Genomic DNA, 47,771 nt, shown 5'->3' on the forward strand with positions numbered 1-47,771 from the left:
ATCTATATCGGCAAGCGGCCCGGTGAGCGCCTGGCTGAGCAATTGTTCGACGAGCGCGAACCGCAATTCGATCTGGGCATTCGCGGTATCGTCGCTGCCGAAAGCCAGACTGTGCCATTCCCCGGCATGCAGGCCTTCATCGCCGGCCTCGCGGCCGCCGCCGAGGAAGGTGACGACAGCAAGGTCCGCGCCTTGATCGGCGAGCTGGTGCCGGAATTGCGCCCCCAGTCCCAGGCGAGCGTCGTCAGGCTTGGCCAGGCGCGCGGCGACGTCGCGGGCTGAGCGACAGGCCTCAATTCTCGCGAAACGCCCTGGCGATCTGCTCGGTGATCGGCTTCATCAGATAGGCCAGCGCGGTCCGGTCAGCGGTACGCACGAACACTTCTGCGGGCATGCCCGGCACGATGTGGCGGTCGCCGAGCTTGCGGCTCTCGCCCTCGTCCACCGCAACCCTGATCGCGAAATAGCTCTGATTTGTCTGCGCTTCTCGCACGATATCGGGGGAAATTCGCGAGATCCGCCCCTTGAGTTCGGGCGTCGTCCCATGCGGCAGGCCACTGAAGCGGACCGTCGCCTCCTGGCCAGGCATGACCTTGTCGATGTCGAGCGGCGACAGGCGCACCTCGATCACCAACGCATCGTCGCCCGGCACGATCATCATGATCGGCTGTCCCGCCTGCACCACGCCGCCGATCGTGTGATAGGCGAGCTGATGCACGAGGCCGCTCTGCGGCGAGCGGATCTCGACGCGCTTCAACTGGTCCTCGGCGGCGATGCGCCGCTCGACCAGTTCACCGATCTTGCCCAGCGCATCGCGCAGATCGTTCGACACTTCCCGGCGCAGTTCCTGCTCGATCTGCAGGATCTGCAACTCGTTCTCGCTGATCCGGCCCTCGGCGCGGGCCCGCTCGGACACGAACTGGCCGACATCGCCGGCAAGCCTCGCGGCCTCGCGCTCCAGCTCGACGACGCGCGTCCGCGGCACCAGGTTGCGGCGGAAGAGATCGCTGACATCGACGAGTTCGCGGTCGATCAGCTCGACCTGCCGCCGCCTTGCGCGCTCCTGCGCCGCGATGCCGGCAATCTCCTCGCGGATCTGCTCGATCCGTTCGCGCAGCTGCTTGCGCATTCCATCGCGCGCGCCGGCCCGAGCGCGGAACAGGTTCTGCTCGCCGATGATCGCCTTCTCGACATCGGAATCGGACCTACGGCTCGCGAGTTCCTGGGGGATCACGAGATCGGCCAGACCATCGCGCTCGGCCTCCAGCCGCGCCTGCCGGGCGAGGTTCTCGGTCAGTTGCTTGACGACCACCTGGAGGCTCGCCCGCGTCTGGGTATCGTCGAGCCGCATGAGCAGATCGCCTTCCCGGACCCGCATGGCGTCGCGCACACGGATCTCGCCGACCACGCCGCCGGTCGGGTGCTGGACCGTCTTGACGTTGCTGTCGACGACCACCACGCCGCTGCCGACCACGGCGCCCGACAAGGGGACGGTCGCGGCCCAGACGCCGAAGCCGCCAACCAGCACAACCACGATCGCAATGCCCGTGACGATCAATCGGCGGATCGAGCGGTCGGTCGGTCCGGCAGCCGGGCTGGCCTGGTTCAAGGTCTCGCTCATGCGCCGCTCCCCCGCCGCTGAGGCTGGGGCGCCAGCACGCGCTTCAGCACATCGTCCTTGGGCCCGAAGGCCTGGACACGTCCGTCCTTCATGAAGGCCACCATGTCGACCGCGGCAATGGCGCTGGGGCGGTGCGCGATCACCACCACGATGCCGTTGCGGTCGCGGACATGGCGGATTGCCTGGGTGACGGCGGCCTCGCCCTCGGCATCGAGATTGGCGTTGGGCTCGTCAAGGATCACGAGGAACGGCTCGCCGAACAGCGCCCGCGCCAGAGCCACGCGCTGCCGCTGGCCACCGGACAGCGCGATGCCGCCCTCCCCGATCCGCGTCTCATAGCCCTGCGGCAAATGCCGGATCATCTCGTCGGCGCCGGCGGCGCGCGCCGCTCTCACCACGTCGTCGGCACTGAAGTTCTGCCGGAAGCGCGCGATGTTCTCGGCAACGGTCCCGTCGAACAGGCCGATATCCTGCGGCAGATAGCCAATGAACGTTCCGCGTGCTTCCGCCGACCATTGCGCAAGCTCGGCGTCGTCGAGGCGAACCGATCCGCGCATCGGCGCCCATATGCCTGCGAGCGTTCGCGCCAGCGTCGATTTGCCGGATGCGGAATGGCCGATGACGCCCAGTGCCTGACCAGCCTGGAGCGTCAGCGACACGCCGTGGAGGATGGGATGCGAGCTGGCGGGAGCCCCGACGAACACCTGCTCGAGCGCCAGCGAGCGGACGGGCGGCGGCAGCGACAGCGGCGAGCCGGCGGGCGGCAGGAAGCGCATCGTTTCCCTGAGCCGCGCCCAGCCCTGGCGCGCGGCGGTGAAGCCCCGCCAATGGCCGACCGCCAGCTCGATCGGCGCCAATGCCCGCCCCATCAGGATCGACGAGGCGATCATCACGCCCGGCGTCGCCTGGTCGCTCAGCACCAGATAGGCGCCAAGCCCGAGAATGCCGGACTGCATCGCCATCCGGAAGATGCGCGATATGGTCCCATAGGTCGTCACAGCGTCGGTCGCCCGCGCATTGGCCTCCAGATAGCGCTCGTTGATCGCGCCATAGCGATGGCCGAGCGCCATCTGCATGCCCATGGCGGCCACCGTCTCGGCATTGCGCCGCGACGTCTCGGCAATGGTCGAGCGGGCGGATGCCTCCTGCGCGACGGCCCGCGTCGGACCGCGCGTCGCATGCTCGGTCATCAGCGCGATGCCGAACAGCGCGATCGATCCGACGACCACGGCAATGCCGATCCAGGGGTGGAGCAGGAAGCAGAGCCCGATGAACAGCGGCATCCACGGCAGGTCGAAGAAGGCCGTCGGCCCAAGACCGGACACGAAATTGCGGACGGCATCGAGGTCGCGGCTCGGCTGCAGCGCATCCAGATGGGCAGGTGCCCTCAGCGGCATGGTGACAGTGAGTTCGTAGATGCGCGGCGCGAGACTGCGATCGACCGAGGCCCCGATCCGGGTCAGCAGCCGCTGGCGGATCATGTCGAGCGCGCCCTGAACCAGGAAGACGGCGGCGAGCAGCACGGTCAATCCAACCAGCGTCTGCACGCTGCGGCTGGTCAGCACCCGGTCATAGACCTGCAGCATGTAGATCGCGCCGGCGAGCATCAGGATGTTGAGCACGCCGGAGAACAGGCCAGCCGCAACAAGGCCCGGGCGGCAGGCGGCCAGCGCCTCCGCGATCGGGTCCGATGGCTTGGAAAGACTGGGAAGGCCGCGCATCGGGACGTCCATGCGATGAGACTGTGGGCGTTTGGCCCGGCGCGGCCGAATCTGCCGCATGCTTGTGTGAATAGATAGAGTCAGTCCGCGATGTTTCGAAGCGAAGCGATCGCTGCCGCCTGCCCGTTTCAGCCTTTGGGCCGGGCAAGAAGCCGCCGGTAGACGGCGATCACGCTGGCTGACACCGCCTCGAGGTCCGAGCCTGCTTCGACAAGCAGGCGGGCCGCTGCCCCCATGGCCGCACGATCGGCGTGGGCAAGCTTGGCGATGGCCTCGGCCAGCGCCGCGACGTCGCCTGCCGGCACGATGAAGCCCGTCTCGCCGTCGACCACCGCGTCGCGGCAGCCGGGCACATCCGACACGATCGAGGGCCTGGCCGACGCGCTGGCTTCCAGCAGCGCCTTGGGCAAGCCCTCGCCGCCCCGCGACGGCAGGATGAAGGCATGATGCGCTGCGTGAAGCGCGGCGATGTCGCCCTGTGCGCCAAGCCAGCAGACACCCGGCTCGGCCGCGAAGGTCTCGAGCTCCGCCCTGGAATAGGCCCCGGGATTGTCGCCGTCTGGCGCGCCGACGAGTGTCAGCGAGACATCGCCCCCCACCGAGCGGCCTTGCCTCACGGCTGCAACCGCCAGGTCGATCCCCTTCGATCGCACCATGCGGGCGACCAGAAGGAGCTTCAGGCCCGGCCCCGCCGGCATGGGCTGGGCGGGAAAGTCCACGAGATCGACGCCGGCACCACCAAGTTGCACATGGCGGCCCTGGCTGGCAGCGGCCACGAGTCCGAGCCTTGCACCATCGGCATCGTTCTCGGCCAGCCAGACGGTGCCCGCGCGATCGAGAACCAGGCGCAGACCAAAGCCCAGCGCCCGGACCAGCGCACGGCGCACAAACGAGCGTCCGGTCGCGAGATAGCCGAGCCCGGTAATGCTGCAGACCAGAGGGAACGATGCACCGCGAAGCCGGGCGAGCGCCGCAATCGACATGCCATGGATCCCGAAGGCATGAACGATCGCCGGCTGATGGGCCTTGACGAGGGCCTTCAACTGCCCAGCGGCGGCGAGAAGACCCGTGGGCACCACGCCCCGCCGCGCGGCGGAAGCCGGAACGACCGCGATCCCGGCCTCGGCGATTCGCCGGGCCGCCTCGGCCATCCGCGTGAGCACCACGACGTCGAAGCCCTCGCGTTTTGCCCTGATAGCCCAGGGCAGGAAATGCGAGACGAAGAACCAATCCTCGTTGATCACGCAGATGATCGTCGGCCGCGCCTGTGTCACCGGCCGCCCCATGGATGGGGATGAATCGCCATGCTTCCTTGCCTTTGATCTGGCCCGGTGACACAACTCCGCGATCCGTCGAACTGCGGAATGCGGTTGCCGCCGGGCCGTGCAATCGGACAGCGAAAAGCCATGCGAACCGTCGCGGAAGAAGTTGAACGTTGCCTTCCCTACTTCGTGCGGCTCTGCGTGAACAGCGTCATTGTCAGCGGTGCGCCGCTCGACGAGGCGTCCCGCCACGTGGCGCTTGATCTGTCCGACAAGATGCGGCGCCAGCCCGGCATGAGCGCCGATCAGCAGGACCACTTCTATTCAGCCCTCGAACAGCTGATCCAGCTCGTTTCGGCGCTTTCCCCCCGCCTGCCGCCAGACCTGCTGCGCGACTTCGCCGAAAAGGCGACGCAGGCGCAGGTGGCATCGACGCTCGAACGGTCGCTGATGGGTGCGCTCAAGGCCGAGGCGATCTGAGGGCTCGGGCATGGCAGCCTTTGCGCTGAACAATCCGTTCGTCCGGTTCGTGCTGACCGGGGGCTTTGCAGCCGGCGTCAATGTCGCGGTCCGCATCCTGCTGTCGATGATCCTCAGCTACGAGCTGGCGGTTGTCCTCGCCTATCTCGCGGGCATGACGACCGCCTACATTCTCATGCGCGCTTTCGTGTTCGATCGATCGGGATCATCGACATCCGCCGAGTTCGGCCGGTTTGCGATCGTGAACCTGGTGTCCCTGGTCCAGGTCTGGATCATCAGCGTCGGCCTGGCCCGCTGGATATTCCCGGCTGTCGGCCTCACCTGGCACGCGGAGACGATCGCCCACGTGATCGGGGTGCTGAGCCCCGTCATCACGAGTTATCTCGGTCACCGCGCCTACACATTCGGCCGCCGCACGGACTAGGCCTCCGGCGGCATGACCGGATCGCCGAGCGATTGCATCAGCCGGTTGGCATTGGCGAACATGGCGATGGAGTGGATGAGATCCAGGATCTCCAGGTCGCCGAGACCGGCATCGCGCAGCGGCTTGAGGTCGGCGGCTTTCATCGCGCCGGGGTCGCGGGTCAGCTTCTCGCTGAAGGCAATGATCGCATCCTGCCGCGGGTCGAACGAGGCCTTCAGCCCCTCGTCGAACAGCCGCTGCATGACCTCGGGCTTCTTGGAAAGTTCCGCATAGCGGCGGGCATGGACCGACGTGCAATAGACGCAGCCATTGACGATCGAGACGATGGCCGTGGCCAATTCCCGTTCGACGCGCGGCAGCCCGCGCGGCGCATACATCACGCTGTTGAACAGCGCTCCGCGATGGATGAGCGAACCGGAATCGTGGGCCAGCGTCAGGAGATAGCGCGAGTGGCGCATGTTGGCGGGTGAGGTCTCGAGCGCCGCCAGCTGATCGGGCGTCGCTTCGGCCTCATCGAGCGGCGGCAGGCGCGGCTCCCATTCCACCGGCTGCAGGGTGAAGTGTGTCATTGGCCGGCCTCCTCGGCAAGAATGCGCAGGCCCGCGAGCACGCGGATCTCATAGGCCATGAAGGCCACGAGCTGCGTCAGCGCGACGATATCGCGTGAGGTGAGGCCGATCGCACGCAACCGGTCCATCGCGGCCGGATCCGTCCGCTCGGGATCCTCGGCCACCAGGTCGGCATAGGCCATCAGCATATCGAGCCGCTCGCCGCCGGGTTTCAGCCCCTCTGCCGCATCTGCATGGTCGCGGGCGCTTTCAGCGGCCAGGATCGCACGGAAATGCGCGGCAAAGGCCTTGTCGTGGGCGCTCGCCGCGATCCTCAGCCCGATTGCCGCGCGTTCCGCCCGCGTGAGATTGCCGGGATCCGGCGGCTCGAAAAGGGCATCATAGGCCCCCTGCATCCGGGCCACGATATCGGGCCGCTGCCGGCGCAGGCCGGCAATGGGCGAATCCGGCGCAAGGCCGGCCAGGCGATCGATGAGATCGGCTGCATCTGTCATCGGAAGCACTCTCAAGTCCTGATGGTCCGGGGCGGATCGTAGCGGCAGCGCACCCCACTGCACAGCCGCATCTCAGCCAGCCCCCAATGCCTCGGCATCGGTCCACTCGTCGCCGACAAGTTCGGGCTTGTCATAGGCATTGAGCGCCTGCCAGTGCCGTTCGATATCCCGACAGAACAGTTCGCCGGCAACCGCCTGGGCCAGCAGTGTCGCGCCCTCGCTGATCTTCGGGATGTCGCCGCTGATCTTGCCGAGGCTGAGGGTTGCCGCATGGTTGAAGCAGTGGAGATCGGCAAGGAAAGGCGCTTTGCCCGGCTCGCGCTCGGTGAAGGCAAAGCTTGGCGTGAGATAGGGGAAGCCCGCGAGCGATGAGCTCTCGAGACCTGGCGGTGGGCTGTAGCGGTCGCGCCAGGCGGCGATAGCGGCGGAGAAAGCGGCAAGCTCCGGCCTGACATCGATCTCGACGGTGAAGCCGGTGCCGAGGATCAGGAGATCGGCTGTGAAATGCCGGCCACGCGTCGTCTCGATCTCCAGTTGTCCGTCGTTCTCGCGCAAGGCCGCGATCCCTGACCCCAGATGGAAGCTCGCATTGCCGTGACGGCTGACCCGGAGCGTCGAGTTTTGCGGCGCCGGCGTCTGCTCCTGGTCGGCATAGCGCATGAAGCGCCAGCGCCAGGCATCGCTCATCACCGGAAAGCCGAGTGTGAAGCCCTGGCTGCCAATGCCCATCATCTTGTTGATGCGTGGCATCTCGGCGCGCCGGATGAGCAGCCGCACCTCGGCCGCACCGTGTTCCAGCGCCTCGGCAGCATTGTCCATGGCCGAGGCACCGCCACCGATCACGACAACACGCTTGCCGCGCAGCTGCTCGAAATCGATCGGATCGGCCGAATGGGCCCAGAGGCGCCGATCCACGCCCGCAACGAAGTCCGGAATCGCCGCCCGTCCCAGGCCCGCCCGGCCGGTGGCCAGCACCACCTTGCGGGCAAAGATCGGGCTGCCATTGGCAAGGTCGAGCCGGAACAGGCCGGCCTCGGGCAAGATCGCCGTCACCTCCACGCCATTCTCCACCGGCACGGCCAGCACTTTCCGGAACCAGTTGAGATATTCCATCCACATGGTGCGCGGGATGCGGTAGAGCGCGGCCCAGCTGGCCTCGCCAAACTGGGCCTCGTACCAGGCCCGGAATGTCAGCGACGGCATGCCAAGCGCCGGCCCCAGCAATTCCTTTGGCGAGCGCAGCGTCTCCATGCGGGCATAGGTGACCCAGGGCCCCTCTTCCCCCGCGGGGCTCGCGTCGAGAATGCGGATATTGCGCACGCCTGAGCGCACAAGCGCGACCGCCGCGGTCAGGCCCGACATCCCGCCGCCGATCACCACGACATCGCTGGCAAGGCCGCCATCGGGCGCCGGCGTCGGCGGCACCCAGTTCGGTGGCGGATAGTTCAGGCAGGAAAGATCATAAGCGAGCCGCGCCTCAAGCTCCGCCAGGCTGGCGGCGTGGGGATGAACGGTCTGCGGCGGTCGATGCGAAAGAAGGCCCATGAAACGAGCCTAGCGAGGCGCCCCAGCAGTGTCGACGCCGCGAGAGCCTTCTGTTCGTGGAATTTGCTGCAGAGCAACAATGCGCTGGCGGCGGGTCGGACCGCTTCAGACATCGACCTCCCAGAACATCGGATAGGACGATTGTGGCAGGTTCTTCAGGTTGGAGCGATAGCCCGCAGGAATCGTGAACTGGCCCCACATCACGGCCGGCGTCAGCTCATAGGCGATGGCCTGGATTTCGGCGGCAATGCGCTTGCGGCCCGCCTCGTCCTCGGCCTGGCCGAAAGCCTTGAGCAGGGTCGGGATGCGGGTGTCGCAGGACCAGCCGGGATAATCCGCGCAGGTCGAGGCGATGTAGAAATGGTTCAACGGCGACAGCATGTCGGTGCCGTTGGAATAGACGGCGAACATCGACCAGCCGTCCTTCTTGGCGCGCCGGGCCAGCACAGTGCCCCAGTCCATGGTCTGCGCATCGACCTTGAAACCGGCATCCTTCATGTTCTGCGCCAGCACCTGGGCTGCCGTCTGGCTGATCGAGCCGGCGACCTCCAGGATCACCACCGGCTCGCCCTTGTAGCTCGTGGCCTTCAGCGCCTCGCGGGCGGCGGCGATATCGACCTTGGCCACCTCTGACCCGGCCGTCGTGCTGTAAGGCGCATCGCACATCCAGAACGACGGGCATTGCGGAGCACGGAATTCCTCCGGCACGCCGATGGCCGACAGGATCGACGACTGGTCGACCAGCTTCCACAGCACGCGCCGGATCGCCGGATCGTTGAAGGGCGGAAACTCGTGATTGAGCCGGAAATTGCCCTGGAACTGATGAATGCCGCCAATGCCGAGGAGCTTGACGTTCCGCTCGCGCTTGAGGTTCGCCAGCATGTCGAACGGCAGGTACTGCATGTAGTCGATCTCGCCCTTGATCAGCGCGCTTGCGCCGGTCAACTGGTCAGGCATGACCTTGAGTTCGACCTGATCGATCTTGACCCGCTTGCCGCCGGCCAGAAAGTCGGCAGGCTCGGCGCGCGGCACATAATCGGCATTGCGTTCGAGGACCATCACGTTGCCCGACTTCCACAGGTCGGGACGGAACTTGAACGGGCCGGATCCGATCGGCGTGGTGATCCGCTGGTCACCCGAGGTGTTGGCCAGCCGCTCCGGCATCATCACGGGCAGCGGCGCATTGGCCTTGCCGAGTGTCGGCAGCATCAAGGGGAACGGCTCCTTGAGCTGAATGGTGAAGGTCTTGGCATCCTTGGCGGCCATGGAGGCCGTCGCCGCCTTCAGCATGCGGCCCAGCGCATCACGCGGCGACCAGCGGTTGATGGACGCCACACATTCGGCAGCGGTCACCGGCGGCCCATCATGCCATTTCAGGCCGTCGCGCAGCGTGAAGGTCCAGGTCAGCTTGTCGGCCGAGACCTCATAGGCCCCGACCATCTGCGGCTTGATCTCGCCCTTGCCGTCCATGGCGAACAGCGTGTCGAAGACGTGCAGGCCGAAGGTCCGGGTGATCGCTGCGGTGGTGAAATGCGGGTCGAAGATCACGACCTCGGATTCCAGCACCACCTTCAGCGTCTTGGCGGCGTGCGCCTCGCGAGGGCGCAGAACCGTGGCGGCGGCGAGCGCCGCGCCTCCGGCCAGAATGTCGCGGCGAGCAATCTCGATGGCCATGGGCGTGCTTCCTTGGGCGTCCGGGTTGCGGGGGAACTCGGGGCAGGTCGTCGGGGAATGAAGCAATGCACGTGAAGGCTGGAACGGGGACGATATCCGCTCCCGGGCCGGGCGCAATCGCGTGTGCAGTGCGATCCGGCTTTTGCAGGCCTGCCGTGCGACAGGTCTCATCGGTCAGACAGCCCGTGGACGCCACCGGCGAGTGCGGCCAAGATCGACGCCCGCGCTTTGTGGCGCGCTGCCGGCGGCACCACTGCCCGGCCTTTCCAGGATCGAGGGTCCCCGATGTCCGGTTCTGATCTCCTGTTCATGCCCGCAAGCCAGGCCGCCGCCTTGATCCGGAAGCGGAAGCTCTCTTCGGTCGACTATGTCGAGGCGGTGCTTGCCGCCATCGACCGCGCGCAGCCCAAGCTCAATTGCTTCGTCACCGTGATGCGCGACGAAGCTCTGCGCGACGCCAGGCTGGCCGACGAGGCGGTGGCGAATGGCGAGGCGATCGGGCCGCTCCACGGCGTGCCTGTCCACATCAAGGACCTGATCGACGTGAAGGGGGTGAAGACCACCCATGGCAGCGCGATCTATGCCGACAATATCGCGAGCAAGGACGACATCCTGACCACGCGCCTGCGACAGGCCGGCGCCGTCATCGTCGCCAAGACGACGACGCCGGAATTTGGCGTGAAGGGCATGACCGACGGTCCGAGCTTTGGCATCACCCGCAATCCCTGGAACCTCGGTCGGACCGCCGGCGGATCGAGCGGCGGCGCCGCCGCAGCGGTTGCTGCGGGTCTCGCCCCCCTCGGCCTCGGCACCGATGGCGCCGGCTCGATCCGCGGCCCGGCCGCCTGTTGCGGGCTGGTCGGCCTGAAGGCAACCCTCGGCGCCGTGCCGGCCGATACCTCCCGCGATGCCTTCGGCAACAATGTCTATGCCGGGCCGCTTAGCCGCACTGTCACCGATGCCGCCATCATGCATGCGGTTCTGACCGGTCCGAGCCCCCGCGATCCCTGGTCGCAGACCGGCGAGGACCGCCGGGCGCTGTCGCCGACGCTGGTCTCCGGCGACCTCTCGGCCATCCGCATCGGCTATGTCGAGCGCACAGCCAATCCGCGCGTCTCCGCCGACGTCCTGAAGAACACCAAGGCCTGCCTCGATGCCTGGGACGCCATGGGCGCCGACATCGAGGAGGTCACCGACGCGATCGACTGGATTGAGATGGACGGCCGCATCCTCTACCAGGCCAATTTCGCGGTGTTCTGCGCGCAATTCCTGCCGCGCTGGCAAAACCAGATGGACCCGGTGACGCTGGCCTTCATGGAGCGGGGCGCGAAGTTCTCGGTCGCCGATTTCCGCAATGCCCAATTTGCCCGCACCGCCCTGTTCCGCCAGATCCAGACGCTGTTCGAGCGCTATGATTTTCTCGTCATGCCGACCAATACCCGCTCGGCCCTGCCGGTTGAGTTCGATGCCGCCAATGACGAGGTCGAGGTCGACGGCGTGAAGTCCGGCATCACCCGCCTCGGCTGGAACTCCTACCAATACCCGTTCAACCTGACGGGCCATCCGGCGCTCGCCCTGCCCTCGGGCTTTGCCTCGGACGGCCTGCCGACCAGCGTGCAGATCGTCGGCAAATGGGGCGCCGAGACCGACGTGCTGCGTCTTGGCGGCCTGCTTGAGCAGGCGCGCCCCTGGACGCATCTGAAGCCCCCGGCATTGTAGAGGACGATCCCATGAACGACGCCGATTGCTTCCTCTCCATCGCCGACCTCGGCGAGCGCTATGCCTCTGGCGACCTGACGGTTGGCCGCGTCACCACCATGCATCTGGAGCGCCTCGCCCGGCTGGAGCCGGTGCTGAACGCCTTCCAGATCGTCGATGTCGAAGGCGCGATGGCGGCCGCCCAGGCGAGCGATGCGCGCTGGCAGAAGGGCTACCCGATCGGCCCGCTCGACGGCATCACGGTGTCCATCAAGGACAATGTCGATGTGAAGGGCTTCCCCACCCGTCACGGCTCGAAGACCAGTGATCCCGCCCCTGCGGCGGCGGATTCCCCCGTCGTGGCAAGGCTTCGCGAAGCCGGCGCCATCATCCTCGGCAAGACCCGCCTGCCGGAATTCGGCTGGAAGGGCCTGACCGACGGCCCCCTCCAGCAGGGCCCGACACGCAATCCCTGGAACCCCGCGACGTCGCCGGGTGGCTCATCGGGCGGTGCAGCGGCAGCCGTTGCGGCCGGCATCGGCACCATCGCCTTCGGCAATGATGGCGGCGGCTCGATCCGCATCCCCGCCAATCTCTGCGGGCTCTACGGCATCAAGCCGACCTTCGGCCGCGTGCCGCATCATCTGCAGGAGGGCATGTTTGCAACCCTCGTTGCGGGCGGCCCGATCACCCGCAATGTGGCGGACGCCATCGTCACGCTGGAGGTGATGGCAAAACCCGATGACCGCGACTGGTTCGCCCTGCCGAAGCCGCAACCGGGCTGGCTCGACAATGTGCAGCCGAAGCTCAAGGGCCTGCGCATCGCCTATGCGCCGGTACTGGGCGAGATCGGCGCCGATGCCGAGGTCCGCGCCGGGGTCGACGCCGCCATCGCCACGCTGCGATCCCACGGCGCCGAGATCACCGAGGTCGGCTCGATCATCGGCGAGTTGAAGAAGAGCTTCGAGAATTACTGGATCGGCGCCTTCGCCCGCCGCCTGCGCCTGATCGGGGAGGCCCGCTGGGGCGAGCTTGACCCGACTTTCCTGGATGTCGCGCGCCGCGGCCTGACCGTCACCATCGATCAATTGCTGGAGGGCGAAGCGGCTCGCGCGGCGCTCGGCCGTCAATTTGCGGCCTTCCACCGCGACTACGACCTGCTGCTCACCCCCACCATGCCGCATGTCGCCCCGCCGGTGGAGACGATCTACCATTGCCAGGCCTATGACCGCTGGCGCGACAGCGTGCCCTTCACCCTGCCCTTCAACCTGACGGGTCAGCCGGCCGCGACGCTGCTCTGCGGCCTGTCGCAGGGCGGATTGCCAATCGGCCTGCAGGTGGTCGGTCCGAAATATTCGGAGCGGCTGATCCTGGAGGCGAGCCTCGCCATTGAGGCGGCGCTCGCCCTGCCCCAGCCGCATCCGGTGCTTCTCGCATCCCTGGCGAAGATGGCCTGAGCCTCAGCCGATCGCGGCCACCATCGCAAAACCGGCATCGGCCGCTTCGATCGCGCGGTCGATGTCGGCGGGTGTGTGGGCGCAGGACAGGAACATGTTGTGCTTGGGGTGGAAATAGGCCCCGGCGCGCAGGCTCGCGCTGCAGAAGGCCGAGCCCTTGGCGAAATCGGCATCGTCGGCAAACAGCATGAGCGGCATCTGCGGCGGGCCGCTATGGGTGATCGTGATCCCGTGCTTGGCAGCCCCTGCCGAAAGGCCCGCTCTGAGACGCTCGCCCATGGCCTTCATGTGGGCCGGACCATCGAGGCGGACGAGTTCGGTGAGCGTTGCAAGCGCTGCCGCCATCGGCACCGCCTCGCACCAGAAGGATCCGGTCGTGAAGATCTTGGTGGCAGGCTCGCGCCAGCGCTCGGCCCCGGTGATCGCACCGAGCGGATAGCCATTGGCGATTGCCTTGCTCCAGGCGGAAAGGTCCGGCCGGACGCCGATCGTCTCCCACGAGCCGCCGAGATGCAGGCGGAAGCCGGCGCGGACATCATCGAGGATCAGCGCTGCACCGGTTTCATCGCAGAGTTCGCGCATACGGCGCGCAAAGGCTGGATCGGGCATGTCCAGCGCCCGCGCCATGTCATGGCGGAAGGCTGTGACGAGGATGGCAGCGAGATCGCCACCCGCCTGATCGACCGCCGCCTCCAGGCTCGCGATGTCGTTATAGTCGTAGTGGAGGATATGGGCGCGGTCCTCGGTGGTAACGCCCGCCATCGAAGGCGAGCACCAGGGCACCGCGCCGTGATAGCTGCCCTTGGCGACCAGCAATTTGCGCTTTCCCGTGCCGGCGCGGGCAATCGTGACGCAGGCTGTCGTGGCGTCGCCGCCATTCTTCTGGAACAGGCACCAGTCGGCATGGGGGATCATGTCGACCATGCGCTCGGCGAGATCGACCAGCACGGGCGCCGGGCCGTTCAGCGTATCGCCAAGCCTGCGCTGCGCCTCCGCTGCCGCCTCGACCGCGGGATGATGGTGGCCCAGCACGACCGGCCCCCAGCTGCACATGAAGTCGACATAGGAATTGCCGTCGACATCGACGAGCCGACAGCCCTCCCCGCTCCTGAAGTATTGCGGATAGCCCTCGGGCAGGTTCTTGGCGTTGAGATGGCCCCACAGGCCGCCAGGGATCACCTTGGCAGCGCGGGCGCGGAGGGCTGTGTCGGCTGAGTTCGGGAGATGGGGGTGGGTCATGGGGAAGAGCCTATGCCAGCAAGGCGGCAGGCGTCATGCGGGAATCTCGGCCAGAGACGCGGCCCGGCCACACCCGTGGCGCAATGCTCGCCCACCCATTGCGCCAAGAGATTGCTATGGTCGTCGGACGAATCTCCGGCCCCCCGGTAGGAAGGACCGGAAGCTACCATCGGCCCCGCCGCGCCCATGATCGAGGACGTCGCCTGTTGACACTGACCGGCCTGGTTCGCATGACCCTGACGGGAGCGGCTCTGCTGCTCGCAGGCTTCGCCATTGCGATGACGCTCCGCCATGTCACCCCGGTCCATTACTGGGACCAGTGGGAAATGGTGCGCACGCTCGCCCGGGATCCGGCTGAACCCTGGACAATCCGCTACCTGTTCGCTGCCCATAACGAACACATCATCGCCACCAGCAAGCTGTTCTTCCTGGTTGATCTGACGCTGTTCGGCTTCACCAACTGGTTTCTGATCGCGACGATCCTGGCAAGCCACGTGCTGCTGGCCGGCCTGCTGGCCCGGCTGGCCACGCCCGACAGCGGAAGCCTGGGCGGCATGCTTGTCATCTGGGCTGTCTTCGCAGCGACAATGCTGTCGCTTTGCCAGTGGGAAAACCTGCTGGTTGGCTTCCAGACCCAGTTCGCCTTCGTCCTCATCTTCGCGATCGCCACCAACTGGATCGCGACGCGGGCCCTGCTGGCCAAGAGCCAAAGGGACAGGCTGGCAATGGCCGCGCTCACCGCCCTGGCGGCCTTTCTTTGCATCTTCTCAATGGGCAATGGCATCGGGATCATCGCCTCGCTGGTATTCCTATTGATCGCCTACCGCGCGCGGCCCGCGACGTGGCTGTCCGTGATGATCCCCTGTCTGGCATTCGTCGGCCTGTTCTTTTGGCTGACATCAGGCTCGGTGCCCGTCGGCAATCTCGCCTTGCGCAATCCCTTGAGCATGGCCCTCTTCGCTTTTGCGCTGATCGGCTCTCCATTCACCAGCCAGCCAGCCCTTGCTGGCCCGATCGGTGGGGGCTTCGTCGCCGTGTTTGCCTTGGCGTTCATCCAGCGGATCGCCCTCCCGTGGTGGCGGCGCGAACCGATCGATGCCGGCGTCCTCCTGCTGACCGCCTTTGCCGGATTCCTCTTCGCGACCATTGCCGCCGCAGCCTGGGGCCGCTCGCCGCTTGGCATCGCTGCGGCAACATCATCGCGCTACGCGACGCCGGTGCTCGCCTTGTGGCTGACGGTCGCGGCGAGCCTGATCCGCCAGATCAGGCTCAAGGGGCGCGCGGAAGGCTCGCCGCGCGAAATCGCTGTGCTGTCCGCCGCGCTTGCTATCGCCGCCGTAACCAGCCTCCGCCCGGGTAATGCCGTCCACATGGAAGCGCACCGCACGCCGCTGGTCCAGGCGAGCCATTTCGCCCTGTCGGGTGTCACCTCGTCGCCCGCCATCGGTGCGCTCTACCCGCATCCCGCGATGATCCAGGATGCGCTCGCCTATCTCCGCCGCGAGCGGCTCGGCATTTTCTCCGGCCGGTCCGGGCTTGCCGTGCCGCCGGCTGTCGTATCCGCCGGAGAAGCCCCGCTTTGCTTATCCGGCGCCGTCGACGCCATCAGCCGCGTCGGGCCGGACCAGTGGCAGGCATCCGGCTGGATCACCGACCCGGCCACGGCCAAGCCGCCACGCTGGATCGTCGCCATCGACCGCGCAGATCGGGTCATCGGGTTCTCCAGCCCCGGCGTGATGCCGCTCCCGCCGGGGCGGCCCGCCGCCGGCAGCCGCGCGCAACCGCGCTTTCTGGTGCCGATCCACCCCCTGCCCGCCTCCGCACCATCGGCCTTGCTGGCAATCTCAGAGCCGGAAGGCGTCAATTGCCGCCTGCCCCTGCCCGACACCATGCCCTCGCGGCTGGTCGAGCCTTTCGCGCCGCTCGCGTCCGCAGTGGGCGAGGTTCGCCTGACCGGCCAGGCGAAGCGGGGCGGCTATCCGGCCTTGCCGGGTTTTGTCGGCCCGCTCGGCGGCGCCGAGGTGCTGGGCACATGGGCGACCAGCGATGCCGATACGGGATCGGTCGCGATCACCATCGACCCTGTCCGCGACGGCTGCGCCGACCTGCTGCTGCCGATCGCGCGCGGACCGACCCCCTCCGGACTGTCTGTGACACTGACCGCAGCCTCAGGCGCGACCGAGACGCTTGGGCTGGACACACTGCCTTTTCACGCATGGCGGGCCATTCGGATCGACCGCGATTTGCTCTGCCCCGCCGGACGGCCGCAAACCCTGACCATCACCCTGACCGACCAGGGCCGCGACTGGGGCTCGTGGGCCGCCATCGTCAGACCGGGGAGACAGCCCTGAATGAGGTCGAATGAACCACCCGCGACGATCCGGCCAACCGGCCCAAGGCTGCTCCTGCGGCAGCTGTCGGCACTTGCCTCTCTGGTCACTGCTCACACCCCCGGCTTCCTCGCTCGCACGCTACTGCGCATCTTGCGCGAGGAAGGGATCGCCAGCGCAATCAGGCGGCTTCGCCGCAGGCTCGCCCCTGCCACCGAAACGGCTGACTACCCGCATTGGATTGCGGCTTATGACACCTTGAGTACCGCGACGCTCGGCCGCCTGCGCACCCGCGCGGCGGCCCTGCCTCGCCAGCCGCTCGTCTCCATCGTCATGCCCGTCTACGAGACGCCGGAGCGCTACCTGAGAGAGGCCATCGCCTCGGTACGGGCCCAGGTCTACGAGGCGTGGGAATTGTGCATCTGCGACGACGCATCGCGTGCCCCTCACATTCGCGCCGTCTTGGAGGCAGAGGCTGCAGGTGATGCCCGGATCAAGATTGCCCGGCGCCACGACAATGGACGCATCTCCCGGGCATCGAACGACGCTCTCGCCCTTGCCACCGGCGAGTGGGTCGCCATGCTCGACCATGACGACGTGCTGCGCCCGCATGCGCTGTTCTGCATGGTCGAAGCCTTGGGGGCCAATCCCGAGGCGCAGATCCTTTATTCCGACGAAGACAAGATCGACGACGCGGGCCACCGCTTCGATCCCTATTTCAAGCCCGACTTCTCCATAGACCTGCTGCTCGGCCAGAACTACCTGAACCACCTGACGATGCACCGCCGGGCCAATATCGAGGCGGTCGGTGGATGGCGCCCCGATTTTGACGGCAGTCAGGATTATGACCTGACGCTTCGGATCCTCGAACGGGTCGGAACTGACCATGTCGTCCACGTGCCGCACATCCTCTACCACTGGCGCGCCGCTGCCGGATCGACCGCCCGCGCGCCCCAGGAAAAGAACTATGCCGTGGAGGCCGGATTGCGCGCACTTCAGGGCCATGCCAACCGGGTCCTACCCGGCGCACGGGTGGAGATGACAGCCGGCGCGCCCTATTATCGCATCGCCTATCCGCTGCCCGCGCCGCCCCCGCTCGTCTCCATCATCATCCCGACACGGGACGAGGCCGCCGTGCTTGAGCGCTGCCTCGTCTCACTGTTCGAGCGGACCGACTATCGCGCCCTCGATATCATCATTGTCGACAATGGATCGATCGAACCAGATACCTTCGCGCTGTTCGACCGCTGGACCGCACGGCACGACTCCATCCGCGTGCTGCGCGATGACCGCCCCTTCAACTACTCCGCCCTCAACAATCGGGCGGTCCGGGAGGCGCGTGGTAGTCTGCTCTGCCTCCTGAACAACGACATCGAGGCTGTCGAACCCTCATGGCTCGGCGAGATGGTGTCGCTTGCCGTGCGTCCCGAGGTCGGATGCGTCGGCGCCAAGCTGCTCTATCCGAACGGCACGCTGCAGCATGGCGGCGTGATCCTGGGGATAGGTGGAGTGGCCGGCCACAGCCACAAATACGCGGCCGATGGGTATCCGGGCTATTTCCACCAGCTCAGCCTGCGCCGCACCGTCTCGGCGGTTACGGCTGCCTGCCTCGTTGTGAAGGCGTCGATCTTCGCCGAGGTCGGCGGCCTGGACGAGCAAGGGCTGGCGGTAGCCTTCAACGATGTGGACTTCTGCCTCAAGGTTCAGGAGGCAGGCTATCGCAACGTCTGGACCCCCTCGGCTCTCCTGATCCATCACGAGAGCTTGTCGCGCGGAGCTGATACCACGCGTGAGAAGCAGCAGCGCTTCCTCTCCGAGATCGAGACAATGCGCAGGCGTTGGGGAACCATTTTATACACCGATCCGTTCTATTCCCCGAACCTCACCCTTGTCAGCGAAGACAACAGCCTGGCCTTTCCACCACGGGTCCTGCTGGAGGATGTCGGGTAGCCCCGCCGCCCTCTGGCAGGGCGCGCAGTACGCCGCCAAGGCCCGAATCGAATGCTATAGACAGGCAAAGAGGCGGTGCCGCCGCACCAAGACGCGAACCCGATGAATCCAGAATTGAAGAACACGGCGATCGGACGGGCCATATCCAGTCTCGGCAAGGGCACGCTGTCGGCCGCCAACCGGATAGCCTTGATGCTGTATCTGGCGGGTGAGCAGCGCCGCGCACAAGCGCCCGGAAGCCCGCCTGAGGCGATCCGCACGCGCTTGAAGACCGGCATTGTCGCCCATGTCTACTATCCCGACCTGTTCGGCGAGATCCTGGCCTGCCAGGACAATCTGCCAGCCGATGCCATCTGCCACGTCAGCGCACCTCCCGATGTTGCGGAGGTGCTTGAGCCGCAAATTCGGGCAATGCCCAGCACACACCTCCATATCGTCGAAAACCGGGGTCGTGACATCGCCCCCTTCCTCTCGATCTTGAAATCTGGCGCGCTGGACGGCCTCGATGCGGTGCTGAAAATCCATTCCAAACGTAGTCCCCACCTCTCCCATGGCGGATTGCTGCGGAGAGCCATGTTCCAGGCCCTGGCCGGTCGGCGCGACATCGTTGCCCGCGTCCTGGCCATCATGGAGGAACCGCAGGCCGGCATGGTCGGTTGGCGACGCGTATTCCTGACGCGGCAGCGCCACTGGCACGGCAACCGCGATCGGGTCGTGGCGCTCGCTGCTCAGCTTGATCCGCCGGCTCAGCCTGTCCTTTCGTTCTTTGGCGGCTCCATGTTCTGGTTCCGGCCGCAGGCACTCCGTTCCATTGCGGCTCTGCCGCTGTCGGCATTGGATTTCGAGGCGGAAGCAGGACAGATCGACGGAACTCTGCACCATGCGATTGAGCGGCTCTTCGCCGTCGCTGCTGTAGCTGCAAGCTACCGCGTGGTCGATACGGATGGGCAAGTGCTTCTGGAGTGTGCCAGTCCACGCGTCATCGTGTAAAGCGGTCGCTCAAAGTACCAATTTCGGATGCAGTAAAGAAGTGCTGACAATATCGTGACCCATATATCTTATCGACCAGCGACCGACTGAAGCGTTGTCTCATCAGACGATCGTAGATATCTGGAACAGGGTGATTATTTTGGACCTTAACGGACAAAGGACAACCACAAAACAAACTAAGAGGTTCCTGCAGACGATGAAGGGCATCAAGCCGATATAGAAAAACGGAGACCTGGCTCGTCTTGATGGTCACATGGCCTCTTTCTGTGGGAAATGGCGTATTGAAGACATCGATCCCTTGGAAGTAACCATGGTCGAACCATCCGGTTATTTTTTCAAAATCAGCCTCAATCAAAGTCTCAATCCCGTCCATGAAGGCTTCTGGATCACCAACAGAATCAAGGCTGGACGCAGGATCCCCCATTGACTGACAATAACCTGAGATCAATCGCGAAATTGGATCGCGGACACCACTGATGAAATGGATATGCGGGGCGAGAGGGTGCCTGACAACCTCGGGATAAGAAAAAAACAATCCGGATAGCTTCTGATTGCTTCGGAGCTCCAGTGAAGATGAGGAATGGTGCCGAAAACCCCGGCTTCTTGCAGTGCCGACTGGATCGCCTTCGATCCTACCCGGCCCATCTGGAACAGATGAAAGCGCGCGTTGATGATGTCGTCGGTCACCACATTAGGGATTCGGCCTTCGAAAGCGCCACGGTACATCCAATGGGCGATGGCGTCGCGAGGCGTCTGGAGCTTCAAATGCGGATATCGCGCAGCGTAAAAATCGGGATCGATGAACGAGTAGAAGAAGCGGCTATAGGACCGCCTCTCCCGCCATCCCTGTTGGACAAAATGTCGGATAAGCTGGTCACCTTGCAGATGCGTTAGATCAGCAAATCCTTTGTGATGACCGAAGGTCCGATAGAATTCTGAATCAAAATGGCGCAACCAGACATGAATACTATCCAAAGATGTGTCTATGTCCTGAGGAAAATCACCGTTATTGAATAGTAACTCGTAGCCCAAACCTGATCTCCCGCCCATGCGCTTTCTCATGTGCTGGCACAATGTACTAAAATGGCAGCCCTGCGAACTCCATATTGTCCGAGTGTGATAGGTTGTTCGTCGTTGGCTTTGATGGCGATTGCCGTATCCGTGGAGTTTGTGACGACCATGTTCCCTTTGGAACCCCACATTCGCGCCCTCGAGGCTGAGGCGATCGGCATCATCCGTGAAGCCGCGGCCGCATCCGCGCGTTCGGTGCTGCTCTATTCCATCGGCAAGGATTCCTCGGTCCTGCTCCATCTTGCGATGAAGGCCTTCGCCCCGGCTCCGCTGCCGATCCCGCTCTTGCATGTCGATACGACTTACAAGTTTCGCGAGATGATCGACTTCCGCGATGCGACCGTCGCCCGGCTTGGCCTGAAGCTGCTCATCGAGACCAATCACGCGGCCCTTGCCGAGGGTATCAACCCGTTCGACCACGACGCATCCACCTACACCGCCGCGATGAAGACCGTGCCGCTGCGCCATGCGCTCGATCGTCACGGCTTCGATATCGCAATCGGCGGCGCCCGGCGCGACGAGGAGCGCTCCCGAGCCAAGGAGCGCGTGTTCTCATTGCGCGAACCAGGCCATGTCTGGAACCCGCGAAACCAGCGGCCCGAATTCTTCGGCCTCTACAACACGGCTCTCGCCCCCGGCTTCGGCTTCCGCTGCTTCCCCCTGTCGAACTGGACCGAACTCGACGTCTGGCGCTACATCGCGGCCGAAGCCATCCCGGTCGTCCCGCTCTATTTCGCCAAGCCCCGTCCGGCCGTGTCGCGTGCCGGCCAATGGATCATGGTCGACGACGCCCGCTTCCGCCTGTTGCCGGGCGAAACCATCGAGAGCCGAACCATCCGGTTCCGCACGCTCGGTTGCTATCCCCTTTCGGCAGGCCTGGAATCGCAGGCGGGCACGGTTGCAGACATCATCGAGGAACTCGGGCAGGCCCGACGCTCCGAGCGTGTCGGGCGGGTCATCGATCATGTCGGCTCGACGATGGAAGAGAAGAAGCGGGAGGGCTATTTCTGATGCCTCCCTCCAGCATGCCGCCAGCCTATAGCCTGCCGCGCCTTCGCTTCATGACCTGTGGCGCGGTCGATGACGGCAAGAGCACGCTGATGGGCCGTCTGCTCTATGAGTGCGGCGCGATCTACGACGATCAGTTGGACGAGGTGCGGCGCGCTTCTGGCAGCACCTCGTCCGATGGCCTCGACCTCGCCTTCGTCGTCGACGGGCTGAAGATCGAGCGCGAGCAGGGCATCACCATCGATGTCGCCTATCGCTATTTCTCCACCGACCGGCGTGCCTTTCTGATCGCCGATGCTCCCGGTCATGAACAATATACCCGCAATCAAGCCGCCGCCGCGTCGCAGTCGGACATCGCTGTCGTCGTGGTTTCGGCGGTCGACGGGATGCGCATCCAGACCCGCCGGCACCTGACCATCGCCGCCATGTTTGGCGTCAACGATATCATTGTCGCCATCAGCAAGATGGACCTCGCAGGCTTTTCGGAAGCCCGCTTTCAGGCGCTCGCCGGCGAGATGCAGGCCTTCGCGGCCCAACTCGGTATCCATCTCGTCGCCTGCATGCCGATCGCCGCCAGGGATGGCGACAACGTCACCACACGATCCGGACGCATGCCGTGGTACCAGGGGCCGCCTTTGCTCGAACTGCTGGAACAGGCCAAACCTCGCCAAGGGCAGGAGGCGGCGCTCCGGCTGCCCGTTCAAGTGACCGGAAGGATGCCGGGTGGCGGACGCGTGTCGCTCGGCACGATCGCCTCGGGCACGATCGGGCTTGGCATGAGGGTCGCCGCCGATCCGGCATTCCCCGCCGAGGTCGTCGGCCTCTGGGAGGCAGGCAACGCCGTGACATCCGCTGAGGCCGGCGCGGCTGTCTCGGTCGAGCTCGCACCCGACGTCGATATCGGGCGTGGCGCCGTGCTCAGTGCCATCGCGGCGCCGGCTCAGCCCGCACTGCAATTGCGCGCCCGCCTTGTCTGGCTCGACCCCACGCCCTTGATGACCGGGCGCGACTATGACTGTCAGATATCCACGCAAAAGGTCGGGATCGGCATTTCGCGCATCGAAGGCGTCGTCGATCTGGACACGGCACGCCCGGACCAGAACCGTAGCGAAGTGGCCCTCAACGACATCGCCGAAGTCCTGATGACATTGTCCACACCGGCGGTCGCCATGCCCTTCGAGATGGAGCCACGCTTCGGGGCCTTCATCCTCGTGGACCGCGCGACACGCGCCACCATCGCGGCCGGCATTGTCCTCGACGTCACGCGGCGGGTGGCAGACCTGCCCTGGCAGGCGATCGAGGTCACGCCTGCGGCAAGAGCCAGCCTGCTCCGACAATCACCCTTCGTTCTCTGGTTCACCGGCTTATCCGGCGCCGGCAAGAGCACCATCAGCGGCATGCTCGATCGCAGACTGCATGCGCTCGGCCGGAATACTGTTGTGCTGGATGGCGACAACCTGCGCCACGGGCTGAACGCCGATCTCGGGTTCTCCGATGCCGACCGTGTCGAGAACATGCGCCGCGTCGCCCATGCCGCCAATCTGATGGCCGATGCAGGGCTCATCGTCCTGGTGTCGCTGATCTCTCCGTTTGCGGCGGAACGGACGCGAGCCCGCGATGTCATCGGCAGCGAGCGCTTCGTGGAGGTCTTTGTCGACGCATCGATCGAAACCTGCCGGCAGCGCGACCCGAAGGGCCATTATGCGCGCGCCGCCAGCGGCCAGCTCAGGCAATTCACCGGTGTCTCGGCAGTCTACGAGCCGCCGGATGCGCCCGATATCCACCTGCACACCGATACCGGCACGCCGGTCGACATGACCGATGAGATCATCGCACATCTGAGGAAGCAGGGCCTGCTCGCGGGATAGGCGCTCGGCAAGCCTCCCTCCTTGGGGTATAAGCCCGGCGATCGCGCCTGATTCATGGGACGCGGGCGATCTGGCCACTGCGAGACACGAGGCATGCGCATTCTTGTCACCGGCGGTGCCGGCTTCATCGGCTCCGCAGTCTGCCGCCACCTCCTGACCGAGGTCGGCGCGGAGGTGCTGAATGTCGACAAGCTGACCTATGCCGGCAACCTGGCCTCGTTGCGCGACATCGACAATCGGCCAGGCTACCGGTTCGTGCGGGCCGACATCTGCGACCGGCCGGCCATGGATGCCCTGTTCGCCGATTTCCAACCCGACGGCGTGATGCATCTGGCGGCCGAGAGCCATGTCGACCGGTCGATCACCGGATCGGGCGCCTTCGTGCAGACCAATATCGTCGGCACCTTCACCCTGTTGGAGGCGGCGCGCGCCTATTGGCAGGGGCTGCCGAGCGAGAGAGAGGCCTCCTTCCGGTTCCTCAATGTCTCCACCGACGAGGTCTATGGATCGCTTGGGGACGACGGCCTTTTCACCGAGGCCACGCCCTATGACCCGAGCTCACCCTATTCTGCCTCCAAGGCCGCCGCCGACCATCTGGCCAGCGCCTGGGCGCGCACCTATGGCTTCCCCGTGGTGCTGTCGAACTGCTCAAACAATTACGGCCCCTACCATTTTCCCGAGAAGCTGATCCCGCTGGTGATCCTCAACGCGCTCCACGGCAAGCCGCTGCCGGTCTATGGCGACGGGGGCAACATCCGCGACTGGCTCTATGTCGACGACCACGCCCGCGCCCTCCACCTGATCCTGACGCGCGGCCGGATCGGCGAGAAGTACAATGTCGGCGGCCGCAACGAGCGGAAAAATATCGATGTCGTGCGCCAGATCTGCGCGATTCTGGACCAGCTGAGCCCGGCGGGCCAACCGCATGACAGGCTCATCACCTTCGTGAAGGACCGCCCCGGCCACGACCAGCGCTATGCGATCGACGCGGCAAAGCTAGAGACCGAGCTCGGCTGGGGCGCCCGCGAGACCTTCGAGACTGGCGTGGAGAAGACCGTGCGCTGGTATCTGGAGAACGAGTGGTGGTGGCGGCCTCTGCGCGACAGCGTCTATGCCGGTGAGCGGCTGGGCCTTGCGCCCGCAGCCGGAGCCTGAGCCATGCGGATCGCCGTGACGGGCAAGGATGGGCAGGTTACCCGGGCTCTGCAGGCCGCGGCAGGCGGTGCAGTTGTCACGGTTGTCGCGCTCGGACGGCCGGAGCTCGACCTCGCACAACCGGACACTATCCTTCCGGCTCTCGCAGCCGCCGCTCCCGACATCATCGTCAATGCCGCTGCCTGGACAGCCGTCGATCAGGCGGAGGCAGAACCGGCACAGGCCCGCGCTGTGAACCAGACGGGCGCCCGTGCAGTCGCCGAGGCCGCCGCGCGCCTTGGCGTTCCCATCATCCAGATCTCGACCGACTATGTCTTCGACGGCGCCAAGCGCAGCCCCTATGTCGAGACCGACCCAGTCGGGCCGACCGGTGCCTATGGCGAAACCAAGCTCGCTGGTGAAATGGCTGTCGCCGCGGCCCAGCCCAACCATGCAATCCTGCGCACAGCGTGGGTTTTCGCGCCCGAAGGCAAGAATTTCGTGCGTGCCATGCTCAATCTCGCGCGCTCACGGCCTGAACTCGGAATCGTGGCCGATCAGCTTGGCAACCCGACCTACGCCCCCGACATCGCAGCCGGCATCATCGCGGTCGCACGCAATCTGGTGGCGGATAGCCGAGTCGACCTGCGCGGCGTCTTCCACATGACAGCTGGCGGCGAGACGACCTGGGCCGGTTTTGCGGAAGCGATCTTCGCCGGGTCGCGGGCCCGGGGAGGCCCCGCGGCAGGGGTCCGCCCCATCGCAACGGCCGACTATCCGACACCGGCCCGGCGCCCCGCCAATTCCCGGCTCGATTGCAGCAAGCTGGAGGCGCTCCACCGCGTCCGTCTCCCGTCGTGGCCCAGCGGGCTGGAGCGCTGTCTTGAGCGCCTTGTCCCCGCTGAATTTTCTCGTGAGGCGCCATGAAGGGCATCATTCTCGCCGGTGGCAGCGGCACGCGGCTGCATCCCATGACGATGGTGACATCGAAGCAGCTCCTGCCTGTCTACGACAAGCCGATGATCTATTATCCGCTTTCGGTGCTGATGCAGGCCGGCATCCGCGACATCCTGCTGATTTCCACGCCACAGGATTTGCCAAACTTCCGGCGCCTGCTGGGGGACGGCTCGGCCTGGGGCATTTCGCTCACCTATGCGGAACAGCCTCGCCCCGAAGGCCTGGCACAGGCCTTCATCATCGGCGCAGACTTTATCGCTGGTGGCCCTTCTGCGCTGATCCTCGGCGACAATATCTTCTATGGCGCGGGCCTGCCGGAGATCCTGCTCCGGGCGAGGGAACAGACATCGGGCGCGACGGTCTTCGGTTATCACGTGACCGACCCGGAACGCTACGGCGTGGCCGAGTTTGGTCCCGACATGCAGGCCGTCTCCATCGAGGAGAAACCGGCAAAGCCGCGGTCGAACTGGGCGGTGACGGGGCTCTATTTCTACGATGCGTCCGTGGTCGACATCGCCGCCAATATCAGGCCGTCACACCGCGGCGAGCTTGAGATCACTGACGTCAACCGCACCTATCTGGAACGGGGCGCATTGCGTGTCGAGAAATTCGGCCGCGGCTTCGCCTGGCTCGACACTGGAACGCCGGATTCGCTCGCCGATGCCACCAATTTCGTCCGGGCCCTGGAAAAGCGGCAGGGAACACGCATCTGCTGCCCCGAGGAAGTGGCCTACGAAATGGGCTTCATCGACCGCGACCAGCTACAACGGCTGGGTAAAGACCTCGCAAAGAGCAGCTATGGGCAATATTTGCTTGCGGTGGCAGATGGGCGTATCTGAGTGATATTACAGATATGAAATGCAGCCAAGAATGAACTACCGGCGTCGCCTTGTTCTTACCTGGCAACTCGCACTGCGCGAGATCGAAGCCCGCTATCGCGGATCGATCCTTGGCATGGCGTGGTCACTCATCAACCCTCTACTCACTCTTGCCGTCTTCACCTTCGTCTTTGGCGTGGTGTTTCAGGCACGCTGGAGCCAGAATCAAGCCTCTACCTTCGATTTCGCCATCATGACTTTCGCGGGTTTGATGGTGTTCAACGTCTTCGCCGAAGTGGTAGGCAAATCTCCGAGCCTCATCACGAGCCAGCCGAACTTGGTGAAGAAGGTCATTTTTCCGCTTGCGATCCTCCCCCTGATCACACTCACAGCAGCACTGTTCCATGCGGCAATTGCCCTTGCGCTGCTGCTCTTACTCCAAGGCATCTTCGGTTCTGGATTGCATCTGAGCGCGCTTGCGCTGCCAATCGTGCTCGCTCCGCTGCTTCTGTTCACAGTCGGCGCCAGTTGGTTCCTGTCCGCCCTGGGGGTCTATCTCAGGGATATTGGCCAGATCATCGGGCCACTCGTCACCATGCTGATGTTCCTCAGTCCCATCTTCTACCCGATTGCCGCCCTGCCGAGCTGGGTCAGGCCGATCGCCATTGCCAATCCGCTGGCCGTCAGCATTGAGCAGACACGTGATGCGCTGATCAATGGTCACTTGCCGGATCCCGGCATATGGGCACTGGCCATGGCAACCGGCCTCATATCGGCCGGTCTTGGCTTCCTGTTCTTCCGCAAGACCCGCAACGGGTTCGCGGATGTCCTCTGATCTCGCCATCATCGCGCACGACATCTCCAAGGCGTTCCGTATCTACGCTCGGCCCGAAGACCGCTTGATGGAGCTCGCCAGCATCGGGCGCATCAAGCGGCATCGCGAGTTTCAGGCGCTGCGCGGCGTCAACCTAGAGGTCCGCCGCGGCGAGACCGTCGGCATCATCGGTCGCAATGGCTGCGGAAAGTCGACGCTCCTGCAGATCATCTGTGGCATTCTTCCGCCGACGTCTGGGGAAATCAAAACCAATGGCAGGATTGCGGCTCTCCTCGAACTCGGCGCCGGCTTCAACGGCGAGTTCACGGGCCGCGAGAATGTGTATCTCAATGGCGGGATTCTCGGGCTGACTCGCGCGGAGATGGACAGCCGTCTCGAGGCGATCTTCTGCTTCGCGGACATTGGTGATTTCATCGACAGACCCGTGAAGACCTATTCAAGTGGCATGTTCGTCCGGCTGGCATTTGCAACCGCTATCAATGTCGACCCGGACATTCTCGTGGTCGATGAGGCGCTTTCCGTCGGAGACGAAGCCTTCCAGCGAAAGTGTTTCGCGCGCATCGAACAGATCAAGCAGCGCGGCAGCACGATCCTTTTCGTGTCCCATGGCGCGCAGACAATCGTGCAGTTATGCGACCGGGCGATCCTCCTCGACGGCGGGGAGATGCTGATCGATGGCGCGCCGAAAGCTGTGGTGCACCATTATCAGCGCCTCGCCCATGCAAGCCCGGATGGTGCAGCGGAAATCCGGCGGCGCATCCTGACAGCGGAAGCGGAGTCGCCCGGCCAGGAACTCGCCGGCCAGGGGCCTGTCAGCCCAACCGTGATCTCGACTGACACTGCGATCGCGCCCAGGCCGCTCTCCTCTGACACCACAGATCCGGCCGAGCATTTCGATCCCGACACCGTGTCGCAATCGGCCAGCCGCCATGAGAAGTGCGGGGCGGCCATCGGTCGGACGCGCCTTTTGACGCTGAGTGGTAACGAAGTGAACGTCATCAGGCGCGGCCGGCGCTTTCGCTTTGAGTACGAGGTCGACTTTGACCGCAATGCCGATCAGGTCGGTTTCGGGCTCGGCTTGACGACGCTGGCCGGCCTCCAGCTTGCGGGCTGGGCCGCCAGGGCAAACCGTGTCGCCTCGATTGCGAGAGCCACCCGCTACATTGCATCGTTCGAGTTCCAGTGCAGCCTGATGCCTGGGACGTATTTCTTCACCTGCCACGTTCGTGGCACGGTGGCCGGTGAGGAGCAGACCATGGATCGCATTGCCGACGCATTCATGTTTCGCGTCTCGGACGATGGCGATCGGAACGCGACGGGGTTGGTCGAGATCGGCATCATTGCCAGTGCAAGCCAGACTGACGGCGGAGTCTGACATGCTGGCCGCCGCTCGCGATCAATCGGATATCGCCTTCGAGCATCGCTGGCCCGCCCTCTTCAATCTCGGTGACTATCTTTGTAGTCCACGGCACTATTTCAAGTTTGAGCCCTGGCGAGACGAGGGCGGCCAACCGCGGCGCGTGACCATCGTTGGCGGCGGTGCCTTTAATCAGCTTGGCCAGGAGGCTGGCTCAACGGGTGCCGGCCGCGTTCATATCGCCTGGGGTATCGGACGCAGTGTTGCCTATGGAAATACTGATGTCGCGGATTTGGGAGCCGCCCGCGCATTCCATTCAGAGTTTTCGACGCGCGACCCCGATCTTGCCGCACAGGGCGCTTCGCTTGTGCCCTGTGTCAGTGTGATGCACGAGCTCGTCGATCTCCCCGTGGGCGATGAAACAGGGCTATTCTTGAACGGCGACCGGGCTGTCGGCGACAGCCGCGAGCTGCGGACCATCGCCGCGGGGAAGGACCTCGTTTTCGGAACCAATGCCATGGCGGAACATGATTTCATGGCTCAATTGGCGCGGACGAACCGGCTGATAACAAACTCATATCACGTCGCATATTGGGGGCTCCTCTCGGGCCGAGCGGTGGCGCTGATCGGCTATTCCTCCAAATTTGACAGTCTGCTGACCCTGCTTGGCCTGACCACCAAGCCGCTCTGCTATGCTCGCGGCGAGATTGAGGATTTGAAGCGGGCGGTAGCCAAGAGCTTCGATCAGGCAGCTTTCGTCCGTCTGCCCGATCATCTGACACTGAAAGAGGACTTTCGGCAGTTGAACCGTGCATTTGCCAGGCGCCTGGTCGAGCGAGGGCTCGTCGCTGCCGCGGAGCCGTGTTCAAGTGCAGAGACCCTGCAGCAACGGATGGTTATGCTGCACGAACGCTACAAGACCGTCCTACAAGCTCCGATCTGAGCCATGGGCAGGATCGTGTTCACGGGCATTGCCTCCCGATCGATCGCGAACTGGGTGCCGGCCTTGCATGAGCTGCGCTCTCGCGGCCACGACGTCCGCTCATTGCTGTTTCCCCATATCCCCGACCCGGATAGCCAGCACCTCACGGATCTGGGCTTCGAGGAGCTCGGCACCTTCCCGATTGCCGAGCACCTCAGTCGACTGCCGCCTCAGGAAGCTACAGCCCTGGCCATGTCCGCGCTTGCGTTGGTCAGAAAATCACGGCCGGACGTCCTGTTGCTCACGACCTGCCACGCAGGGCCTGAACTCGTTCTGGCCGGTGTCCTGGCGACCGAGCCCGGTCGTCCTGTTGTGATCGGCTGCCAGCACGGCTTTGTCCAGAACTGGGATGTGTACTGGGCGCAATTCCCGTTCGACCGCTTCCTTGTGTTCGGTCAAAGATTTCAGCAGGTAGCCCCTCCGCATCTGGCATCTCGCATTTCGGTCGGCGGCCTCCCAAAGCTCGACTGCATCAAGCCGATGCCACGGGACGATTTCGAACGCGATCAGCGGCCCATGCTCTTCGCGGCACAGATGATCCCGTCGGATCGGCTCAAGAGCCTGCTGATCAGCCTACCCTTGTTGACAGGGAGGCCGGTGCACATCCGCCCGCATCCGGAGCATCGAACAGCCTTCGCCGGTTTGCCTGAAGATCTGCGTGTTGTTGATTGCGAAGAGGCGATCGAGAGCCAGATGGACCGGTACTCGCTCCTCCTGACCACCGGCTCCACGACCGTGCTCGAAGCCATGGCAGCTGGCATGCCGGTTGTCGTGTTGCCGGAGCAACGAGGTGAGCATTACGCCGATGCCGGCATCGTGGCCTCGTCGATGACAGGCTCCGATATTCTGGTCTTGGCGCGCGCGCAACAGACACGCGATGGACGTGTGCGGCGCGAGCAGTTCCTGGCGACAGCGACGGGTTCGGCGGTTGCGGGCCGCACCGAGATAGCGGCCGAGGCGATTGAGGCGCCCATGCGATCGGCCTGATCGGCTCTCGCTTGCAAGGCGGAGGAACTGCAGGGCATCGACGCCGGAAAGCAAGGGCATGAACTGGCTCTCGCGCGCTCCCGCACCCTCCGACATCGCTGCCGAGAACACGTCGAGATGCTAGCACGATTCTGGAATGGTGGTGGCCCCCCCTCGGGTGACGGGCTATAACTGCGAGCGTCCCTGAATCGCGGGGGCCGAACCTCATCGTTTTTCACCGGCCCCGCGGGAGCTTTGTTAATGTCCTCCGACGTCGCCATTCGGGTCGAGGGCCTGACCAAAAGCTTCCGCCTCTTCGAGCGCCCAGAGCACCGGCTACTCGAACTCATGAGCTTCGGCCGCGTGCAGCGGCACCGCACTTTCACCGCGCTGAAGGACGTGTCGCTGGAAATCCGCCGCGGCGAGACGGTCGGAATTGTCGGCCGCAACGGCTGCGGGAAATCGACTCTGCTGCAGGTTATCTGCGGCATCCTTCAACCGACCGCGGGCACGGTCACGACCCATGGCCGCATCGCCGCCCTGCTCGAACTCGGCGCCGGATTCGACGGCAATTTCACTGGCCGCGAGAATGTCTACCTGAATGGTGCGATCCATGGCTGCACCCGCGCCGAGATGGACGAGCGTTTCGAGGCCATCGCGGCCTTTGCCGATATCGGCGAGTTCCTCGACCGGCCGGTGAAGACCTATTCCAGCGGCATGTTCGTGCGCCTCGCCTTCGCCACCGCGGTCAACGTCGATCCAGACATCCTCGTGGTGGACGAGGCACTGGCGGTCGGCGACGAGGCATTCCAGCGCAAGTGCTTCGCGCGCATCGAGCAGATCAAGGAGCGCGGTGCGACGGTCCTGTTCGTCAGCCATGCGGCGCAAACAATCATCCAGCTTTGCGACCGCGCGGTGCTAATGGCCGGCGGCGAGAAGCTGATGGAGGGGACGCCAAAGGCTGTAGTCACAACATATCAACAGCTGAACGCCGCGAGGCCAGACCAAGCCGCACACCTCAGGTCCGGCCTGACCAGAGCGCAAGTCAAGCCAAAGCACCAAGGCCAAGAAACAGAAGGGGCGACCGAAACCGGGGATCATTTCGATCCAACTATCGAATCCCAGAGCCGCACTGTTACCGCATCGTCAGGGGTGCAGATAACGGACGTACAGCTGCAGACGCTTGACGGCAGGCAAGTCAATCGGCTCGTCGCGGGACGGCGTTATCTCGTCACCTTCACGGCGCAGTTCACGATAGATTCAGATGACGTCGGAATCGCAATGTCAATAAGAACACCCAATGGTACCGCGATTGCAGGCGTAAGCACTCAGAAGTCGGCTGTGATCCGAATTAGCATCAAAGCAGCCGACTACAATATTTTTAATATTGAGTTCGATGCCAGACTAGCGCCCGGTTCATATTTCATAAATGTTACCGTCAACAGCGCGTCTTTGGGAACGATGGGTAGAATCACCGATGCATTGATGTTCATCATAAATCATGAAGAGGACGACATGCTTATTGCACCAGCGGATTTACATTTTCGTCTAAATAACGAAAGGGCAAACCGGTGATCACCCTACATATTGGCACCCACAAGACTGGCTCAAAATCGATCCAATCGTATATACACGAAAACTCTATATATATGAGAGCCAATGGAATTGCTTTCTATGAGGGCACTCACATAAATCCATCAAACCATACTGAATTACACCTATGCTGCCTACGATCAGAACGAGACTCTTTTGCAAAATATAATTGGCCCAATAGAAATTTTGGCCAAGCTTTCCAAGCCCACAATATAGAGAGGATACGAGATTTTATCTCGAATTCCCCTTATGAAAATTTTATATTCTCAAACGAAGACCTTTCATGGCTACGCTTTGATGATGAACTCGAGGCGCTGGTTAAAATATTCTCAAATCTTAATCAACCTATAAGAATTATCGTTTTTACAAGAAAAAAAGACGATTTTTTGCGTTCATACAGGAGTCAAATACTCAAGAAACCGGGTCGAAAACCAAATGATAAACCGCTGTCCGTCCTAAATTGTGAGTACAACTCATGGGTCGCCGATCACGCTTCAATGATTGAACTCTACAATAGGCACTTTGGTCAAGAAAACGTCGATCTAGTCAGTTACGATGAAGAGATGACGATTCACGGAAACATTGTATACTCATTCTGGGACCGCGTGTGCAGCAATATCCCGCTGCCGGTCAGTCCTGACACATACTTCCGAAATGTAACACATGATATTAAATCCACTTTGTAGCGCCATCAATATGAGCTGCCGCAAATCGTTTGAGAACAGTTTCATTCAACGTAAGCCGTCGAAAAATTTCCATAACGATTGGCCCAGCTAACGCACTACCTATACACTGTCGCTCCAGGCGTTTCGAAAAATTACTGATCATATCGCCCCAGCCAATCGAGAAACTGGTGAGGCCGTCGAATAGTGGGACGGGATTCGCTAACGAAACAGCGGCGGCTCCAGGTTGAGCGTCGACACTTCGCCGAATGAGACGCTCGGTTTCGTAGAGCTTTGTCATAACCACCAAACTGACTCCTGAAATCGCCAGCGCTTTCTCAGCATCGTCACGGCCATAATCAACTAAGGTATCAAGGCATGAAACGAGCCAGCGCAACGATAGTTCTCGGAGCAACGTTTGCCTGTGCGCACCCCAGATAAAGCGGAACCTAGCAAGACTATTTTCCAAGTCACAGCAGCGCCGAATCCGAACGATAGTCGCCGCGACCAAAAAACATACTCGGCGGTCGCCGACGAATTCGTGGGCCAAGCTAATAAGGTGGGCACCAATATCTGCCCGTCGTCCAATAAAACTCTCTTTCGGAACCTCACCGGAGAAAGGTAACAGCCATTCCGAATCGTCGAGTTCAAGCATCTCATCGAGAAACCGTGAGGGATTCTCGACGAGGCGGCTCAGGTCATTCAAATTCTTCTGCCCCTTAAACGAACGAGAATTCTGACGCTTGCAGCGTTGAATTGGTTACGTTCGTTAGCGTGATCGTGTGACTTCCAAGAGTAATCACCGTGTCCACTCCCACTTGGGTCGCGGCCGCCAGCATGGCAGCATAGTTTGCGAAAACCGTAGAGGAGAACCGGATAACGTCGCCACCCGCAACGTCGAAGTCGGCGATCGTATCGTTGCCGAATGTCGCATTGGCAAAAACGAAGGTGTCGTTTCCGGCTTCGCCACGCAACAGGTCGTTTCCGGCGTCGCCTGAAAGGAAGTCGTCTCCCATTCCGCCTAGGATGGTGTCGTTCCCGTTGCCGCCATAGATGGTGTCGTTGCCTTGGCCGCCGGAGAGCCAAATATCGTGGTCATCCCCGCCGTATATGGTATCGCTACCGACGCCTCCGCGAATCTCATCAACGCCAGCTTCGCCGTACACCGTGTCGTCGCCATCCTCGCCGAACATTTGGTCATTGCCTAGACCACCGTACATCAGATCATTGCCGATGCCGCCATAGACGGTGTCGTTGCCTTGACCACCGGACAGCCAGACATCGTTGCCATCTCCGCCACTGATCCAGTCGTCACCGGAGCCTCCACGAATCTCGTCTAGTCCAGCTTCACCGTAGATGACGTCATTGCCGTCATCACCAAACACGCGGTCGTTGTTGGCGCCACCGTAGACAGTGTCGTTGCCGAGGCCGCCATTGATCGTGTCGTTTCCGGCACCGCCCTTCAGATCGTTGTCCGCCGCATTCCCGATGATCGTGTCGTTGCCTGAGCCGCCGATGGCGTTCTCGATCAACGAGCGCACGTCGCCATTGGACTGCAGCGCGTTATAGACGTTGCCGCGCGCATAGTTGCCCCCGCCGAGGTTCGCCTGCTGGACGCTCGACATCAGCGACCAGCCGCCCGGCGTCAGGTCGATCGCCTGGTTCGTCGTGTAGTTGGAGAAGTCATAGGTGTCGATGCCGCCACCGTCCCAAATGGTCAGAAACACGCGATTGCCGCCCGGCGCACCCTGACCGACGCCATTGATGAACATCTGGCCGGTCGTCGAGGAGAAGGTGTAGACGGAGTTGGTGGCGTTGGTGGTGAAATCCGCTCCATACATGACCTGCAGCGCCGCGATGTCGTACATCATCAGCGACTGGGCGAAGCCCCATTGCTCGTTCGTGTAACCGGTCGTCGGACCGCCCACATAGGAGCGGTAGGTCATGATGGAAAATTCCATCCCGTCGCGATCGCCTGCCATAGCGGTGTTCGCCGGGCCGCCGGTTTCCTGGCCGTGCTTCAGCCCCATATTGTGACCGAACTCATGGATGTAGGTGGCCCAGGCGTAGCCACCCTTCACCGGGCTGTCATAGGCGTAGCCGCCGCCCCAGGAATCATAGGCGTCGCTGAACCAGGAATCGCCCGACAGCCCCGTGCCCGAGCCTGTGGGGTAATAGGCATAGGCTGTGCCGAAGCTTGAGGTTGCCGTAGAGCGGCCGATCGACATGTCCGCGCTGGTGTCGGAGGCAGCCGCCTGTGTGAAGCTGAGGCCGCTGACCGCGCCGAACAGCGTGTCGAGGATGGTCGAGACCGCCGTGGTCATGGCGGCCGTTGGAGCCAGGAAAGTGCTGGTTCTTGTCGTGTCCCCGTACTGGATGCCGGCGAGATTGGAATTGGTGTCGTACTGCGAAGCCGCAGTCGGAATGCGCCAGGTCAGCGCCGTAGTCGTCCACTTGTAGCCGGAGAGTACTCCGTCGATATTCTGGTTGCCGGTCGCCCCTTGCAGATAGGCGCCTGTGGCAGAATTGGCCAGCGTACCAGAGCTGCTGGTCGAGCCAGCCGCCTCGGCGAAGGGTGGCACCATGCCGGCATCGTGGAAGGCGCTCCACGACGAGTTCAGCGACAGGGCCTGACAAACGAAGCACATGACGGGTCTCGGCTGAATGCAGGAAGGAACGGTGGACGAGATGCCAACGATTCGCCATGTTGGGAGCGGGAGCTTGAGAACTCGTTGACGCTTATCGGAAAACAGGAAGCGTCATGCTGAATTTTCGTAACGGAATTTGGGCAGCCCTTGCTCTTTTTTGCTCCATGTTTGCCTCCCACCCGCCTGCCGGAGCCCAACCAGTGTCCGATCCGCGACCGCCCATCGCCGCCGATAGGCTCGATCCGCCTCGGGTGCGCCCCGGTCACATCGCGGTGCGCGAGGAGTTCGACGCCGCCATCGCTGCAGGCCGGCGTGAGGCCTTGGAACTGTTCATCGCCCGACACCCCGCTGAGTCGCTGGCTGAAGAAGCTCGCAGGCGCCTTGAGGTGTCGCCGTGACGTTGCCCCTTTGGGATAACCCAGTTTGATGTTTATTCTGGCACGTTGAGAGGACCAGAACATGAGGCGCAGCCGCTTCAGGGAAGCGCAGATCGTCGCGGTGCTGCAGGGCCGCTCGGCTGCGCCTCGATAGCGCCTGTCCGGTTCTTAACTGGCGCGGCCGATTTCGTTTGGGCCCGGCAGGCTTCGTAAAAGCGAGTCTATTCTGGTCAGCGGCACACGAGTCACTTATCGATAGAAGGGTGAGTGTGGCTTGGATAGGCCTTCTCTAGCGGTCGGCTCCGTTCGATCATCTGCAATATTGGCGAGGCGGCCCACGGCTCCGTGATGACCAGACCCTACCTGACCGTGGTTCGTCACCACCTCGTCGACACCGAATGGTACCGCACCCTACATCCGGTGGCAGGGGGCGGTCGAGCGATTGCACATTTCCTCGCTATTGGCTGGCGGGCTGGCCACGCGCCCAATCCATTCTTCGAGCCGGAATGGTACCTTGAGCGGAATCCAGACGTCGCCGCAGCAGGCGTCAACCCATTCGACCACTACCTGGCCAGCGGCGAGGCCGAGGGGCGATGGCCGTGTCGAGTGCTCGATCCGGCGTGGTACGCAAACGCCAACGCGATCGAGCCGGGCAGCGGGCGCGTGTTGGCCCACTACCTTAACGTCGGCTGCAGAGCGGGCCGGCAGCCGAACTCCGTGTTCGATCCCCGCCACTATGTGGACGTCCATAACGACCTACCGCGGGACCTGAAGGAAGCAGTCCTCCACTACCTGCGCAGCGGCTTTTTCGAGAGTCGCAGCGTCAGCCCAATCTTCGACGCCCCGTGGTATCGTCGCCACTACGGTCTTGCGGCCGAGGCGGAGGCGATCTCCCACTACTTGTTGGAAGGGCGGAGTAAAGGCCATGTTCCGTGTCCGCAGGACCTTCCCTCGGTAGCAAACGAGATCCGCAGGGCGGTGCAGAATGGCCCCACCTTCGAGGAGTTCGATCCGACGATCGCCGCGCGGGCGAAGCGACGGGCCAACGTCATCGCCTTCTATCTTCCACAGTTCCACGCTATCCCAGAAAACGACACCTGGTGGGGAACTGGCTTCAGCGAATGGCGCAACGTCGCGCGCGGGACGCCGCGGTTCGTCGGCCACTACCAGCCGCGCATTCCCCGCGACCTCGGCCACTATGACCTCAACGACCCGGCTGCGATCCGCCGCCAGGTGCAGATGGCGGCAGCCGCAGGGCTCGCCGGCTTCTGTTTCTACTTTTACCTCTTCGGTCGTCGCCGCATTCTTGAGAAGCCACTCGATCTCTATCTAGCGGATCCGGCGATCGATTTTCCGTTCTGCCTTATGTGGGCCAACGAGAATTGGACCCGGCGCTGGGACGGCCGAGAGCAGGAGGTTCTGCTGCAGCAGACCTATGACGAGGGAGATGACACTTTTTTCATCGACACCGTCGCGGATTACCTCGCCGATCCGCGCTATCTTCGCGTCGCAGGTCGGCCGATCTTCTTCGTTTATCGCCCCGGTCTGATACCAAACATGCGCAAGCGGGTCGAAGGCTGGCGGGCCGAACTGACCCGCCGCCTCGGAGTCGTGCCCTGGCTGTTCATGGCTCAAACTTTCGATGATCACGACCCCACTGCCTACGGGCTCGACGGCGCAGTCGAGTTCCCGCCCCACAAGCTTTCCCAACTGACCACTCAAGCCACGGACCGGATGCACGTCCTCGACCCGGCATTCACGGGTGCAGTTTACGACTACGAGACCATGTCGCAGGTGTCTCTGGATCTGCCGCGTCCGGCATACCCGCTCTTGCGCACCTGCTTTCCATCATGGGACAACGACGCTCGCCGACAGGGCCACGGCACCTCCATCACTGCCTCGACCCCCGCTCTCTTTGAGCGCTGGCTTTCGGGCCTGATCACCCAGGCCGCCGAAAATCCTTTCGCGGGGGAGCGCCTCGTCTTTGTCAATGCTTGGAATGAATGGGCAGAGGGCGCTTATCTCGAACCCGACGTTCATCACGGCGCCGCCTATCTTAATGCTGCGGCTCGCGCGATCGTCGGCAGCGAGGCGAAAATATCGGGGGCCAAGACGCACATCCTTCTCGTCGGCCACGATGCCCACGAGCATGGCGCGCAAATGACGCTACTGAATCTCGGCCGCGTCTTCACCCGACAGTTCGGCGTCAAAGTGACTTTCCTTGTGCTCGGGGGCGGCAACCTACTCCGCGCCATGGGAGAGGTCGGTGATGTCGTGGTCTGCGAGCGCCAGGACGAGGCGCTCAGCGAAGCCATCCTTGCCCTGCGCGGCCAGGGCCTAACCTATGCCATCACCAACACTGTGGTCACGGGCATGGCCGTGCCGCACCTCAAGCGGCAAGGTTTCACGGTCCTATCACTTGTCCACGAGCTACCACGGCTGATAGCAGAGCACGATGTGGGCGGTGGGGCACAGGCGATCCGCGTCGGCAGCGACGTCGTCGTCTTTCCGGCGGACATGGTCCGAGCGGCCTTCACGGGCAGCTTCGGCGAGGTCGCCTGCACCGCGTTGGTGCAGCCGCAGGGGCTCTACGCATCACTCTCCGGCGACGACGAAGCACGAAACCGGATCCGGGAGGAGCTAGGCCTCGATCCAGACACGACAATCGCGCTCGGCCTCGGCTACGCGGACCTGCGCAAAGGGTTCGACACCTTCGTGGAGACTGCCCGCGTCGCCCACGAGACGGGGCGCAACATTGCATTCGTCTGGGTCGGCCGACTCGAACGTGCAGTGGGCACCTGGCTTCTCGGCAACGACGTGCCGCCGAACTTCCGACAGGTGGACTTCCTACCGGACATCAGCGCCTACATGGAGGCCTCGGATCTCCTTTACATGACCTCTCGTGAAGATCCTTTCCCATCGACTGTGCTCGAAGCTCTCGCCGCCGGTAAGCCGGTGGTCGGCTTTGCCGGCTGCCTCGGCTCGGAGGGGCTTATCCGCCGCCACGGTGTTGTGGTTCAGCGGCGCAGTGCCGAGGCCGGTGTCTCGGCGATAGATCAGGCCTTGCGCACTGAGAGACCAGAGTCCGCCGACGCGCGCCGCAACACCGTCGCATCCGACTATCGCTGGGACGATTACGGCTTCGCCCTGCTAACGGCGCTCAACCCCGCCTGGCGCAAGGTGTCGGTCGCGGTCCCGAGTTACAATTACGGGCGCTACATGCGTGAACGCCTAACCAGCATCTTCGACCAGACCGTGCCTGTATTTGAGGTAATCCTGCTCGACGATGCCTCGCCAGATGACAGCGTCGCGGTGGCACATCTGGTAGCGGAAGAGCAGGGGCGCGAGCTCGTCGTCGAGGTCAATGGACACAACGCCGGCTCGGTCATGCGCCAATGGGGCAAGGCTGCTGCGATGGCCCGAGGGGACTTGTTGTGGATTTGCGAGGCCGATGACCTCGCCCAAGCGCGCTTCCTCGAGGAAGTCACCGCAGCCATGGCGCCCGACGCATTGTTCTGCTTCTCCGATTCCTCGCAGATCGACGAGATGGGTGCAGCGCTGGGTGAGTCCTACAGCCCCTATCTCAACCAGTTCGAGGCCGGCGGCTTCGATCGCTCCATAAGTCTACCGGCAGCGACGTTCGCCAAGCGGCACCTCTGCGTCGCAAACAGTGTGCTGAATGTCAGCGGTGTCGTCTTCGATCGGAACGCGGTGCGCGACGTGCTGGCAAGCGAGATCGAGGACCTGGCCAGCTACCGCTTCGCCGGGGACTGGGCCACCTATCTCGTCCTCTGTTCCAAGCCTGGGACGGTGAGTTTCGTTGCCGCACCGCTCAACGTCCACCGACGCCACGGCAGCAGCCTCACCCATTCAACCCGGGCCGAGGCGCACTTGGCGGAAATCACCCGGGTGCACAACGTCTTTGAGCGACAGTTCTGCGCCTCCAAGGATCTAATGGCCCGCCAGCGAGCCTATCGCACCACCATCGCACGGCAGTTCGGAATCGACGAGAGCGCGGTCGCGGTAGGGGCGGAGGCATGAGCGACGGCATGACCGGGGTGGCCCGTGCGCGGGTGCCCGAACGCGCGACGATCAGCGTCGATGGAGTACTGACCTTCCTGCTCCTGCTCGCCATGGCCCATCTGGTCTTTGTGCTCGCAATCGGCATCAACCAGCCGCTGCTCGACCAGCACCACTTCCGCCAATCGCAGACGGCGATCTCCGTCTACTGGATCCTTCAGGGCGGCCCATGGTTCGCCTACGAGACGCCGGTGATCGGCCATCCCTGGGCGATCCCCTTCGAGTTCCCGCTCTACCAATTGATCGTAGCCGCCGTGGCTAAGCTCGGCGTACCGCTCAACGCCGCAGGACGGATCGTCAGCATCGCCTTCCTCGTCGCCACGCTCTGGCCGCTGGCGATACTCGGCCGCGATCTGAGGCTTGGCCGGACCACCTGGCTCGCCACTTCCATCCTGTTCCTATGCGCGCCGGTGCATGTCTACTGGGCCCGCACTTTTATGATCGAGACCACCGCGCTGTTCTTCTCGGCGCTGTGGCTCGCGGCGATCGTCCGGCTGCTGGTGCGCCGCGACTTGCGTTGGTTCGCCGTCGCGCTCCTCGCCGGCACCGGGGCCTGTCTTGCCAAGTCCACGACATTTCCGGCCTTTGGCTTCGTCGGGGCCGTTGCGACAGCGGCACTCCTGGGGCAGGCTTGGTGGAGAGGCGCACCGCTCCTGCGTCTCCTGCCTTTCGCTGCCATGATTCTCACCGCAACACTCGTTCCCGTCGGCATCGGACTGTGGTGGGTCGCCTATTCAGACCGGATCAAGGAGGCGAACCTCATCGGCCGCAGCCTGACCTCTGCCGCACTCGCCGGCTGGAACTGGGGCAATTGGCAGCAGCGCACCAGTGCTTCGCTCTGGCTTACCACGGTGAGACTACGCGTCCTACCTGATGTGCTCGGGCTCCTCGTCTTGCCGGGGCTTGTCGTGCTCGGTGCGTGCCTTGCCTCATGGCGGCGGCTCGCCTTCGCGGGGGTCGCGGCCACTGCCTTTCTGCTACCCTTCCTGCTCTTCACCAATCTGCACATCGTCCACAACTACTATCAGGTGGCAAATGCGGTGTTTCTCATCGCCGCCCTCGGCATCGCGATCGGGGTAGTGGCGGAGGGGCCGACGCGTCCGCTGGCCGTCGTATTGGTGGCTGTGCTGGCAACCGCCCAGCTTGCCTTCTTCCACAAGGCCTTCGCACCGCATGTGACGGAGGATTTCTCGAACAACAAGCTGCTGCGCATTGCCCAGCTGGCGCGCGACGCGACAAAGCCGGACGAGGCCATCCTCGTCATCAATAGCGACTGGGCGGGAACCATTCCCTACCACGCCGAGCGTCGGGCGCTGGTGTTGCCCCCCTGGACTCCCGCGCCCATCGTCGCGAGGCTTCTGAGCGCCCCCCAGAGCGCGTTTGGCCCGGCCCCGCTCGCTGGCGTGGTCGCCTGTGGCGAAGTCGCAGCCGCCTATGGCGCGATGCGCGAACCGCTACAGCGATTGATTGACGGCCTCACCCCTCTCCAGACCTTCGGGGACTGTCGCTATCTGTCGTTTTCGCGGTAAGCATGAGGCCAACGCCCCTGCGAGCCGAGGTCATGGTTGTGGAAGACGTCCCGACAGCGGCACCGGAGGCAATTCGGCGGGATAGCCGTGACCTCGAAGGAGCCGATGCCGTCCGCTTCTGGGCGGCGCTGGTCATAGTCCTTTACCACGCACTGCTTCTTCCCGGGCTCGAACCACCTGGATCCTTCCCGGTCATCCGGAATTTCGGCGGCTTCGGAGTCCCGCTTTTCTTCACCCTCAGCGCCTTCGTACTGTGCTTCGGCTACCATGGCCGGCTTGAAACGGCGGCAGCTATGAGGGCCTTCTACTGGCGCCGTCTATTCAGGATCGCGCCACTCTTCTACGTCGTCGGGGCCGTGTCGCTTGCCTTCTTTTACGTCGCCTACGACAGGGTCGTGGGCGTGGCGGATATCTTGACGTCGGCGACCTTCACCTTTGGCCTGTTCCCACAGCACTACACCGGCTTCGTCTGGGCCTCGTGGAGCATCGGCGTGGAAATGCTGTTCTACGCAGTGTTTCCCATCCTGGCGTTGGTCGTCCGGACCTGGCGCAGCGCCACTGTCGCCTTCATCGCATCCACGATAATAGCAGCACTCTGGGCGCAGGGTTTCAAAGGTGCGTCCGCTGATCTACAAGGTTTCGCCAGCTTGGCGCTCCCAGCCAAGCTACCGTATTTCTGCGGCGGCATGCTCGCCTTCTTCGCATGGCATGCCATCGGTGATCAGGCACGATGGCGGACCGTACTGCTCTTCGTATCCCTCGCCGCCATCGGCGCTATGATCCACTTCGCCGTCCCCGTGCAGATGCTGTCCGGCCGTATGCTCGGCTGGGACCATTCCCGCGCCGGAATGATCATGCTGTGGGCCCTTGTCCTGGGAATCCTGACAATTGGCATGGGGTTCTCGCGCTTCAACCGGCCTTGGCTCGCCTGGACCGCGACGCTAGGCAAGGCAAGCTTCGGTCTCTATCTCTGGCACCCCCTGTTAATCGGCATGCTGCATGTCATGGGCGCGTACCGGTTTCTCTACGCATTCGCTCCCGCGACGCCCGGTTTCGGCTATGTCACCTCGGCGGCAATGACGCTGACGCTCCTCGTGCCGCTGGCGCTGGCGAGCTATCGCTGGGTCGAGCGACCTGGCCTTGCGCTGGCGCGCCGCGGGGATTCACAGCGCGACGCGCCATCCCCAGCGGCCGTTAGCGCGTGAGCGTCACGATGAGCTGGAAGGGATCGGTGAGGCTGCGGTCGAACCTGCGGATTCTCAGTCCCGGGACCTGCTCCTGAAGCCAGTCGAAGGCCATGGAGGTGTCGCCATAGGTAACGTCGCCATCGACCGCATCGCGATTGTGCGGGCGATAGGCGAAACGCGCCGACCGATGGAGGGCCATGAGCCTGTCGCGCTCGGCTTGCTCAAGTGGCTGGTGGACGTTCCAGTACTCAAGTGGCCGGATAGTGACCACGAGCACGCCTTCGGCGGCGAGATGCCGCTCCAGCACCGCGAGCGCACTCGCCGTCGCGCGCTGCGACAGATGGGTGAAGACCGAGAAGGCATAGATGAGATCGAACCGGCCTTCGAACGGCAGAGAGGTCGGCAGGTAGTCCGATTGTGCTAGATGACACAGGAGGCCGTCCTTGCGGCAGATATCCAGCGACAGGTCCCAGGGATCGCAGCCGTGGATCAGATCCGGATCACTGTAGTGGTACATGAGGCGGACGAGCCGTCCCCAGCCGACGCCGAAATCGAGGATACGCTTCTGGTGGAGGGTCTTGCCGGTCAGTTCGGTATAGGCGCGCGAGACGATGCGCACGAAGCTGAGGCTCTGCCCCAGGAGCGTGATGCCGTCCGATCCTGTCCAGTTGCGTTGCACCTGGGGATCCGCCATGCGGGGCAGCACCGCGGACAGGGCGGGCAAGTCGGCGCGCGGCATGTCGAGGAGTAGAAGGCCGAAATCGTCAAGCGGCAGCTCCCGCAGCGCTGCGAGGGCAGATGCGGGGTCCTGACCGGCGAGCTGTTCCGCGCGGGCCACGGTCGGCTGAAAACATTCGAGAATCATCGGACCCTAGCTTCGAATTTCGCTCTGCACATATGCGCCACACCGCGGGACACTTCGTAAATATCCTAAGTCGTCGGCAACGGTAAGCAACCCAGATCGCGTTATGACGTTGCACACTCAGGTTGATGACAGATAGGCTATGAGGCTCGATTCATCCATGAGTGTCGTTCAATTTGGACCATGTTCTGATCAGAGTTTTCCATAATGGCAATCGATAGTCGGCCGGTCCTCGTCATTCCGGCTTACAATCCCACCGCCGACGTTTTGGCGGTGTTTCGGGACTGCATGGCTTCGGGCGTCTTTCAGGCAGCGGTCTGCGTGAACGACGGAAGCGGTGACGCCTATGGGGATCTGTTTTCCCATCTGGGTTCGATCGGGGTGACCATTCTTCGCCATGCCACCAACCTTGGCAAAGGCGCCGCCCTCAAGACCGGGTTCAATCATGCCGCCTGCGAATATGCTGACGCGATAGGGATCGTGACCGCTGATGCCGATGGGCAACACGGGCCGACGGACGTCATCCATGTTGGCCAGGCATTGATGGAGAGGCCGGGAAATCTGGTGTTGGGATCACGCTCTTTTGACGGGGACATCCCGTTTCGAAGCCGCTTTGGAAACGCCATCACCCGCCGTGTGATGCAAGTGCTTGCTGGGATTACGGCGAGCGACACCCAGACGGGATTGCGAGGCATCCCGTCCAAGTTGGTTCCGACCCTGCTGCGCCTGTCGACCCGCGGATACGACTTCGAACTCGACATGCTGGTTGCTGCAAGGGAAAATCATTTTCCGATCAGCGAAGTTCGGATCGAAACGATCTATATCGATCACAACAAGTCATCGCACTTCAGACCCATTAGAGACTCGATTGCCATTTACTTCGTTTTATTGCGTCACTCCGCAAATTCAATAGCAACGGCGATCATCGATTACATCGTTTTCGCTGTCGCCATCGGCTTTGGCTTACCACTTCTCGCCGCAATCACTGTGGCGCGCCTGATGGCTGGTGTGTTCAATTTTGCTGTTGGCCGCACCCTCGTATTCCGATCGACTGCCCCCGTGATGATGGAGGCGATCAAGTATTCGATGCTAGTCGTCGTCATGATGCTAACGGCTTATTTCGGCATCTACTACCTGAGCACATATGTTGGTGTGCCACTTCTGCTGGCGAAGCTCCTAGTAGAGCTTGCGGTATTCATTCTCGGTTTCGCCGTGCAGCGCGTTTTCGTTTTCCAAGGAGCGGCGCAATCCGCCGACAAGACCCCATGAGCATGGATCCGCGCCCCACAGACTGGGAAGCCTACTATCGTGGGCGCAGCGGACCGGGGAGCCCGACGAGAACCATTACCAAGAATCTCATCCTCAACGCCGTAGCGGATCTGGCGACCACCCCCCCACTCAAATCATCGAGTTCGGCGGTGGGGACAGCTGTTTCTATCCTGCCTTCCGGCAGGCCTACCCCACAGCTAGATACATCGCAGCGGACAACAGCGAGGTTGGAATCCGCAAGTTCCGAGAGAGTAACCAGTCCGCGCTCACGGACACAGTGCAGATCGACCTTTTGAACGATACGCTCAAACAGAAGGGAGACCTCGTTTACAGCGTAGGCCTCATCGAGCATTTTGAGCCAAAAGATACGGCGCGCATGATTCATGCGCACTTCGAGGCGGCCATTCCGGGCGGCCTAGTCTTAATCACCTATCCAACTCCCACGCTGCCCTACCGCACGATCCGGGGAGCAGCCGAGATGCTCGGCGTCTGGAAATTCCATGACGAGCGCCCTCTGGCGTACGACGAGGTCGGGCGCGAAATGGAAAAATACGGGCAAATCATATTTCGCAAGATGAACTGGTTCATCGGGCTGACGCAGGAAATTCTTGTGGCAAGGGTCGGCGCGTGAATACCATGGACCGAACTGAGACAGTTGTTCAGCTGCCGCGCCCCTCAACTATAACGACGCTAGGCTGGATGATCGGGCTCACGATCTTCTCCTTTCTGTACTGGATGGCGTACGTACCCCATCAGAATCTCCATGATGGGGCGCACTACGTCGTGTCCGGAGTGTCGCTAGTTCGCGATCAGGCGAACATCAATTACCCCTACCATCCGCATCGCTGGGGCAACGCCTATGAGTTCTGGCAAGCCGGTACCGCAAAATTCGATGTGCGTGTGAGTTACCCCTCACAACTTTACGGGGCGATGCTGGGTTTTTACTCACTCTTGGCCGGCGGGTTGGCGATGTCATCGGTCACCATGAACGCACTAGTCAATTGCGCACTCGGGAACATATTGACCTATCTAGTATTGCGGCGCTACGCGTCCGGTATGACTCTTCTGTTCAGTGTGGTCGCCACGGCCACTCTTGCGCTGATGGTTGTGATCCTGGCCCCCGGCAACAACGGCGTCGGCTACGCGGCAGCACTCTTCGTCCTTTGGCTGATCATCTGCACACGCGCCCATCCCGCACTCATAGGCTTGGTGCTTGGGGCCTCCTGCCATTTGCGCAGCCAATTGTTGTCCTTGGCGCCCCTCCTGCCGTTCATCATCGTCGCTGTGAATCCGCGGCGGCGCCTGCCGCCGGTGTTGGGCTGGATTGGGCTCGGTACTGGCGCCAGTTATTTTGGCTTCTCCATCCTATTCGCACTCCTAGTTGGAGGTTCATCCAACGCCATGCAATTTTACACTGATCACTTCAGCAGCAGCCTACTCGGAAAGCAGGGACTGAACGAATTTCTTATTGTAGCGAACAAGTTCATTCAGGCAATGATCAGGCTTTTTGCTAGCGACCAGATGTTCCTGTTCGCGCCGTTGATGTTTGGATTGCTGATATTGTCGCGTTCTCGACTAGCACGGACATTGGCTGGAACGTCGATTGCTTTTGTCATGATGTCAGTCGTTCTGTACAGTTTCGACCGATTCGCACCGCCCCAACCTCGCTACTTCATCGTCGCCGTTCCCATGATCGCGCTCGCGGGCGTAATTTCGCTCCGTGATTATGTGGTGATCACCGGTTCCCGAGTTTCAGCGGCGGTCGCAGCCGGCTTTTTTGCAGCGCTGACTACCGGCACCTTATACACTCACCATGGTTTCGCAGGCCACCGGCTGTCCATCGCAGATGTCTGGCAGCGAGCCACCTATCTCGACTTCCCTGGGGCTGCGGAGACCCTGACACACACGTTCGGGCCTGATGACGTCGTTATCGTCAACCACTCACTGCCCACCGGGCTGCGCTACTTGCCGAAGGTCATTTACGTCCCGCCATACGAGCAATTCTTGGCCGGTGACAATAGCAATATCGCTGGAATGGCCTTCGTATTCGGTGACAATGTTCCCGATGATTTCTTCAAGCCGAGAGACTGGATGCCGTCGAATAATCTTCCTGAGACATTCGTAGACAAGCGAGGCACCGTATTCAGGCGCGTCTATGCGCGGTCCAACGTCCTACAAACTCCGGGCGGAATTGCCGCATCGCGGGTGCATATGGCCATCTACCAGCGGGTTACTCCTTGACGCCCCCCCTGAACCGGCTCATCAGCCCAATCCAGCGAGGTTGCCGTTCCGCCTCAATCGCTCGCCGCTCCAATTCCTCGCAGCGTCGCCCCAGCACGGCGTGGCGCTCCAGCACGTCAAGGAGAGCCGCTTCGCACGTTTCCCGTTCGCTCCGATGGCGTTCTGCCTCGGCGATGGCATTAGCAAGGCCGATATCGGCCGCTTTGAGCTGATCAGCGATAGCATCGCGGTCACGTCGCAGAACATCCGTCTCGCCGGTGAGCCTGGCCACGATAGCGTCCGAGGCGGCGAGGGCGCGCGCACTCGCGGCGAGCCGGCCGGAGATTTCCGACCATGGCGTGGCGAGATGGGCGATCGCCCTGTCTCCCGCGTCGATCCGCCGCTCGGCGTTGTCGAAAAGCCCCTTGGCTCTGGCGACCAGTTCGGCGATGCGCCCCTCCTGTCCGGCCGACTGCGCCAGCACGGCAGCCAGCGCCTGCTCGACCGCCTGGCGGATGGCGAGCCCCTGGTCTGCAAGCAGCCGCGCCTGGCTGGGCCCCACAGCCGCAACGAGACCGCTCAGCCTGTCGCCCGTCTCCGTCCAGGCATCGATCAGCATCTCACGCTGCACCGAGGCCTCGCGCAATGTCACGTCCTGACCAAGGCGCAATTCCTCGAGGACCGCAGTCACCCTGTCGAGCGACGACGACGTTTCCGCGACGCTGATCGAGAGGCCGGACAGCGTCGCCTCCATCGAGGCGGCATGCTGGGACATTGGCTCCAGGAAAGCGAGCGGCTTCCGATCCGGGGCTTCGTGATCGCCGATACTACCGGCGAGCTGCGCAAGTTGCCCCTGCTGCACCGCCAAGGTGCGAGCCATTTCCTCCACCACCT

At 63.2% G+C, this 47,771-nt stretch carries 38 protein-coding genes (2 of these 38 only partly in view); 24 read left to right on the forward strand and 14 right to left on the reverse strand.

Annotated elements, in window-relative coordinates:
• A protein-coding gene (locus E8L99_RS21490; protein ID WP_137101476.1) for a polysaccharide biosynthesis protein crosses the window boundary here: on the forward strand, window positions 1-282 show its final stretch. The gene continues 1,719 nt to the left of window position 1, outside the view; only the last 282 of its 2,001 coding nucleotides appear in the window; its start codon lies off the left edge, out of view; it ends in the stop codon at window positions 280-282.
• A 10-nt stretch (window positions 283-292) separates the two neighbouring features.
• On the opposite strand, the gene E8L99_RS21495 is transcribed toward E8L99_RS21490, so the two are convergent.
• From E8L99_RS21495 to E8L99_RS21505, 3 genes are all read right to left on the reverse strand, one after another.
• Entirely contained in the window at window positions 293-1,621 is a 1,329-nt protein-coding gene (locus E8L99_RS21495; RefSeq protein ID WP_137101477.1) for an HlyD family type I secretion periplasmic adaptor subunit, read from the reverse strand.
• A complete protein-coding gene (locus E8L99_RS21500) occupies window positions 1,618-3,342 on the reverse strand; it encodes a type I secretion system permease/ATPase (protein WP_137101478.1) in 1,725 nt (574 codons plus the stop codon). The genes E8L99_RS21495 and E8L99_RS21500 overlap by 4 nt, the downstream gene beginning before the upstream one ends.
• A 128-nt stretch (window positions 3,343-3,470) precedes the next feature.
• Window positions 3,471-4,616 carry a glycosyltransferase gene (locus E8L99_RS21505; protein ID WP_168201783.1) on the reverse strand — a complete coding sequence of 382 codons (1,146 nt, stop codon included), beginning with the start codon at window positions 4,614-4,616 and terminating at the stop codon, window positions 3,471-3,473.
• 132 nt (window positions 4,617-4,748) lie between these two features.
• Between E8L99_RS21505 and E8L99_RS21510 the strand changes: the two genes are divergently transcribed.
• Window positions 4,749-5,084: a hypothetical protein gene (locus E8L99_RS21510; RefSeq protein ID WP_137101480.1), complete on the forward strand. Its 336-nt coding sequence runs from the start codon at window positions 4,749-4,751 to the stop codon at window positions 5,082-5,084.
• Between the two features lie 10 nt (window positions 5,085-5,094).
• A complete protein-coding gene (locus E8L99_RS21515; protein WP_137101481.1) occupies window positions 5,095-5,508 on the forward strand; it encodes a GtrA family protein in 414 nt (137 codons plus the stop codon).
• On the opposite strand, the gene E8L99_RS21520 is transcribed toward E8L99_RS21515, so the two are convergent.
• The 4 genes from E8L99_RS21520 to E8L99_RS21535 form a co-directional block, all read right to left on the reverse strand.
• Complete coding sequence (locus E8L99_RS21520; protein WP_137101482.1) at window positions 5,505-6,077, reverse strand: peroxidase-related enzyme; 573 nt, start codon at window positions 6,075-6,077, stop codon at window positions 5,505-5,507. The genes E8L99_RS21515 and E8L99_RS21520 overlap by 4 nt on opposite strands.
• Window positions 6,074-6,571, reverse strand: a complete 498-nt coding sequence (locus tag E8L99_RS21525; protein WP_137101483.1) for a CMD domain protein — start codon at window positions 6,569-6,571, stop codon at window positions 6,074-6,076. Before E8L99_RS21525 ends, E8L99_RS21520 begins: the two co-directional genes overlap by 4 nt.
• A 72-nt stretch (window positions 6,572-6,643) precedes the next feature.
• On the reverse strand, window positions 6,644-8,116 hold the full coding sequence (locus E8L99_RS21530) for an NAD(P)-binding domain-containing protein (protein WP_137101484.1): 1,473 nt from the start codon (window positions 8,114-8,116) through the stop codon (window positions 6,644-6,646).
• 105 nt (window positions 8,117-8,221) lie between these two features.
• Complete coding sequence (locus E8L99_RS21535; RefSeq protein ID WP_137101485.1) at window positions 8,222-9,790, reverse strand: ABC transporter substrate-binding protein; 1,569 nt, start codon at window positions 9,788-9,790, stop codon at window positions 8,222-8,224.
• Between the two features lie 285 nt (window positions 9,791-10,075).
• On the opposite strand from E8L99_RS21535, the gene E8L99_RS21540 reads away from it, so the two are divergent.
• Together E8L99_RS21540 and E8L99_RS21545 are read left to right on the forward strand one after the other, a co-directional pair.
• Window positions 10,076-11,509 (forward strand): amidase, encoded by a 1,434-nt coding sequence (locus tag E8L99_RS21540; RefSeq protein ID WP_137101486.1) that lies wholly within the window; start codon window positions 10,076-10,078, stop codon window positions 11,507-11,509.
• 11 nt (window positions 11,510-11,520) lie between these two features.
• On the forward strand, window positions 11,521-12,945 hold the full coding sequence (locus E8L99_RS21545; RefSeq protein WP_137101487.1) for an amidase family protein: 1,425 nt from the start codon (window positions 11,521-11,523) through the stop codon (window positions 12,943-12,945).
• 3 nt (window positions 12,946-12,948) lie between these two features.
• On the opposite strand, the gene E8L99_RS21550 is transcribed toward E8L99_RS21545, so the two are convergent.
• The gene (locus tag E8L99_RS21550; RefSeq protein ID WP_137101488.1) at window positions 12,949-14,184 is read right to left on the reverse strand and encodes an aminotransferase class III-fold pyridoxal phosphate-dependent enzyme; all 1,236 of its coding nucleotides are present in this window, start codon (window positions 14,182-14,184) and stop codon (window positions 12,949-12,951) included.
• A gap of 206 nt (window positions 14,185-14,390) precedes the next feature.
• On the opposite strand from E8L99_RS21550, the gene E8L99_RS21555 reads away from it, so the two are divergent.
• The 3 genes from E8L99_RS21555 (at window position 14,391) to E8L99_RS21565 (ending at window position 19,454) form a co-directional block, all read left to right on the forward strand.
• Window positions 14,391-16,535: a hypothetical protein gene (locus tag E8L99_RS21555; protein WP_137101489.1), complete on the forward strand. Its 2,145-nt coding sequence runs from the start codon at window positions 14,391-14,393 to the stop codon at window positions 16,533-16,535.
• Between the two features lie 237 nt (window positions 16,536-16,772).
• The gene (locus E8L99_RS21560) at window positions 16,773-18,464 is read left to right on the forward strand and encodes a glycosyltransferase family 2 protein (protein WP_215907028.1); all 1,692 of its coding nucleotides are present in this window, start codon (window positions 16,773-16,775) and stop codon (window positions 18,462-18,464) included.
• Between the two features lie 102 nt (window positions 18,465-18,566).
• Window positions 18,567-19,454 (forward strand): rhamnan synthesis F family protein, encoded by an 888-nt coding sequence (locus E8L99_RS21565; RefSeq protein ID WP_137101491.1) that lies wholly within the window; start codon window positions 18,567-18,569, stop codon window positions 19,452-19,454.
• Here E8L99_RS21565 and E8L99_RS21570 read toward each other — a convergent pair.
• Together E8L99_RS21570 and E8L99_RS21575 are read right to left on the reverse strand one after the other, a co-directional pair.
• Window positions 19,444-19,878, reverse strand: a complete 435-nt coding sequence (locus tag E8L99_RS21570; protein WP_137101492.1) for a putative capsular polysaccharide synthesis family protein — start codon at window positions 19,876-19,878, stop codon at window positions 19,444-19,446. The genes E8L99_RS21565 and E8L99_RS21570 overlap by 11 nt on opposite strands.
• 20 nt (window positions 19,879-19,898) lie before the next feature.
• Window positions 19,899-20,516 (reverse strand): hypothetical protein, encoded by a 618-nt coding sequence (locus tag E8L99_RS21575; protein WP_137101493.1) that lies wholly within the window; start codon window positions 20,514-20,516, stop codon window positions 19,899-19,901.
• Between the two features lie 117 nt (window positions 20,517-20,633).
• Between E8L99_RS21575 and cysD the strand changes: the two genes are divergently transcribed.
• The 10 genes from cysD (at window position 20,634) to E8L99_RS21625 (ending at window position 32,025) form a co-directional block, all read left to right on the forward strand.
• On the forward strand, window positions 20,634-21,536 hold the full coding sequence (cysD, locus tag E8L99_RS21580; protein ID WP_137101494.1) for a sulfate adenylyltransferase subunit CysD: 903 nt from the start codon (window positions 20,634-20,636) through the stop codon (window positions 21,534-21,536).
• The gene (gene cysC / locus E8L99_RS21585) at window positions 21,536-23,401 is read left to right on the forward strand and encodes an adenylyl-sulfate kinase (protein WP_137101495.1); all 1,866 of its coding nucleotides are present in this window, start codon (window positions 21,536-21,538) and stop codon (window positions 23,399-23,401) included. Before cysD ends, cysC begins: the two co-directional genes overlap by 1 nt.
• A 93-nt stretch (window positions 23,402-23,494) precedes the next feature.
• Window positions 23,495-24,556 (forward strand): dTDP-glucose 4,6-dehydratase, encoded by a 1,062-nt coding sequence (gene rfbB / locus E8L99_RS21590; RefSeq protein WP_137101496.1) that lies wholly within the window; start codon window positions 23,495-23,497, stop codon window positions 24,554-24,556.
• Between the two features lie 3 nt (window positions 24,557-24,559).
• The gene (gene rfbD, locus E8L99_RS21595) at window positions 24,560-25,462 is read left to right on the forward strand and encodes a dTDP-4-dehydrorhamnose reductase (RefSeq protein WP_137101497.1); all 903 of its coding nucleotides are present in this window, start codon (window positions 24,560-24,562) and stop codon (window positions 25,460-25,462) included.
• On the forward strand, window positions 25,459-26,331 hold the full coding sequence (gene rfbA / locus E8L99_RS21600; protein ID WP_137101498.1) for a glucose-1-phosphate thymidylyltransferase RfbA: 873 nt from the start codon (window positions 25,459-25,461) through the stop codon (window positions 26,329-26,331). Before rfbD ends, rfbA begins: the two co-directional genes overlap by 4 nt.
• A gap of 31 nt (window positions 26,332-26,362) precedes the next feature.
• The gene (locus E8L99_RS21605) at window positions 26,363-27,145 is read left to right on the forward strand and encodes an ABC transporter permease (RefSeq protein ID WP_252511183.1); all 783 of its coding nucleotides are present in this window, start codon (window positions 26,363-26,365) and stop codon (window positions 27,143-27,145) included.
• Entirely contained in the window at window positions 27,135-28,520 is a 1,386-nt protein-coding gene (locus E8L99_RS21610) for an ABC transporter ATP-binding protein (protein ID WP_137101500.1), read from the forward strand. Before E8L99_RS21605 ends, E8L99_RS21610 begins: the two co-directional genes overlap by 11 nt.
• A 1-nt stretch (window position 28,521) precedes the next feature.
• Entirely contained in the window at window positions 28,522-29,445 is a 924-nt protein-coding gene (locus E8L99_RS21615) for a hypothetical protein (protein ID WP_137101501.1), read from the forward strand.
• Between the two features lie 3 nt (window positions 29,446-29,448).
• Window positions 29,449-30,471: a glycosyltransferase family 4 protein gene (locus E8L99_RS21620; RefSeq protein ID WP_137101502.1), complete on the forward strand. Its 1,023-nt coding sequence runs from the start codon at window positions 29,449-29,451 to the stop codon at window positions 30,469-30,471.
• 240 nt (window positions 30,472-30,711) lie between these two features.
• Window positions 30,712-32,025 carry an ABC transporter ATP-binding protein gene (locus tag E8L99_RS21625; RefSeq protein ID WP_137101503.1) on the forward strand — a complete coding sequence of 438 codons (1,314 nt, stop codon included), beginning with the start codon at window positions 30,712-30,714 and terminating at the stop codon, window positions 32,023-32,025.
• A 687-nt stretch (window positions 32,026-32,712) separates the two neighbouring features.
• Here the strand turns inward: E8L99_RS21625 and E8L99_RS21630 are convergent.
• Window positions 32,713-33,411, reverse strand: a complete 699-nt coding sequence (locus E8L99_RS21630; protein WP_137101504.1) for a hypothetical protein — start codon at window positions 33,409-33,411, stop codon at window positions 32,713-32,715.
• A 13-nt stretch (window positions 33,412-33,424) separates the two neighbouring features.
• A complete protein-coding gene (locus E8L99_RS21635) occupies window positions 33,425-35,353 on the reverse strand; it encodes a M10 family metallopeptidase (RefSeq protein WP_137101505.1) in 1,929 nt (642 codons plus the stop codon).
• Between the two features lie 725 nt (window positions 35,354-36,078).
• Here E8L99_RS21635 and E8L99_RS21645 point away from each other — a divergent pair.
• The 3 genes from E8L99_RS21645 to E8L99_RS21655 are packed head-to-tail and all read left to right on the forward strand — an operon-like array spanning window position 36,079 to window position 42,544.
• Window positions 36,079-39,771 (forward strand): glycoside hydrolase family 99-like domain-containing protein, encoded by a 3,693-nt coding sequence (locus E8L99_RS21645; RefSeq protein ID WP_137101507.1) that lies wholly within the window; start codon window positions 36,079-36,081, stop codon window positions 39,769-39,771.
• Window positions 39,768-41,339 carry an ArnT family glycosyltransferase gene (locus tag E8L99_RS21650; protein ID WP_137101508.1) on the forward strand — a complete coding sequence of 524 codons (1,572 nt, stop codon included), beginning with the start codon at window positions 39,768-39,770 and terminating at the stop codon, window positions 41,337-41,339. Before E8L99_RS21645 ends, E8L99_RS21650 begins: the two co-directional genes overlap by 4 nt.
• A 32-nt stretch (window positions 41,340-41,371) precedes the next feature.
• Window positions 41,372-42,544: an acyltransferase family protein gene (locus E8L99_RS21655; protein ID WP_168201784.1), complete on the forward strand. Its 1,173-nt coding sequence runs from the start codon at window positions 41,372-41,374 to the stop codon at window positions 42,542-42,544.
• On the opposite strand, the gene E8L99_RS21660 is transcribed toward E8L99_RS21655, so the two are convergent.
• Window positions 42,534-43,391 (reverse strand): class I SAM-dependent methyltransferase, encoded by an 858-nt coding sequence (locus E8L99_RS21660; protein WP_137101510.1) that lies wholly within the window; start codon window positions 43,389-43,391, stop codon window positions 42,534-42,536. The genes E8L99_RS21655 and E8L99_RS21660 overlap by 11 nt on opposite strands.
• Window positions 43,392-43,595: 204 nt before the next feature.
• Here E8L99_RS21660 and E8L99_RS21665 point away from each other — a divergent pair, with 204 nt between their 5' ends.
• The 3 genes from E8L99_RS21665 (at window position 43,596) to E8L99_RS21675 (ending at window position 46,898) form a co-directional block, all read left to right on the forward strand.
• The gene (locus tag E8L99_RS21665) at window positions 43,596-44,657 is read left to right on the forward strand and encodes a bifunctional glycosyltransferase family 2/GtrA family protein (protein WP_137101511.1); all 1,062 of its coding nucleotides are present in this window, start codon (window positions 43,596-43,598) and stop codon (window positions 44,655-44,657) included.
• Window positions 44,575-45,288, forward strand: coding sequence for a methyltransferase domain-containing protein (locus tag E8L99_RS24160; protein ID WP_391527458.1), 714 nt, complete (start codon window positions 44,575-44,577; stop codon window positions 45,286-45,288). The genes E8L99_RS21665 and E8L99_RS24160 overlap by 83 nt, the downstream gene beginning before the upstream one ends.
• A gap of 68 nt (window positions 45,289-45,356) precedes the next feature.
• Window positions 45,357-46,898, forward strand: a complete 1,542-nt coding sequence (locus tag E8L99_RS21675; protein WP_137101513.1) for a hypothetical protein — start codon at window positions 45,357-45,359, stop codon at window positions 46,896-46,898.
• Here the strand turns inward: E8L99_RS21675 and E8L99_RS21680 are convergent.
• Window positions 46,888-47,771, reverse strand: partial view of a sulfotransferase family protein gene (locus tag E8L99_RS21680; RefSeq protein WP_137101514.1) — the final stretch only. The gene runs 901 nt beyond the window's last position; the window shows 884 of its 1,785 coding nt (coding positions 902-1,785); its start codon lies off the right edge, out of view; the stop codon is at window positions 46,888-46,890. The two genes, E8L99_RS21675 and E8L99_RS21680, sit on opposite strands and share 11 nt — an antisense overlap.

Origin of the sequence: Phreatobacter aquaticus, assembly GCF_005160265.1 — a bacterium.
Classification (GTDB): Bacteria; Pseudomonadota; Alphaproteobacteria; order Rhizobiales; family Phreatobacteraceae; genus Phreatobacter; species Phreatobacter aquaticus.

What these genes read in the sequence shown, in the direction of transcription:
- E8L99_RS21495 (WP_137101477.1), bottom strand. Translation starts at nt 1,621, where the DNA reads ATGAGCGAGACCTTGAACCAGGCCAGCCCGGCTGCCGGACCGACCGAC.
- E8L99_RS21500 (WP_137101478.1), bottom strand. Translation starts at nt 3,342, where the DNA reads ATGCGCGGCCTTCCCAGTCTTTCCAAGCCATCGGACCCGATCGCGGAG.
- E8L99_RS21510 (WP_137101480.1), top strand. Translation starts at nt 4,749, where the DNA reads ATGCGAACCGTCGCGGAAGAAGTTGAACGTTGCCTTCCCTACTTCGTG.
- E8L99_RS21515 (WP_137101481.1), top strand. Translation starts at nt 5,095, where the DNA reads ATGGCAGCCTTTGCGCTGAACAATCCGTTCGTCCGGTTCGTGCTGACC.
- E8L99_RS21520 (WP_137101482.1), bottom strand. Translation starts at nt 6,077, where the DNA reads ATGACACACTTCACCCTGCAGCCGGTGGAATGGGAGCCGCGCCTGCCG.
- E8L99_RS21525 (WP_137101483.1), bottom strand. Translation starts at nt 6,571, where the DNA reads ATGACAGATGCAGCCGATCTCATCGATCGCCTGGCCGGCCTTGCGCCG.
- E8L99_RS21530 (WP_137101484.1), bottom strand. Translation starts at nt 8,116, where the DNA reads ATGGGCCTTCTTTCGCATCGACCGCCGCAGACCGTTCATCCCCACGCC.
- E8L99_RS21535 (WP_137101485.1), bottom strand. Translation starts at nt 9,790, where the DNA reads ATGGCCATCGAGATTGCTCGCCGCGACATTCTGGCCGGAGGCGCGGCG.
- E8L99_RS21540 (WP_137101486.1), top strand. Translation starts at nt 10,076, where the DNA reads ATGTCCGGTTCTGATCTCCTGTTCATGCCCGCAAGCCAGGCCGCCGCC.
- E8L99_RS21545 (WP_137101487.1), top strand. Translation starts at nt 11,521, where the DNA reads ATGAACGACGCCGATTGCTTCCTCTCCATCGCCGACCTCGGCGAGCGC.
- E8L99_RS21550 (WP_137101488.1), bottom strand. Translation starts at nt 14,184, where the DNA reads ATGACCCACCCCCATCTCCCGAACTCAGCCGACACAGCCCTCCGCGCC.
- E8L99_RS21565 (WP_137101491.1), top strand. Translation starts at nt 18,567, where the DNA reads ATGAATCCAGAATTGAAGAACACGGCGATCGGACGGGCCATATCCAGT.
- E8L99_RS21570 (WP_137101492.1), bottom strand. Translation starts at nt 19,878, where the DNA reads ATGGGGGATCCTGCGTCCAGCCTTGATTCTGTTGGTGATCCAGAAGCC.
- E8L99_RS21575 (WP_137101493.1), bottom strand. Translation starts at nt 20,516, where the DNA reads ATGAGAAAGCGCATGGGCGGGAGATCAGGTTTGGGCTACGAGTTACTA.
- cysD (WP_137101494.1), top strand. Translation starts at nt 20,634, where the DNA reads ATGTTCCCTTTGGAACCCCACATTCGCGCCCTCGAGGCTGAGGCGATC.
- cysC (WP_137101495.1), top strand. Translation starts at nt 21,536, where the DNA reads ATGCCTCCCTCCAGCATGCCGCCAGCCTATAGCCTGCCGCGCCTTCGC.
- rfbB (WP_137101496.1), top strand. Translation starts at nt 23,495, where the DNA reads ATGCGCATTCTTGTCACCGGCGGTGCCGGCTTCATCGGCTCCGCAGTC.
- rfbD (WP_137101497.1), top strand. Translation starts at nt 24,560, where the DNA reads ATGCGGATCGCCGTGACGGGCAAGGATGGGCAGGTTACCCGGGCTCTG.
- rfbA (WP_137101498.1), top strand. Translation starts at nt 25,459, where the DNA reads ATGAAGGGCATCATTCTCGCCGGTGGCAGCGGCACGCGGCTGCATCCC.
- E8L99_RS21605 (WP_252511183.1), top strand. Translation starts at nt 26,363, where the DNA reads ATGAACTACCGGCGTCGCCTTGTTCTTACCTGGCAACTCGCACTGCGC.
- E8L99_RS21610 (WP_137101500.1), top strand. Translation starts at nt 27,135, where the DNA reads ATGTCCTCTGATCTCGCCATCATCGCGCACGACATCTCCAAGGCGTTC.
- E8L99_RS21615 (WP_137101501.1), top strand. Translation starts at nt 28,522, where the DNA reads ATGCTGGCCGCCGCTCGCGATCAATCGGATATCGCCTTCGAGCATCGC.
- E8L99_RS21620 (WP_137101502.1), top strand. Translation starts at nt 29,449, where the DNA reads ATGGGCAGGATCGTGTTCACGGGCATTGCCTCCCGATCGATCGCGAAC.
- E8L99_RS21625 (WP_137101503.1), top strand. Translation starts at nt 30,712, where the DNA reads ATGTCCTCCGACGTCGCCATTCGGGTCGAGGGCCTGACCAAAAGCTTC.
- E8L99_RS21635 (WP_137101505.1), bottom strand. Translation starts at nt 35,353, where the DNA reads ATGTGCTTCGTTTGTCAGGCCCTGTCGCTGAACTCGTCGTGGAGCGCC.
- E8L99_RS21645 (WP_137101507.1), top strand. Translation starts at nt 36,079, where the DNA reads ATGACCAGACCCTACCTGACCGTGGTTCGTCACCACCTCGTCGACACC.
- E8L99_RS21650 (WP_137101508.1), top strand. Translation starts at nt 39,768, where the DNA reads ATGAGCGACGGCATGACCGGGGTGGCCCGTGCGCGGGTGCCCGAACGC.
- E8L99_RS21655 (WP_168201784.1), top strand. Translation starts at nt 41,372, where the DNA reads ATGGTTGTGGAAGACGTCCCGACAGCGGCACCGGAGGCAATTCGGCGG.
- E8L99_RS21660 (WP_137101510.1), bottom strand. Translation starts at nt 43,391, where the DNA reads ATGATTCTCGAATGTTTTCAGCCGACCGTGGCCCGCGCGGAACAGCTC.
- E8L99_RS21665 (WP_137101511.1), top strand. Translation starts at nt 43,596, where the DNA reads ATGGCAATCGATAGTCGGCCGGTCCTCGTCATTCCGGCTTACAATCCC.
- E8L99_RS21675 (WP_137101513.1), top strand. Translation starts at nt 45,357, where the DNA reads ATGATCGGGCTCACGATCTTCTCCTTTCTGTACTGGATGGCGTACGTA.